Source organism: Bradyrhizobium sp. 141, from assembly GCF_023074055.1.
Taxonomy (GTDB): Bacteria; Pseudomonadota; Alphaproteobacteria; order Rhizobiales; family Xanthobacteraceae; genus Bradyrhizobium.
In genome coordinates, this window is the sequence record NZ_JADPKR010000002.1 from 1 (window position 1) to 55,813 (window position 55,813).

Annotated in this window: 51 protein-coding genes and 1 riboswitch; of the genes, 23 read left to right on the forward strand and 28 right to left on the reverse strand. The window is 64.9% G+C overall.

Features of this window, described 5'->3' with window-relative positions; translation table 11 throughout:
- Nucleotides 1-504 precede the first annotated feature (504 nt).
- Entirely contained in the window at nucleotides 505-2,562 is a 2,058-nt protein-coding gene (locus IVA81_RS00015) for a M23 family metallopeptidase (protein ID WP_247310414.1), read from the forward strand.
- 152 nt (nucleotides 2,563-2,714) lie between these two features.
- Nucleotides 2,715-4,334: a hypothetical protein gene (locus IVA81_RS00020; protein WP_247310417.1), complete on the forward strand. Its 1,620-nt coding sequence runs from the start codon at nucleotides 2,715-2,717 to the stop codon at nucleotides 4,332-4,334.
- Nucleotides 4,335-4,459: 125 nt separating this feature from the next.
- Here the strand turns inward: IVA81_RS00020 and IVA81_RS00025 are convergent, their stop codons facing one another.
- From IVA81_RS00025 to clpB, 3 genes are all read right to left on the reverse strand, one after another.
- Complete coding sequence (locus IVA81_RS00025) at nucleotides 4,460-4,717, reverse strand: hypothetical protein (RefSeq protein ID WP_247310420.1); 258 nt, start codon at nucleotides 4,715-4,717, stop codon at nucleotides 4,460-4,462.
- A gap of 32 nt (nucleotides 4,718-4,749) precedes the next feature.
- Nucleotides 4,750-5,673 carry a hypothetical protein gene (locus IVA81_RS00030; RefSeq protein ID WP_247310423.1) on the reverse strand — a complete coding sequence of 308 codons (924 nt, stop codon included), beginning with the start codon at nucleotides 5,671-5,673 and terminating at the stop codon, nucleotides 4,750-4,752.
- A 310-nt stretch (nucleotides 5,674-5,983) separates the two neighbouring features.
- The gene (gene clpB / locus IVA81_RS00035) at nucleotides 5,984-8,623 is read right to left on the reverse strand and encodes an ATP-dependent chaperone ClpB (protein WP_247310426.1); all 2,640 of its coding nucleotides are present in this window, start codon (nucleotides 8,621-8,623) and stop codon (nucleotides 5,984-5,986) included.
- 238 nt (nucleotides 8,624-8,861) lie between these two features.
- On the opposite strand from clpB, the gene IVA81_RS00040 reads away from it, so the two are divergent.
- Nucleotides 8,862-9,665 carry an MOSC domain-containing protein gene (locus IVA81_RS00040; protein ID WP_247310429.1) on the forward strand — a complete coding sequence of 268 codons (804 nt, stop codon included), beginning with the start codon at nucleotides 8,862-8,864 and terminating at the stop codon, nucleotides 9,663-9,665.
- A 139-nt stretch (nucleotides 9,666-9,804) separates the two neighbouring features.
- On the opposite strand, the gene IVA81_RS00045 is transcribed toward IVA81_RS00040, so the two are convergent.
- Nucleotides 9,805-10,581 carry a TIGR02594 family protein gene (locus IVA81_RS00045; protein ID WP_247310431.1) on the reverse strand — a complete coding sequence of 259 codons (777 nt, stop codon included), beginning with the start codon at nucleotides 10,579-10,581 and terminating at the stop codon, nucleotides 9,805-9,807.
- 199 nt (nucleotides 10,582-10,780) lie between these two features.
- Between IVA81_RS00045 and IVA81_RS00050 the strand changes: the two genes are divergently transcribed.
- Nucleotides 10,781-11,644: an alpha/beta hydrolase gene (locus IVA81_RS00050; RefSeq protein ID WP_247311157.1), complete on the forward strand. Its 864-nt coding sequence runs from the start codon at nucleotides 10,781-10,783 to the stop codon at nucleotides 11,642-11,644.
- Between the two features lie 137 nt (nucleotides 11,645-11,781).
- On the opposite strand, the gene metW is transcribed toward IVA81_RS00050, so the two are convergent.
- The gene (metW, locus tag IVA81_RS00055; protein ID WP_247310433.1) at nucleotides 11,782-12,444 is read right to left on the reverse strand and encodes a methionine biosynthesis protein MetW; all 663 of its coding nucleotides are present in this window, start codon (nucleotides 12,442-12,444) and stop codon (nucleotides 11,782-11,784) included.
- Nucleotide 12,445: 1 nt separating this feature from the next.
- Entirely contained in the window at nucleotides 12,446-13,642 is a 1,197-nt protein-coding gene (locus tag IVA81_RS00060; RefSeq protein WP_247310436.1) for a homoserine O-acetyltransferase, read from the reverse strand.
- 90 nt (nucleotides 13,643-13,732) lie between these two features.
- Nucleotides 13,733-13,812: riboswitch (SAM riboswitch) on the reverse strand.
- A 226-nt stretch (nucleotides 13,813-14,038) separates the two neighbouring features.
- Here IVA81_RS00060 and IVA81_RS00065 point away from each other — a divergent pair.
- The 3 genes from IVA81_RS00065 to IVA81_RS00075 are packed head-to-tail and all read left to right on the forward strand — an operon-like array spanning nucleotide 14,039 to nucleotide 16,956.
- Nucleotides 14,039-14,887, forward strand: coding sequence for a chorismate mutase (locus IVA81_RS00065; protein WP_247310438.1), 849 nt, complete (start codon nucleotides 14,039-14,041; stop codon nucleotides 14,885-14,887).
- 36 nt (nucleotides 14,888-14,923) lie between these two features.
- Nucleotides 14,924-16,021: a histidinol-phosphate transaminase gene (hisC, locus tag IVA81_RS00070; RefSeq protein WP_247310441.1), complete on the forward strand. Its 1,098-nt coding sequence runs from the start codon at nucleotides 14,924-14,926 to the stop codon at nucleotides 16,019-16,021.
- Nucleotides 16,018-16,956 carry a prephenate/arogenate dehydrogenase family protein gene (locus IVA81_RS00075; RefSeq protein ID WP_247310444.1) on the forward strand — a complete coding sequence of 313 codons (939 nt, stop codon included), beginning with the start codon at nucleotides 16,018-16,020 and terminating at the stop codon, nucleotides 16,954-16,956. The genes hisC and IVA81_RS00075 overlap by 4 nt, the downstream gene beginning before the upstream one ends.
- A 125-nt stretch (nucleotides 16,957-17,081) precedes the next feature.
- Here IVA81_RS00075 and IVA81_RS00080 read toward each other — a convergent pair whose 3' ends face one another.
- Nucleotides 17,082-18,266 carry a DUF2125 domain-containing protein gene (locus tag IVA81_RS00080; protein WP_247310447.1) on the reverse strand — a complete coding sequence of 395 codons (1,185 nt, stop codon included), beginning with the start codon at nucleotides 18,264-18,266 and terminating at the stop codon, nucleotides 17,082-17,084.
- Between the two features lie 110 nt (nucleotides 18,267-18,376).
- On the opposite strand from IVA81_RS00080, the gene IVA81_RS00085 reads away from it, so the two are divergent.
- Nucleotides 18,377-18,988, forward strand: a complete 612-nt coding sequence (locus tag IVA81_RS00085; RefSeq protein ID WP_247310450.1) for a gamma-glutamylcyclotransferase — start codon at nucleotides 18,377-18,379, stop codon at nucleotides 18,986-18,988.
- Here the strand turns inward: IVA81_RS00085 and IVA81_RS00090 are convergent.
- From IVA81_RS00090 to ftsE, 4 genes are all read right to left on the reverse strand, one after another.
- Nucleotides 18,985-19,758: a lysophospholipid acyltransferase family protein gene (locus tag IVA81_RS00090; RefSeq protein WP_247310451.1), complete on the reverse strand. Its 774-nt coding sequence runs from the start codon at nucleotides 19,756-19,758 to the stop codon at nucleotides 18,985-18,987. The two genes, IVA81_RS00085 and IVA81_RS00090, sit on opposite strands and share 4 nt — an antisense overlap.
- Before the next feature lie 23 nt (nucleotides 19,759-19,781).
- Nucleotides 19,782-20,486, reverse strand: coding sequence for a YdcF family protein (locus IVA81_RS00095; protein WP_247310453.1), 705 nt, complete (start codon nucleotides 20,484-20,486; stop codon nucleotides 19,782-19,784).
- A 257-nt stretch (nucleotides 20,487-20,743) separates the two neighbouring features.
- The gene (locus IVA81_RS00100; RefSeq protein ID WP_212079822.1) at nucleotides 20,744-21,712 is read right to left on the reverse strand and encodes an ABC transporter permease; all 969 of its coding nucleotides are present in this window, start codon (nucleotides 21,710-21,712) and stop codon (nucleotides 20,744-20,746) included.
- Nucleotides 21,705-22,364 carry a cell division ATP-binding protein FtsE gene (ftsE, locus tag IVA81_RS00105; RefSeq protein WP_063694655.1) on the reverse strand — a complete coding sequence of 220 codons (660 nt, stop codon included), beginning with the start codon at nucleotides 22,362-22,364 and terminating at the stop codon, nucleotides 21,705-21,707. Before ftsE ends, IVA81_RS00100 begins: the two co-directional genes overlap by 8 nt.
- 151 nt (nucleotides 22,365-22,515) lie before the next feature.
- On the opposite strand from ftsE, the gene IVA81_RS00110 reads away from it, so the two are divergent.
- Together IVA81_RS00110 and IVA81_RS00115 are read left to right on the forward strand one after the other, a co-directional pair.
- Nucleotides 22,516-23,394 carry an MJ0042-type zinc finger domain-containing protein gene (locus IVA81_RS00110; protein ID WP_247310456.1) on the forward strand — a complete coding sequence of 293 codons (879 nt, stop codon included), beginning with the start codon at nucleotides 22,516-22,518 and terminating at the stop codon, nucleotides 23,392-23,394.
- A gap of 49 nt (nucleotides 23,395-23,443) precedes the next feature.
- The gene (locus tag IVA81_RS00115; RefSeq protein WP_028139933.1) at nucleotides 23,444-23,818 is read left to right on the forward strand and encodes a response regulator; all 375 of its coding nucleotides are present in this window, start codon (nucleotides 23,444-23,446) and stop codon (nucleotides 23,816-23,818) included.
- Between the two features lie 164 nt (nucleotides 23,819-23,982).
- Here the strand turns inward: IVA81_RS00115 and IVA81_RS00120 are convergent, their stop codons facing one another.
- Both IVA81_RS00120 and IVA81_RS00125 read right to left on the reverse strand, forming a co-directional pair.
- Complete coding sequence (locus tag IVA81_RS00120; protein WP_247310458.1) at nucleotides 23,983-25,134, reverse strand: DUF4175 family protein; 1,152 nt, start codon at nucleotides 25,132-25,134, stop codon at nucleotides 23,983-23,985.
- Nucleotides 25,122-27,071 carry a TIGR02302 family protein gene (locus IVA81_RS00125; protein WP_247310464.1) on the reverse strand — a complete coding sequence of 650 codons (1,950 nt, stop codon included), beginning with the start codon at nucleotides 27,069-27,071 and terminating at the stop codon, nucleotides 25,122-25,124. The genes IVA81_RS00120 and IVA81_RS00125 overlap by 13 nt, the downstream gene beginning before the upstream one ends.
- A 178-nt stretch (nucleotides 27,072-27,249) precedes the next feature.
- On the opposite strand from IVA81_RS00125, the gene IVA81_RS00130 reads away from it, so the two are divergent.
- The gene (locus IVA81_RS00130) at nucleotides 27,250-27,633 is read left to right on the forward strand and encodes a carboxymuconolactone decarboxylase family protein (protein ID WP_122400782.1); all 384 of its coding nucleotides are present in this window, start codon (nucleotides 27,250-27,252) and stop codon (nucleotides 27,631-27,633) included.
- Between the two features lie 134 nt (nucleotides 27,634-27,767).
- Nucleotides 27,768-28,676, forward strand: a complete 909-nt coding sequence (locus IVA81_RS00135; protein ID WP_247310467.1) for an NAD(P)-dependent oxidoreductase — start codon at nucleotides 27,768-27,770, stop codon at nucleotides 28,674-28,676.
- Nucleotides 28,677-28,740: 64 nt separating this feature from the next.
- Here the strand turns inward: IVA81_RS00135 and IVA81_RS00140 are convergent, their stop codons facing one another.
- The gene (locus IVA81_RS00140; RefSeq protein WP_247310470.1) at nucleotides 28,741-30,510 is read right to left on the reverse strand and encodes a tannase/feruloyl esterase family alpha/beta hydrolase; all 1,770 of its coding nucleotides are present in this window, start codon (nucleotides 30,508-30,510) and stop codon (nucleotides 28,741-28,743) included.
- A gap of 155 nt (nucleotides 30,511-30,665) precedes the next feature.
- Nucleotides 30,666-31,715, reverse strand: a complete 1,050-nt coding sequence (locus tag IVA81_RS00145) for a helix-turn-helix transcriptional regulator (protein WP_247310473.1) — start codon at nucleotides 31,713-31,715, stop codon at nucleotides 30,666-30,668.
- A gap of 97 nt (nucleotides 31,716-31,812) precedes the next feature.
- Between IVA81_RS00145 and IVA81_RS00150 the strand changes: the two genes are divergently transcribed.
- Complete coding sequence (locus IVA81_RS00150; protein WP_247310476.1) at nucleotides 31,813-32,685, forward strand: helix-turn-helix domain-containing protein; 873 nt, start codon at nucleotides 31,813-31,815, stop codon at nucleotides 32,683-32,685.
- Nucleotides 32,686-32,755: 70 nt separating this feature from the next.
- On the opposite strand, the gene lysA is transcribed toward IVA81_RS00150, so the two are convergent.
- From lysA to argH, 3 genes are all read right to left on the reverse strand, one after another.
- A complete protein-coding gene (gene lysA / locus IVA81_RS00155) occupies nucleotides 32,756-34,021 on the reverse strand; it encodes a diaminopimelate decarboxylase (protein ID WP_247310480.1) in 1,266 nt (421 codons plus the stop codon).
- 23 nt (nucleotides 34,022-34,044) lie between these two features.
- Nucleotides 34,045-34,344 (reverse strand): lipoprotein, encoded by a 300-nt coding sequence (locus IVA81_RS00160; protein WP_247310483.1) that lies wholly within the window; start codon nucleotides 34,342-34,344, stop codon nucleotides 34,045-34,047.
- 94 nt (nucleotides 34,345-34,438) lie between these two features.
- On the reverse strand, nucleotides 34,439-35,836 hold the full coding sequence (gene argH, locus IVA81_RS00165) for an argininosuccinate lyase (RefSeq protein ID WP_247310487.1): 1,398 nt from the start codon (nucleotides 35,834-35,836) through the stop codon (nucleotides 34,439-34,441).
- Nucleotides 35,837-35,937: 101 nt separating this feature from the next.
- On the opposite strand from argH, the gene IVA81_RS00170 reads away from it, so the two are divergent.
- On the forward strand, nucleotides 35,938-36,603 hold the full coding sequence (locus tag IVA81_RS00170; protein WP_247310490.1) for a TlpA disulfide reductase family protein: 666 nt from the start codon (nucleotides 35,938-35,940) through the stop codon (nucleotides 36,601-36,603).
- Nucleotides 36,604-36,609: 6 nt separating this feature from the next.
- Here IVA81_RS00170 and IVA81_RS00175 read toward each other — a convergent pair whose 3' ends face one another.
- From IVA81_RS00175 to IVA81_RS00200, 6 genes are all read right to left on the reverse strand, one after another.
- Nucleotides 36,610-36,804 (reverse strand): hypothetical protein, encoded by a 195-nt coding sequence (locus tag IVA81_RS00175; protein ID WP_091960250.1) that lies wholly within the window; start codon nucleotides 36,802-36,804, stop codon nucleotides 36,610-36,612.
- A gap of 211 nt (nucleotides 36,805-37,015) precedes the next feature.
- Nucleotides 37,016-37,897, reverse strand: a complete 882-nt coding sequence (locus tag IVA81_RS00180) for a 3-hydroxybutyryl-CoA dehydrogenase (RefSeq protein WP_063203650.1) — start codon at nucleotides 37,895-37,897, stop codon at nucleotides 37,016-37,018.
- A 189-nt stretch (nucleotides 37,898-38,086) separates the two neighbouring features.
- Nucleotides 38,087-39,031 carry an FAD-binding protein gene (locus IVA81_RS00185; protein WP_247310492.1) on the reverse strand — a complete coding sequence of 315 codons (945 nt, stop codon included), beginning with the start codon at nucleotides 39,029-39,031 and terminating at the stop codon, nucleotides 38,087-38,089.
- Complete coding sequence (locus tag IVA81_RS00190; RefSeq protein WP_247310494.1) at nucleotides 39,031-39,780, reverse strand: electron transfer flavoprotein subunit beta/FixA family protein; 750 nt, start codon at nucleotides 39,778-39,780, stop codon at nucleotides 39,031-39,033. Before IVA81_RS00190 ends, IVA81_RS00185 begins: the two co-directional genes overlap by 1 nt.
- A gap of 126 nt (nucleotides 39,781-39,906) precedes the next feature.
- A complete protein-coding gene (locus IVA81_RS00195; protein WP_247310497.1) occupies nucleotides 39,907-40,479 on the reverse strand; it encodes a cob(I)yrinic acid a,c-diamide adenosyltransferase in 573 nt (190 codons plus the stop codon).
- 86 nt (nucleotides 40,480-40,565) lie between these two features.
- The gene (locus IVA81_RS00200; protein ID WP_247310500.1) at nucleotides 40,566-40,760 is read right to left on the reverse strand and encodes a twin transmembrane helix small protein; all 195 of its coding nucleotides are present in this window, start codon (nucleotides 40,758-40,760) and stop codon (nucleotides 40,566-40,568) included.
- Nucleotides 40,761-41,059: 299 nt separating this feature from the next.
- Between IVA81_RS00200 and IVA81_RS00205 the strand changes: the two genes are divergently transcribed.
- Nucleotides 41,060-41,953, forward strand: a complete 894-nt coding sequence (locus IVA81_RS00205; protein WP_247310503.1) for a YihY/virulence factor BrkB family protein — start codon at nucleotides 41,060-41,062, stop codon at nucleotides 41,951-41,953.
- Here IVA81_RS00205 and IVA81_RS00210 read toward each other — a convergent pair.
- Nucleotides 41,880-43,148 (reverse strand): ATP-binding protein, encoded by a 1,269-nt coding sequence (locus IVA81_RS00210; RefSeq protein ID WP_247310506.1) that lies wholly within the window; start codon nucleotides 43,146-43,148, stop codon nucleotides 41,880-41,882. The two genes, IVA81_RS00205 and IVA81_RS00210, sit on opposite strands and share 74 nt — an antisense overlap.
- 104 nt (nucleotides 43,149-43,252) lie before the next feature.
- Nucleotides 43,253-44,125: a tRNA glutamyl-Q(34) synthetase GluQRS gene (gluQRS, locus tag IVA81_RS00215; RefSeq protein WP_247310508.1), complete on the reverse strand. Its 873-nt coding sequence runs from the start codon at nucleotides 44,123-44,125 to the stop codon at nucleotides 43,253-43,255.
- A 191-nt stretch (nucleotides 44,126-44,316) separates the two neighbouring features.
- On the opposite strand from gluQRS, the gene IVA81_RS00220 reads away from it, so the two are divergent.
- Complete coding sequence (locus IVA81_RS00220; RefSeq protein WP_247310510.1) at nucleotides 44,317-44,970, forward strand: DNA-3-methyladenine glycosylase 2 family protein; 654 nt, start codon at nucleotides 44,317-44,319, stop codon at nucleotides 44,968-44,970.
- Here IVA81_RS00220 and IVA81_RS00225 read toward each other — a convergent pair.
- Nucleotides 44,967-45,854 carry a LysR family transcriptional regulator gene (locus IVA81_RS00225; protein WP_247310513.1) on the reverse strand — a complete coding sequence of 296 codons (888 nt, stop codon included), beginning with the start codon at nucleotides 45,852-45,854 and terminating at the stop codon, nucleotides 44,967-44,969. The two genes, IVA81_RS00220 and IVA81_RS00225, sit on opposite strands and share 4 nt — an antisense overlap.
- 181 nt (nucleotides 45,855-46,035) lie before the next feature.
- On the opposite strand from IVA81_RS00225, the gene IVA81_RS00230 reads away from it, so the two are divergent.
- From IVA81_RS00230 to IVA81_RS00260, 7 genes are all read left to right on the forward strand, one after another.
- A complete protein-coding gene (locus tag IVA81_RS00230) occupies nucleotides 46,036-47,010 on the forward strand; it encodes a nitronate monooxygenase family protein (RefSeq protein ID WP_247310516.1) in 975 nt (324 codons plus the stop codon).
- A gap of 35 nt (nucleotides 47,011-47,045) precedes the next feature.
- Nucleotides 47,046-48,230 (forward strand): ABC transporter substrate-binding protein, encoded by a 1,185-nt coding sequence (locus IVA81_RS00235; protein WP_247310519.1) that lies wholly within the window; start codon nucleotides 47,046-47,048, stop codon nucleotides 48,228-48,230.
- Between the two features lie 23 nt (nucleotides 48,231-48,253).
- The gene (locus tag IVA81_RS00240) at nucleotides 48,254-49,774 is read left to right on the forward strand and encodes an acyl-CoA synthetase (RefSeq protein ID WP_247310522.1); all 1,521 of its coding nucleotides are present in this window, start codon (nucleotides 48,254-48,256) and stop codon (nucleotides 49,772-49,774) included.
- A gap of 104 nt (nucleotides 49,775-49,878) precedes the next feature.
- Nucleotides 49,879-50,964, forward strand: a complete 1,086-nt coding sequence (locus tag IVA81_RS00245; protein WP_247310525.1) for a DUF2855 family protein — start codon at nucleotides 49,879-49,881, stop codon at nucleotides 50,962-50,964.
- A gap of 134 nt (nucleotides 50,965-51,098) precedes the next feature.
- Complete coding sequence (locus IVA81_RS00250) at nucleotides 51,099-52,862, forward strand: NAD(P)/FAD-dependent oxidoreductase (protein ID WP_247310527.1); 1,764 nt, start codon at nucleotides 51,099-51,101, stop codon at nucleotides 52,860-52,862.
- Between the two features lie 44 nt (nucleotides 52,863-52,906).
- A complete protein-coding gene (locus tag IVA81_RS00255; RefSeq protein ID WP_247310530.1) occupies nucleotides 52,907-53,884 on the forward strand; it encodes a peptidyl-alpha-hydroxyglycine alpha-amidating lyase family protein in 978 nt (325 codons plus the stop codon).
- A gap of 213 nt (nucleotides 53,885-54,097) precedes the next feature.
- Nucleotides 54,098-54,655: an HNH endonuclease gene (locus IVA81_RS00260; RefSeq protein ID WP_247310535.1), complete on the forward strand. Its 558-nt coding sequence runs from the start codon at nucleotides 54,098-54,100 to the stop codon at nucleotides 54,653-54,655.
- Here the strand turns inward: IVA81_RS00260 and IVA81_RS00265 are convergent.
- A complete protein-coding gene (locus tag IVA81_RS00265) occupies nucleotides 54,622-55,653 on the reverse strand; it encodes a glycoside hydrolase family 16 protein (protein WP_247310538.1) in 1,032 nt (343 codons plus the stop codon). The two genes, IVA81_RS00260 and IVA81_RS00265, sit on opposite strands and share 34 nt — an antisense overlap.
- Nucleotides 55,654-55,813: the final 160 nt, after the last annotated feature.

The following is a 55,813-nucleotide window of genomic DNA, read 5'->3' on the forward strand; positions in this document are numbered from 1 at the left end:
CGTCGGGCTGGGGCGGGATGCTCCCGCCTCACCCAGCCGGGAGCATCCCGCCCCAGCCCGACGATCCCCGGCCAGACACCCTCAAGCCGGTTGGAAAGTCCCGCTAGGTCGGACCAAGCCTCCCCCAGCCAGACTGGGGAGGCCGCTTAACGCCGGCCGTTCAGGAAACTTTTTCCATGACAGGCGCCGTACTTGAGCCACAATCCCGCGGCGTTCTGATAAGAGACAAGCTTGAATCGCGGGGGATGCCAGAGGGGGCTGCCGGCGGTTTTCATGGGGTCAGAGGAAGGCGATCTTGCAGATGACGCAGCCTTCCCCGGACATTCGAGAGACATCGAGAGAGCTTTACCCGTCCAGCTGTTCGTAATTTCGGCCGGCCCCATCCGAGGGGCCTTCTGAGCGCGGACGCCTGTGCGGCTTGCCTTTTCCGGCGATCCCCCTTCAAGAGGGCGACCAGGACAAGGTTCGAAGCGGGCTTCTTGGGTCGTTGATTGGGGGACTTGAGTGAACCACAGGACGTCACGCGGCGCTTACGGGCGTGAGACCGGGATCATCGATCTCGGCCACGAGCCGCCGCTGTCCGTCGATGGTTCTGAAGCCGCCGTGATCGACCGCCGCCGCGTCTCGGTGCAATGGTTTAGCGGGACAATCTTGACCGGACTCTGCGGCGCAGCCCTGATCGGCGGCGCCGTTTTCGCATCTCTCGACGGCGAGATGACCTTCGCCAAGGTGCCGGAGCGGGTCGAGGGCGCACTGCGCGGCGCATTCGGCGCCGCCGATCGCGCCGCCACGCTGCACAAGAGCGACCGCCTGCCGCCGCCGAACGAATCCACGGCGTCCCGCAACATCGTGCGCGTTTCCACGGTCGCCCGCGTCGGCAACCGCGACGTGATGCGGGTGCGTCCCTTCGTGCGGATCGCCGGCAATCTGTCGATGACGACGAGCGATCTGTCGGCGAAGATTCCGCCGTTCAACGCCCAGCGCCTGCTCACCGATGTCGGCTCCGATCCGAAGACGGCAGCGGAAGACCCGAACAATCCGGAAGCCGTCGAGCCCGACGCGGAAGTCTCTTTCGTCACCAAGGACCTGTCGCCGGTGCTGCCGAAGGCCAAGATTTCCGCAGTGGTGGCGCTCGACGACATCCTGATGCGGGTGCGCGACGCCGCCAATTGGCGCGGCAATGGCGGGGTGCGCTACGCCTCGCTTGCCAATGCCGCCGCCGACATCTCCGGCGCGACCTCCGACATCAGAACCGCCTACGCCGCCGAAGCCTCGCCGTCCGATCCCTATGCCGGCTTCGAGACGCGCGTGGTGCCGGAGAACGTCACGCTGCTGCCCAAGACCAAGGAGCAGATCACCGGCGGCAATCCCAACGGCGAACGCGTCCATCTGGTCAAGAAGGGCGACAGCGTCGCCGGCGTGCTGCGCGATCTCGGCGCGAACGCCGACGAGATCAAGGCGATCACCGCGACGCTCGGCCCCCGCGGCCGCGACGGCGGCCTCAAGGAAGGCGAGAAGCTCCGCATCCTGATGGCGCCTGCGAGCCCCGGCGCCCGCCTCCAGCCCTACCGTGTCGTCGTCGCCAACGAGACCATGGTCGAAGCGATCGCGGCGCTGTCCGATCTCGGCAAATACGTCGCAGTCGACGTCTCCAGCATGAACACCGTCGCGGACGCTGCGGCCAACGCCAACAGCGACGATGATGACGACGATGACGGCTCCGGCGTGCGGCTGTACCAGAGCATCTACGAGACCGCGATGCGCAACAAGGTGCCGATGCCGGTCATCGAGGACATGATCAAAATCTACTCCTACGACGTCGATTTCCAGCGCAAGGTGCAGCCGGGCGATTCCTTCGACGTGTTCTACGCCGGCGAAGACGAGGGCCTGACCTCGAGCGAAAAGAACGACGTGCTGTTCGCCTCCCTCACAGTTGGCGGCGAGACCAAGAAATACTACCGCTACCAGAGCCCCGACGACGGCGTCGTCGACTACTATGACGAGACCGGCAAGAGCGCGAAGAAGTTCCTGGTCAGGAAGCCGGTCAACAACGCCATCATGCGCTCCGGCTTCGGCGGCCGCCGCCACCCGATCCTCGGCTATGTGAAGATGCACACCGGCGTCGACTGGGCCACCGCCTACGGCACGCCGATCTTCGCCTCCGGCAACGGCCTGATCGAGAAGGCCGGCCCCGAGGGCGGCTACGGCAAATACATCCGCATCAAGCATTCCAACGGCTACGAGACCGCGTACGGTCACATGTCGGCCTTTGCCAAGGGCATGGAGGCGGGCAAGAAGGTGCGTCAGGGCCAGGTGATCGGATTCGTCGGTTCGACGGGCCAGTCGACCGGCCCCCATGTCCACTACGAGATCCTGGTCAACGGCCGCTTCGTCGACCCGATGCGTGTGAAGCTGCCGCGCGGCCGTTCGCTCGAAGGCCCGATGCTCGCAGGCTTCGAGAAGGAGCGCGACCGGCTCGAGGGCATGATGAGCGGCCGCGGCGGCGCCATCGCCCGCATGTCGGATGCGACCGGCGGCCCGCTGCAGGTCACCAACCGGTAGTAGAAACCGGCAATCGGCCTGATATCTCCAGACAAGATCCGAATTTTGACGTATCGAGCGAGGTCGCTTTGCTGCGTCGCTCACAACGTCAAGTTTCGTTTGCCAAAGCGGCGTGAGGGGCGAATACTTTCCCAAAAACGGGAGATCTCGCCATGAACGACAGGCTCGCCTGCGCAGCCTTCGTCGCTGCGCTTTTCGTCACCACGAGCGCATCGGCCGACAGCTGGGAGGTCACAAAGCTCGTCCCGGGCTCGGCGTTCCATGGCGTGCACGGGCTCGCAATCGACAAGGCCGGCCATCTGTTCGCCGGCAGCGTCGCCGGCGCGGCGCTCTACGAGGTGGACATATCAGGCGGTACCGCCAAAGTTGCAATCCCCGCCCCGATCGGAATGGCCGACGACATCGCGTTCGCGCCTGATGGCACCATGGCCTGGACGGGATTTTTGGCCGGCGATCTCTATGCGCGCAAGGGCGAGGGCCCGATCAAGAAGCTCGCCAGCGGCCTTCCCGGCATCAACTCGCTCGCCTTCCGCAAGGACGGCAGGCTCTACGCCACCACCGTTTTCCTCGGCGACACGCTCTATGAAATCGACGTCGAGGGCGTCAAACCACCGCGCCAGATCATGGAGAAGATGGGCGGCCTCAACGGCTTCGAGTTCGGTCCCGACGACAAGCTCTACGGTCCGCTCTGGTTCAAGGGCCAGGTCGCCAAAGTCGACGTCGACAAGGCCGAGCTGACCGTCGTCGCCGACGGCTTCAAGGTCCCGGCCGCGGTCAACTTTGATTCCAAGGGCAATCTCTGGGTCGTCGACACCGCGCTTGGCCAGTTGGTCCGGGTCGACCCCAAATCGGGCGCCAAGACCATGGTCGCGCAGCTGAAGCCGTCGCTGGACAATCTCGCGATCGACGAAAAGGACCGCATCTACGTCTCCAACATGGCCGACAACGGCATTCAGGAGGTCGATCCCGCGACCGGCCAGGCGAAGCAGGTCATCATCGGCAAGCTCGCGCTGCCCGGCGGCATCGGTGTCACCTCGGAGAACGGCAAGGATACCATCCACGTCGCCGACGTATTCGCCTATCGCACAGTGGACGGCGCCACCGGCGAGGTCACCGAGAAGGCGCGCATGTACGCCGCCGGCACCACGCTCGAATATCCGATGAGCGCGACGGCGAGGGGCAACGATGTGGTGCTGTCGAGTTGGTTCACCGGCACCGTGCAGATGATCGACGGCAAGACCGGCAAAACGCGCGACATGCTGCACGGCTTCAAGGCGCCGCACGACGCGATCGTGCTCGCGGACGGCACCATTTTGGTGGCCGAGCTCGGCACCAAGTCACTGGTCAAGGTAAGCGGCGAGCACGGCAAGGATCGCACCACGCTGATTGGCGACCTCGAGGGCCCGGTCGGGCTCGTCGGCGGGAAGGCTGACGAGGTCTACGTCACCGAAGCCTTTGCAGGAATCGTCTCCAGGATCGATAGCAACGGCGAGAAGACCGTGCTCGCCAAGGAGCTGAAAATGCCCGAGGGCATGGCGCGCGGGAGCGACGGCAAGCTGATCGTGGCCGAGGTCGGCGCCAAGCGGCTGATCGAGATCGAACCGGAGAGCGGCAAGATCACCGAGATCGCGGCCAATCTCCCGATCGGTCTGGTGGGTGCGCCCGGCGGACTGCCGACGCATATTCCGACCGGCGTGGCGGTCGGGGCGACGGGGGTTATCTACGTGACCTCGGACGTGGAGAACGCGATTTACAAGGTCACGAAGAAGTAAGTCCCGGCACTTTCCAGTTGGTCGCCGGACTTGGCGAGCCCACGCGCGGAAAGATGCCAACAAGCGACGGCCCGACCATCGTCCAGATCACGATCAGAATAGCAAGTCGCCACCTTCCGCGCCTGCTATGCAACCGCGTACTTACCATCGGCAGCCAGTGTCACTTCAATCGTATCATTGCCGGCCTCAATCGCGGCCTTCGCCGCGGTCTTGGCGGCGGCCGCCGATGCTGCATCAGGTACCGGTCCGTTAGCATCAAATTCCGTAGCGCCAGTATAAGTACCGTTGTTATTCAGAGTTAGAGAAATTTTCATGGCTTCTTCGTTGATGTTGAACTCTACGAAGCTAATCGCGCTTTGCCTGCTCGTTATGACCTCGGACATCACTCCCTCCAATATCGCTACTTCGCCGCTCACTAGAGTTTAAGACAGAGCATTACCTGACGCCGAACCGATCCGAGGCCGGAGCTCGTGAGAATGCTTCGCACATCTGTGAACCCTTTCGGCAAACAGGCGTTCGCGGCCTTGAGATTGGTCCGATTGACTGGTGAATTGCCGCCGCCTGGCCTTAGAAATGCGTCCAGAATTCTTGTCGATGAGTCCGGGCTATAAACTCCGCTGATTACAACTTCTTTCTGCAAGGCGGCTTCATCGGCCGCCTCTCCCGATTTTCCGACAGCTTCAATCAATCCCGCGGTGAGCGTGCCGGCCCGATAATAGTCTTCGAGATCATGTAGAGCTGCCGAGAGCGGATAGGCCGTCGATGGTGCGTCGCGTAAGGGGATAATGCGCTTGGCAATCTCGTCCCGCTTGGCTCGCATGTGTCCTTGAGCAATCTGGATCGTCTTCGCGATGACAACCTCGCTGTCGTAGAATCCACGAGCCGCGCTCACCCCGGAAGCGGCGCCTGCCAGAATTTGCGCGGAACGAAGAGGCGTCGTGAGCGAACTCGCGATCGTGAGGCTTTGCGCGACCACCGACGTGCCAAAGCCGAACTTCTGCCGCTCATTCGTCAATGCCGTTTCATATTCGGAATACTCAAGATCGATGATGTACATCCGTCGCGCAATAACTTCATTGCGATAGAATACCCGATCGCCTTCGGCCGTCGGACTCTTCGAATCCACAGAATAATAACGTTCGACCATTCCCTGGATGCGGTGCTTGCCATCGGCGCCTGTATCACCGTCCAACCACGCGCGCGCGAGGGATACTTCCTCTGCCGGGCTGTACAGCCTATCGGGCCCGCTATCCCAGGTCTTGCATCCCGACAAAACAACGCCGGTCAGCATCAAGACGCTGAACGCTACACGTCGACGCAACTGCCCCACGCCACGCATCGCACGCCCCCTCAACTCCCCGTTAAAGATTGTGGCGACGATGTGTCAGGTTGTTCAAGAAGATTCGCACAGCCGGAGCGTTAAAGCGTCTTACGTGTTTCATTTGCACAACACTCTTTTTGCGTGCAGTGCGTCAAAATTGTAGATGCCATGCATACGCCGGTAAGGCTGCACCGCGATGATTGACACGATCCGGACAGCCCCCGGCTTCGCATCGGCAATCACTGAGCGAACCAGCCGCAAAACAAATCGCCCCGGAGAGGCTGACCTCTCCGGGGCGGCTTATCGTTTCAGCCTTCGAAGCCCGCCTTCAGTTCAGCTTGCGCTTCGCCACCGGCGCCTCGAACTGCGCAATCTCGGCGGTCTGCGGCGCCTTGCCGTTGAAGGTCAGCACGTTGCCTTCGGACGAGATCGCGACCGTACCGCCGTCCCTGACATCGCCGGCCAGGATCATCTCGGCGAGCGGATCCTGGAGATGGCGCTGGATCACGCGCTTAAGCGGCCTTGCGCCATAGGCGGGATCCCAGCCCTTGGCTGCGAGCCAGTCGCGACCGGCGGCATCCAGCGTCAGCACGATCTTGCGGTCGGTCAGGAGCTTCTGCAGCCGCGCGAACTGGATCTCGACGATCCGGCCCATCTCGCTCCGCTGCAAGCGGTGGAACAGGATGATCTCGTCGACGCGGTTCAGGAATTCGGGGCGGAAATGCCCGCGCACCATTCCCATCACCTGCTCGCGCACGGCCGAGGTGTCCTCGCCCTCCGGCTGGTTCACCAGGAACTCCGAACCGAGATTCGAGGTCATGATGATCAGCGTGTTGCGGAAGTCGACGGTCCGGCCCTGGCCGTCGGTCAGGCGTCCGTCGTCAAGCACCTGCAGCAGGACGTTGAAGACGTCGGGATGCGCCTTCTCGATCTCGTCGAACAGCACCACCTGATAAGGCCGGCGCCGCACCGCTTCGGTGAGCGCACCACCCTCGTCATAGCCGACATAGCCCGGAGGGGCGCCGATCAGCCGCGAGACCGAGTGCTTCTCCATGTATTCGGACATGTCGAGGCGGACCATCGCGGTCTCGTCGTTGAACAGGTACTCCGCGAGCGCCTTGGTCAGCTCGGTCTTGCCGACGCCGGTGGGGCCCAAGAACATGAACGAGCCGGTGGGGCGGTTCGGGTCCTGCAGGCCTGCGCGCGAGCGACGCACGGCGGTTGCGACCGCACGCACGGCCTCGGCCTGGCCGACGACGCGGGTGCCGAGCTGCTCCTCCATCTTCAGGAGCTTCTCCTTCTCGCCCTCCAGCATCTTGTCGACGGGCACACCGGTCCAGCGCGAGACCACCTGCGCGATGTGGTTGGCGGTGACCGCCTCCTCCATCATCTCGCCGGAGCCTTCGCGCGCCTCGATATCCGCAAGCTGCTTCTCGAGCTCGGGGATCCGGCCATAGGCCAGCTCGCCGGCCTTCTGGAATTCGCCGCGCCGCTGCGCATTGGCAAGCTCGACACGCAAGCCGTCGAGCTCGGACTTCAGCTTCTGGGCATCGGAGAGCTTGTTCTTCTCCGCGCTCCAGCGCGCCGTCAGCGCAGCGGACTTTTCTTCGAGCTCGGCGAGGTCCTTCTCCAGGGTCTGGAGCCGGGTCTTGGAGCCTGGATCGCTTTCCTTCTTCAGGGCCTCCTGCTCGATCTTGAGCCGGATGATCTCGCGGTCGAGCGAATCCAGCTCTTCCGGCTTGGAATCGACCTGCATCTTCAGCCGCGCGGCGGCCTCGTCCATCAGGTCGATCGCCTTGTCGGGCAGGAAGCGGTCGGTGATGTAGCGGTTGGACAGCGTCGTCGCGGCCACAAGCGCGGAATCGGTGATCCGCACGCCGTGGTGCTGCTCGTACTTGTCCTTCAGGCCGCGCAGGATCGAGATGGTGTCCTCGACCGAGGGCTCGCTGACGAAGATCGGCTGGAAGCGCCGGGCCAGCGCGGCATCCTTCTCGACGTGCTTCTGATATTCGTCGAGCGTGGTCGCGCCGATGCAGTGCAGCTCGCCGCGGGCGAGCGCCGGCTTGAGCAGGTTGGAGGCGTCCATCGCGCCGTCGCCCTTCCCGGCGCCGATCAGCGTATGCATCTCGTCGATGAACAGGATGAAGGTGCCCTCGCTCCCGGTCACTTCCTGAAGCACGGCCTTCAACCGCTCCTCGAACTCACCGCGATACTTGGCGCCGGCGATCAGCGCGCCGAGGTCCAGCGACAGCAGCTTCTTGTCCTTCAGGCTCTCCGGCACGTCGCCGTTGACGATGCGCAGCGCAAGGCCTTCGGCGATGGCGGTCTTGCCGACGCCGGGCTCGCCGATCAGGACGGGGTTGTTCTTGGTTCGGCGCGAGAGCACCTGGATGGTACGGCGGATCTCCTCGTCGCGGCCGATGACCGGATCAAGCTTGCCGTCGCGCGCAGCCTGGGTGAGGTCGCGGGCATATTTCTTCAGCGCGTCATAGGCGTTCTCGGCGGTCGCGCTGTCAGCCGTGCGGCCCTTGCGCAGCGCCTCGATCGCCGCGTTGAGGTTTTGCGGGGTGACGCCGCCCTTGCTCAGGATCGTACCCGCCTCGCTGCTCTTCTCCAGCGTGAGGCCGAGCAGCAGCCGCTCGACGGTGACGAAGCTGTCGCCGGCCTTCTCACCGGCCTTTTCGGCCGCGTCGAAGGTGCGGGCGAGCTCGGGCGCCAGATAGATCTGCCCGGCACCGCCGCCGGAGACCTTCGGCACCTTGTTCAGGGCGTCCTCGGTCGCCTTCAGAATTGCACGGGAATTGCCGCCGGCGCGGTCGATCAGGCCGGAAGCGAGGCCCTCATTGTCGTCCAGCAGGACCTTCAGCACGTGCAGGGTGGAAAACTGCTGGTGCCCCTCGCGCATCGCGAGCGACTGCGCAGACTGGACGAAGCCCCTGGAGCGTTCGGTATATTTGTCGATATTCATCTTTTCTGTCCCTCGGCCTGCCCTCGGGGCCCCTAAGGCACCCCAAACGGCATCTTCATTGGGTTTCCAATTACCGCATTGACGTTTCTCAACCGGTAACGGTCGCATTTTGCCGACGTTGCCGCCGGCCTGACGCAGATGTGGGAAGCAGGTTGCGGATGCGAAAGAGGCGCGTTCACAATTTCGTGCGCTCGTGGGCAGGCTTGGCTCAGGCCGGCCGAATCCCTTAAGTAGCGGCATGACCCCTAGCGCAAAGTCAGCCAGCCACATTGCCGAGATCACCGGCCTCTACCGCTACCCGATCAAGGGCCTGACGCCGGAACGCCTGTCGCGCGCCCCTTTGCGGGTCGGTCAGACCCTGCCCGCGGACCGCCGCTACGCCATCGAGAACGGCCCGAGCGGGTTCGACCCTGATGCGCCGGAATGGAAGCCGAAAATCCAGTTTCTGATGCTGGCGCGCAATGAGCGGCTGGCGGAGCTCGACAGCCGGTTCGACGACGCCACCAATCTGTTGACCATCCGCAGGGACGGCCAAATCGTCGCCAGCGGCGATCTGGAGACCGCAGCCGGGCGCGCCGCCATCGAGCGCTACTTCATGGAGAATTTTCAGCCGGAGCTGAAGGGTCCGCCCAAGGTCCTGTCAGGGCGCGACCACAGCTTCTCCGACGTCGCCCGCAAGGTCGTCTCCATCATCAATCTTGGCAGTGTCCGCGCCATCGAGGCCATGCTGGGCGGCACTGCCGTGCATCCGCTGCGCTTCCGCGCCAATCTCTACGTGAAGGGCTGGCCGGCCTGGTCGGAGCTCGATCTCGTCGGCCAGACGCTTGCAATCGGGCAGGCCCGGCTGAAGGTGGTCAAGCGCATCGTCCGCTGCCCCGCCACCAATGTCGATCCCGAGACCGGCAAGCGCGATCTCGAGATACCGCCGACGCTCTCGCGTACTCTCGGCCACATGGACTGCGGCATCTATGCCGAGGTGATCGCCGATGGCGACGTCGGCGTCGGCGATGCGGTTGCGGTGGAAGAGCCGAAGCTGCTGTGAGCCTGCGCCGTTGCCGTAGGGTGGGCAAAGGCGCCCTTGCGCCGTGCCCACCACTTCTCTGAGCTGGCAGAAGGCGTGGGCACGCTTCGCTTTGCCCACCCTACGAGACCGTCGCTACGGCACCGTCGCTGTCGTTACCTCAATTCGGCATCACATACGCATAGATCTTCCCGCGCGAGACCGGCGCCTCGCGGACGCGGTTGCCGTTGTTGCCGGAGATCATGATCGGATTGCCCTGCGCGTCGATGCCGGTGATGACGCCGACATGACCACCGCGGCCGCCGCGCGACATCACCGCGATGGCGCCGACCTGCGGACCGGAAACTCGCGTGCCGTAACGCGCGAACGAGCTCGCCATGTCGGATCCCGTGCCCTGATGGCCGGTGTGCTGCAGCACCATGTTCATGAAGCGCGCGCACCACAGGCTGCCGCGCCCGGTCGGATTGCTGCCGACATAGCGGCGCGCCTCCGAGACGAGGCCCGATCCACCGCCAAAGCCGCCGCTATTCATGCCGTTACTCGCCATGCCGCCGTTCGCGCTCGTGGCCATTCCATCGCTACCGCGCATGGCCATTCGACGGCTACCGCTCGTGGCCAATCGACCGCTGCCTCTAATGATCGTTTCACCATTGCCGCTCATGGCAACGCCGGGGCTATTGGCGTTCGGGTCATAGCTGGCAAAGGTGTTGCCGAATCCGCCCGCCTGCAACTGCGCCGCGCTGCGCTCGAAGCGCGAGCTGCGTGCATGGTGGCGGTAATGATGATGCCTGGCGTGGTGCACGTAAGCGTGCCGCTCTGCGCTATGACGATGATGCGGCCGCGCTGAGGCCGGAGAGACGAACGCGGCAACCGCCGCGAAGAAGATCACCAGCGCGACAACACAACGCGACAGGCGAGACGCAAACAACTCAAACATTCTTCATCCTCGTTGACACCCCACTTCCCGATCGGCCCGTGCGGTGGCCGACATCTGCTTTGCGTATCAGAATCCTGATGTGGCGAGATCAAGACGCGTTCTGGAAGATTTTGCGCGCAGGTTAACGGGTGTTAGAACTCACATGCGTGAACTGCAGAACGGCATTCCAATGCCGCAACACACTCAGGAAGAAAACCCGATGCCTTACGCCGTCACGGAGGACAAGTGCCGTCTTTACTTCGAAGAAGCGGGCAGCGGCACGCCGATCATCTTCCTGCACGAATTCGCGGCCGACTACACCAATTGGGAGCCGCAGATGCGCTACTTCTCGCGCGGCCACCGCTGCATCACCTATTCCGCGCGCGGCTACACGCCGTCGGACGTGCCTGATGGCGAGGTCTACGGCTACAAGCACTTCTACACCGACGCGCTCGCGGTGCTCGATCATCTCGAGATCGAGCGCGCACATCTCGTCGGTCTCTCGATGGGCGCCTATTCCTCGCTCCAGATCGGATTGAACGCGCCGGGGCGCGCGCTTTCGATGACGCTCGCCGGCGTCGGCTCCGGTTCGGAGCTCGAGAACCTCGACGCCTGGCGCAAGCAATGCCGCGCCAATGCCGAGCAGTTCGAGACGCTGGGCTCCGCGGAGGTCGCGAAAGTCACACGCGAGGCGCCGAGCCGGATTCCCTTTCTGGTGAAGGATCCGCGCGGGCACGCCGATTTCTACGCCGCCCTGGCACGGCATGACGCCAAGGGTTCGGCGCGCACGATGCGCGGCTTTCAGGGCGGCCGCCCCTCGATCTACACAATGACCGATGCGATCCGGTCCGTCGCAACGCCGGCGCTGATCATCTGCGGCGACGAGGACGATCCGTGCGTTGGGCCCAGCCTGTTCCTGAAAGAGCATCTGCCCGCGGCGGGTCTGGCGATGTTTCCGAAGTCGGGCCACGTGCTCAATCTGGAAGAGCCCGCGCTGTTCAACGAAAGCGTGGAGCGGTTCGTGACGCTGGTGGAAGCGGGAAGATGGCCAATGCGCGATCCGCGATCGCTGGCTGCGCATTAGCTGTCATTCCGGGATGCGCCGAAGGCGTAGGCCCGGAATCCATCGGGCCGCAATTGCTGTGGCACGATGGATTCTCAGATGCGCAATTGCGCATCATAGCTCGATGCTTCGCATCGCCCCGGAATGACCGAAAGAGACTATTTCCCGCCGCCCCTGCTCAGCAAAAACACGCCCTGCTCGCCGAACATATTCCACACCCACCACGGCAGGTTCAGCGGCACCGGGCGGCCGTAGAGATCGAGCGCGACCGAGCGCTCCATCTTGACGTTGATCTCGTCGCAGAGCTGCACGAAATCCTTGATGGTGCAGAAATGGATGTTGGCGGTGTCGTACCAGGTCGCCGGCAAATTCTCGGTGCGGGGCATGTGGCCGCCGATCAGAAGCTGGAGCCGCATCTTCCAGAAGCCGAAATTCGGGAACGAGACGATGGCGCGGCGGCCGATGCGCAGCAGATTCTCCAGCACCACTCGCGGCTGCCGCGTCGCCTGCAGCGTCTGCGACAGGATCACGTAGTCGAAGGCGTCATCCGGATAGTTGACGAGGTCGGTGTCGGCATCGCCCTGCACCACCGCAAGACCCTTGGCCACGCAGCGGTTGACGCCCTCACGCGACAGCTCGATGCCGCGGCCGTCGATGCCGCGGGTCTCCAGAAGCTGAAGCAGATCGCCCTCGCCGCAGCCGACGTCGAGCACCTTCGAGCCCGGCTTGACCATCTCGGCGACCAGCCGATAATCGGCGCGAAAATCACCGGACTGCCCGGTCGCAACGCCGCCCAGCGGCAAGACTTCCTGCACCGACATGCTAGCTACCCTTCAGTCCGCGCGCCTTGCCTGCCGATTGCAGGAAGGCGCGGGAGATGTCGAAGAATTCGGGAACGTCGAGCAGGAAGGCGTCATGCCCGCGATCGGTCTCGATCTCGGCGAACGACACCCGCGCGCTCGAGGCGTTCAGCGCGTGCACCAGCGCGCGCGATTCCGAGGTCGGAAACAGCCAATCGCTGGTGAATGAGACCACGCAAAAGCGGGTCTTGATATCGGCGAACGCCTTCGCCAGCACGCCGCCATGGTCGGCGGCGATGTCGAAATAGTCCATCGCGCGCGTCAGATAGAGATAGGAGTTGGCGTCGAAGCGCTCGACGAAGGAGGAGCCCTGGTAGCGCAGATAGCTCTCGACCTGGAAATCAGCATCGAACGAGAATGTCGGCAGCTCGCGGTCCTGCATGCGCCGGCCGAACTTGCGATGCAGCGCGGCATCCGAGAGATAGGTGATGTGCGCCGCCATCCGCGCGACCGCGAGCCCGCGATGGGGATGGATGCCTTGATCGGCATAGCCGCCACCATGCCAATCGGGATCGGCCATCACGGCTTGGCGGCCGAGCTCATGGAAGGCGATGTTCTGTGCCGAGTGCCGCGTCGAGCAGGCAATTGCGAGCGCGGAGAACACGCGGGCAGGATAGGCCGCGGTCCATTGCAGCACCTGCATGCCGCCCATCGAGCCGCCGACGACCGCGAACAGCGCGTCGATGCCGAGCCGGTCGATCAGCATGGCCTGCGCGCGCACCATGTCGGGGATGGTGATGACAGGGAAATCCAGGCCCCAGACCTTGCCGGTGGAAGGATTGATCGATGCCGGCCCGGTCGAGCCCATGCAGCCGCCGATCACGTTGGAGCAGATGATGAAGTAGTGCTTGGGATCAATCGGACGGCCTGGACCGACCAGCGTCTCCCACCAGCCGGGCTTGCCGGTGACGGGATGCACATTGGCGACATGCTGATCGCCGGTCAGCGCATGGCAGATCAGAACGGCGTTGGAGCGATCGGCGTTGAGCTCGCCATAGGTCTGGTAGGCGATCTGGAACGGGGTGAGATCGACGCCGCAATCGAGTCGCAGCGGCTGCTCGGTGCCGAAATGCGCGACCTGCGAGCTCGGATGATCCACCTCGTGCGACCGCTCGTCGGCGCTGATCGCGGGACTCGGTATCGACTTGACGCCACCCATCTGACCATCGACCTCGTTTGCGATCAGACTTGAGACCGCAGTGACATCAGGCCATGAAAAACCCGGCCTGAACGATAGGTTCGGCCGGGATCGGAAGCGTCCCCGGCCTGTTTAGCGAGTTTTTTAACGTGGCTGCAAGCCGGCCGGCTCAAATGACCACGGAACGGGCAAAAGCTACCGTCTTGGGCGGTTTTCGTCAAGTCGCGGCCCGGATCGACCGGATTTGCCTCCGGGCCGTGGGCCGAAGCATGCCGTCATTTCTCTTTGCTTTCGCCGCCCTGACTGCCTAATCAGGACATCAACCGCAGCGGTGACGGCACTGGCCGCTCCGCATTGGAACGCCTCAACAGCCCAAGCTCTTCAACAGCCCAAGCTCTTCAACAATACAAGTCAGACATGTCCCAACGTCCGCCCGCGCCACCATCGCTCCAGGAACTGCGCAAGGAGATCGATGCGATCGATGAGGGCATGCATCGCCTGTTGATGCAGCGCGGCGACATCATCGACCGCCTGATCCAGGTGAAGCAGACCCAGGAGGTCGGCTCGGCGTTCCGCCCGGCGCGCGAGGCCGCCATGATGCGCGACCTCGTGCAGCGCCATCGCGGCATCCTGCCGCTCGACACGGTCGAGAGCATCTGGCGCGTCATCATCTCGACCTTCACTTATGTGCAGGCGCCGTTCTCGGTGCATGCCGATGTCTCGGTGAGCGAGCCGGCGATGCGCGATTCCGCGCGCTTCCATTTTGGTTTTACGGTGCCCTACGTCGCGCATTTCAGCGCGCAGGCCGCGGTCGAAGCGGTGGCGAAATCCAAGGGCGATCTGGCGCTGGTCTCGGCGACGTCCAGCCGCACGCCATGGTGGCTCTCGCTCGAGCAGGAAGGCGCGCCAAAAATCATCGCGCGGCTGCCCTTCGTCGAGCGCGCCGATCATCCGGCGGCGATGCCCGTGTTCGCGGTCTCGCGGGTCGCCGACAGCGCGCTGGTGACGGAGGTCGAGACCTTCAGTGTCCGCGTCTCCGGGTGGAACGCCGAGGTCGCGCGCGCCCTGTCGCCGCTCGCCGAGATCGTGGCGGTGCCCGACGCTGCCTTCGACGGTGCGGCGCTGCTGGTCTCGGTCACGGGCGCGACCAGCATCGACAAGATCAGGGCCGCCCTGATCGAGGCGGGGGCCTCGGTGCGCTCCACGGCCCTCGTCGGCAGCCACGCAACGCGCTATACGGTGCCCCCGACCGGGGCGAAATCGTAAACCGCGCGCCACGCCCCGCCATTTTCGGAGTTGAAGATGTCCCGCCCCGTGCCGAATCCCGGCATTCTCGATATTGCGCCCTACACGCCCGGCAAGAGCCCGGTCGCCGAGCCGGGCCGCAAGGTGTTCAAGCTCTCGGCCAACGAGACGCCGTTCGGGCCCTCGCCCAAGGCGATCGAGGCGTTCAAGCACGTGGCCGATCATCTGGAAGACTATCCGGAAGGAACCTCGCGCGTGCTGCGCGAGGCGATCGGCCGCTCTTTCGGGCTCGACCCCAACCGCATCATCTGCGGCGCCGGCTCGGACGAGATCCTCAACCTGCTCGCGCACACCTATCTCAGCCACGGCGACGAGGCGATCTCCACCACGCATGGTTTCCTGGTCTACCCGATCGCAACCATGGCGGTCGGTGCCAAGAATGTCGTCGCGCAGGAGACCAACCTCACCTGCAACGTCGACGCCATCCTGAAAGCCGTGACGCCGCGCACCAAGCTGGTCTGGCTCGCCAACCCCAACAATCCGACCGGGACCTATGTGCCGTTCGACGAGGTCAAGCGGCTGCGCGCCGGCCTGCCCTCGCACGTGCTGCTGGTGCTGGACGCCGCCTATTGCGATTACGTCTCGCGCAACGATTACGAGATGGGGATCGAGCTCGTCGCCACCACCGATAACACGGTGGTGACGCACACCTTCTCCAAGATCCACGGCCTCGCGGCGCTGCGCATCGGCTGGATGTTCGGCCCCGAGCACATCATCGACGCGGTCAACCGCATCCGCGGCCCCTTCAACGTGTCGACGCCGGCGATGTATGCCGCGGTCGCCGCGATCGAGGACACTGCGCACCAGGCGATGTCGAAGCAGTTCACCGAGACCTGGCGCAACTGGCTCACCGAGGAGATCGGCAAGCTCGGGCTGAAGGTGACGCCGAGCGTCGCCAATTTCGTGCTGATCCATTTCCCGACCGACGGGGGCAAGACCGCTGACGACGCCGATGCCTTCCTCACCAAGCGCGGGCTGGTGCTGCGCGCGCTGAAGAACTACGGCCTGCCGCATTCGCTGCGCATGACCATCGGCACCGAGGAAGCCAATCGCCTCGTGGTCGAAGGCTTGCGCGACTTCGTGGCCGGCAGATGAGCGCGGATCCGCACTTCCAGCGTGTCGCGCTGATCGGCTTCGGCCTGATCGGCGGCTCGATCGCGCGCGCTGCGAAGCTTCAGGGCCTGGCAGGCGAGATCGTCACCACCGCGCGCTCGGAGAAGACCCGCGCGCGGGTGATGGAGCTCGGCATCGTCGACCAGGTCGTGGCGACCAATGCGGAAGCGGCGAAGGATGCCGATCTCGTCATCCTCTGCATTCCCGTCGGCGCCTGCGGACCTGTGGCGCAGGAGATCGCCGCGCATCTGAAGCCGGGGGCTGTTATCTCCGACGTCGGCTCGGTGAAGGGCGCGATCGTCAGGGACATGGCGCCGCATCTGCCGAAAAATATTCATTTCGTGCCGGCGCATCCGGTGGCGGGCACCGAGCATTCGGGTCCGGATTCCGGTTTCGCCGAGCTCTTCATCAACCGCTGGTGCATTCTCACCCCGCCCGAAGGCGTCGACGCCGCGGCCACCGATCGCCTGCGCGCGTTCTGGGCGGCGATGGGCGCCAAGGTCGAGGTCATGACGCCGGATCATCACGATCTCGTGCTCGCCATCACCAGCCATCTGCCGCATCTGATCGCCTACACCATCGTCGGCACCGCCGACGAGCTGGCGCAGGTGACGGAATCCGAGGTCATCAAGTTTTCCGCCGGCGGCTTTCGCGATTTCACCCGCATCGCCGCGTCCGACCCGACGATGTGGCGCGACGTCTTCCTCGCCAACAAGGAGGCCGTGCTGGAGATGCTCGGCACCTTCACCGAGGACCTCGCCAAGCTCACCCGCGCCATCCGCCGCGGCGACGGCGAGGCCCTGTTCGACCACTTCACCCGCACCCGCGCCATCCGCCGCGGCATCGTCGAGATCGGCCAGGATTCGGCGGCTGCGGATTTCGGCCGGCAGCACGGGCAGCTCGGCAACAAGCCTTAGCGCGCTCACACTCCGTCGTGGCCGGGCTTGTCCCGGCCATCCACGCACATCCGCGATTACAGAGAGACGTGGATGCCCGGGACAAGCCCGGGCATGACGACGGAGCGTTTGGCGGCCGTGCCGCGCTAATACAACGGCGGGATCTGGCCGACCTTGACCGGGCCGAGCAGCACGGCGCCGTCGACGAATTTCAGCGGGAAGCTTCTCGCCTTCTTGCCTTCCAGCGTGCTCTCGGTGCCGATCGAATTGATGCCGGCGGCAACGCCGGCATTGGCGTTCTGCTTGATGACCTTGCCGAGGCCGGGCACGGCGCGATCGAGCGCGCCGAAGAGGTTGTTGAGATCCTGCGACTTCACGCCGGGCGCAACGCGGTCGAGCGTCGCCTGCGGCACGCCCTCCTCCAGCATCTTCTCGATGCCGAGCGCCGGGATCACGCGCTCGAGGCCCGTCACGGTCATCTGCAATTCGCCGTCGAGCCGGCCGTTGGCCGAGAGGGCGAGCGTGCCGGCCGCAACCGCGATCATCTCGCCCTGCTGGATCCGCGACTGCACGATCTCGATGTGACCGCCGGCGGCCTGGATCTCACGGAAGCGCTGCGGCCAGGGTTTTGGCGTCAGGTCGGACAGGCCGGTGACCTTGGCGCGCGTGTCCGCCTCGAACGGTTCGGCGAGCAGGGGATGAACGCCCTGGATGCTGCCCTGGGCGACATGAAGCACGGTCTCGATCACGGGATGATCGGCCGGCGATCCCTCCGCGAGGCGACCGTGCAGCTCGACCTGCTTGGCGCGCGCAAGCGGCACCTGCACGCTGCCATCGAGCCGGTTGAGGGTGGGTTCGTCGAACACGATGGAGGCGCGGTCCGGCACGGCCGGCAGGCCGACCACGCTGCTACGGCCCTTGCTCCAGTTCACCACGAAGGTGTTTTGCGTGACGCCGTCGGTCAGGGTCGCGGGTGCGGAGAATTCGGCGATGACGAGCTTGGGATCGTACACCTGAGCGACGACCAGGATGTTGTCGAGCTTCGCCGTGAACGGCGTCTTGCTCGCATTCTGCGAGACCAGAGCGACGCTGGCGCCGGAGCACTGGACCTCGAAGCGGAACGGGAAGCCCGCGATCGAGCGCTTGGCGCAATCATAGATGCGGCCGGACTTGGCCTCCTGCGCCCGCCAGGCGTCGGCGGCAATCTCGGCCTGCGACGCCGCATAGAACCAGAAGCAGCTCCACGCCACGGCGAGGATCAGGACGAGAACGGGTGCGATGAAAAGGCCCCAACGGGAACGGCGGCCTGCGGCAACGGTCATATTGGACATGCGGCGACCCTTTGACCCCAGATTCAGGCAAATGTAAGCGAGGCTCGCCTGCGACGAAAGGCGGAGAATTCGCTTCGCTTGGGGGCGCGGTTCTGGTAGCCGTGCCCGAAATGTCGGAAATCACCCTCCCCTCCGTCACTACAGCCAACGGCGACCTCTGGGTGTTCGGCTACGGCTCGCTGATGTGGCGGCCGGGCTTCGCATTCGAGGAGCGCGTCCCGGCCAGGCTGGTCGGCGAGCACCGCGCGCTCTGCGTCTATTCCTTCGTGCATCGCGGCACGCCCGAGAAGCCAGGCCTTGTGCTCGGGCTCGACCGCGGCGGCGCCTGCCGCGGCATCGCCTTCCGCGTCGCTGAAAAGAACCGCACTGAGGTCGTCGCTTATCTGCGTGCGCGCGAGCAGGTCACCTCGGTCTATCGCGAGGTGATGCGCTCGGTATGGCTGGAGAACGATGCTCGGCAGCGCGTCTCCGCGCTCGCCTATGTCGTCGACCGCGGCCATGTCCAATATGCCGGCCGGCTGTCGCTCACCGAGCAGCACCGCCATGTCATCCAGGGCCACGGCCAGTCCGGCGCCAATCGCGACTATGTGACGGCGACGGTGAAAGCGATCGAGGCCGAAGGCTTTCGCGACACGCAGCTGCACCAGCTCGCATTGATGTTGCATGGTGATGCGCATTCCCTGCACGCGCCGACGCCGACCGAAGATCGAGAGAACCGCTAGCTCTCCGATGGAGCATAACTCGGCGCGGAGCCGATCAATTGCTCCTGCTCCTTCCGGCCCGCTTCGACGAGACGGCTGGTCGCGTCCTCGATGGCCGTTTGCACGCGGGAGAGAAACTGGTCCTTCGGCAGGCCCGGCGGCAACGGATCGAGGAACTCCACCACCAGCGTGCCGGGATAGCGCATGAAGGTGCGGCGCGGCCAGAACAGGCCGGAGTTGAGCGCGATCGGCAGACACGGCACGCCGCAGGACGAATAGATCTGCGCAAAGCCGGTCTTGTAGTCGGGGGGCGCACCCGGCGCGCGGCGCGTGCCTTCGGGAAAGATGACGAGCTGCCGGCCGCTGCGCACCGCCTCGCGCGCCCGCCGCGTCATGTCAAGCAGCGCCTTCACGCCGGCATTGCGGTCGATCGCGATCATTCCGGTCTTGACCAGGAACTGACCGAACACCGGGATCTGCATCAGCTGGCGCTTGAGGATGAAGATCGGCCGGTCGAAGAAGCCCGGCAGCACGAACGTCTCCCAGAACGACTGGTGCTTCGCCACGATCACCAGCGGCCCCTGCGGAATCTTCTCCACACCCCGGAATTCCACCTTGATGTTGCAGACCACGCGCATCAGGACCAGCGTCGCCTTCGCCCACCACTTCGCAACCGTCAGCATCGCGCGCGGCGGCAACGCGAAGGTCGGCAGCGCCACGATCGCGAGGCACACCAGCACGGCGTAGAACAGCACGTTGAACACCAGCGAGCGCAGGAAAATCAGGAACATCGATGGTCCGATCAATTTGCCGATCAATTGGCCTGTGCAGTGTTGGGCCGCTTCGGCTGCACGCTTGCAGGCTGCTCCGATATCTCGGGCGAAAGGTCAATCCCGAAATTCTCCAGCCTTACCCTGAGCTCGGCCGCGACGTACTTGACATATTCCGACAGCAGCAGCCGCAAGGTGGACGCCGAGGTCCACCACGGCTCCTCGCGCCATTTGTCGCCAACCACCGCGAACGGGATCAGCGTCGTCTGCGGCATCGCATGCGAGAACTCCACCAGCGCGCGCGGCATGTGATAGTTCGAGGTGACCACGATCAGCGATTGGAAACGGCGCCTCTCGGCCCAACGCCGCGCCTCCGCCGCATTGCCGCGGGTCGAGAGCGCGGTCCGGTCGAGATCGACGCAACAGGTCATGAAGGACTGGTTCTCCGGCAAGGTCCGGGAGATATCGCTCGCCGTGGAGGTCGGATGCACGCCGGAGATCAGCAGCCGCCTGCCGTAGCCGGCAGCGAGCAGCTCCATCGCATCCGACACCCGCGAGGAGCCGCCGGTCAGCACCACGATGCCGTCAGCCTTGCGGCTTGGGGCGATCTCGGCGCCGCGCAATTGCGACAGGAACGCGATGAAACCCGCCGCAGCGCCGACGAAGGCGAACGCGATTGTCGACACCAATGCCGCGCGCAGCCAGCCGCGCGGCAGGTTCGGCGATCGATCGGCGGTCGGCGAGGTCATGTGATGTCGGTGATCCCTTCCCTGAGGTGATTTTATGACGTTTTGAGACGAAGTGGAGTCCGGTTTCTTCACCCTCTTCCCTTGCGGGAGCCGGGTGAGGGGTTCTCTCTGCGAACTCTCATCGACGTTTGTACGCTTGGACAGAGACCCCTCATCCGGCGCCATAGCCGAAGCTTCGCTTCGGCGTTCTTAAAAACGGCGGCCGGAGGCCGCCTATGCCACCTTTTCCCACAAGGGGAGAAGGGAAGACGACAGACTCAATCCACATCATTCAGCGTCGCAAACAGCGTCTGGCGCGCGGCCACTGCGGTGATGGCGCCGATCAGCACGGCCTGGACCGCGAGCACGATGTAGCCGGATGGCCGCAGCGAGAAAGTGCCGAGCAGCGCGGCGAACTGGTCGCCGACGGGGGTACCGGAAAACCAGCCGGCGATCGACTCGGAGAAGCCGAACACCAGCATGGCGGCGCCGCCGCCGATCAGGCCGCCCTCCAGCCCCAGCCTGAGGAAATGACGCAGGAAGTGGTTGGCGATGTAGCGGTCGCCGGCGCCGACGAAATGCAGCACCTCGACGATCGGACGGTTCGCCGCCATGGCGCCGCGGGTCGCGAACGAGACGGAGATGATGGTGGCGATGATGACGAGCGCGAGAATGCCGAGGCCGGCGAGCACGGTGGCGTTGGTCATCGAGCGCATCCGCTCGATCCAGGCACGGTGATCGTCGACGCTGGCGCCCGGCGCGACCTGGGTCACGCGCGCGCGCAAGGTGCCGAGATCGAGCGACGTGCCGGGCTGCACACGCGCGATGATCATGCGCGGCACCGGCAGATCGTCCATCGACAGCCCGGTGCCGAGCCAGGGCTCGAGCAGCTTGCCGCTCTCCTCCCTGCTGAACGGCTTGACCTCGACGATGCCGGCTTGAGCGCGCATCGCCTCCGTCACCGCTGCGGTATCGCGTTCGAGATCGCGGCCGGCCTGCGGGCGAACCTGGATGGTGATCTCGCTCGCAACGTCCGACTGCCATTCGGCGGCGGAGGCGCTGACCAGCAGCACCGTGCCCGTGGTCATCGAGGCGAGAAAGGTCATGATGGCGACGACGGCGACCAGCGCGCGGCCGTGGATCGAGGCGCGCGGCACGATCGGCGACATGTTGCGCGCCTTGGCCGGGAGCTGCGGACGCTCCTGTCCGAGGTCGACCAGTACGCCGCGCTCGTCGGTCCTACTCATAGACGTGCAGCCGTCCCTGGTGCAGCACGAGCCGCCGTGCCTCGTACTGGTCCATCAGGCCGATGTCGTGGGTCGCGATGATGACGGCGGTGCCCGATTTGTTGAGCTCGATGAAAAGCCGCAGCAGGCGGCGTCCGAGCGTCGGATCGACGCTGCCGGTCGGCTCGTCCGCGAGCAGCAGCTGCGGCCGCGAGATCACGGCGCGCGCGATCGCGGCGCGCTGCTTCTCGCCGCCCGACAGGATCGGCGGCAGCGCGTCCATGCGCTCGCCGAGCCCGACCCAGCGCAACAGATCGATCACTTCCTTGCGATAGCTCGACTCGCTGCGCCCCATGACGCGGAACGGCAGCGCGACGTTCTCATAGGTCGTCATGTGATCGAGCAGGCGGAAATCCTGGAGCACGATGCCGATGCGCTTGCGCAAATCGGCGATCTCGTCCTTGCCGAGCTGCGAGATATCATGACCAAACAGATTGACCAGGCCCCGCGTCGGGCGATGCGACAGGAACAACAGGCGCAGCAGCGAGGTCTTGCCGGCACCAGACGGGCCGGTGAGGAACTGGAACGAATGCGCCGGGATCTGGAAGCTGAGGTCGCGCAGAATCTCCGGCCCCAGACCGTAACGCAATCCGACATTTTCGAACCGAACCAAGCTCAGCTCCGTTCGAGAGGGGCGCGGGTCGCACTGCTGCGCTCCGCCATACGCGATCAACGGGTTTTGCGGCCGTTATGGTTTCCGGTTCGTTAACGGTCGCCCTGTAACATACATGGTCAAGTCCTCGTTCATGCATCAAGGCTCGTCCATGCATATCGTCTGCCCCCATTGTATGACATCCTACGCCATCAAGCTTGCGAGCCTTGGGGCGAACGGACGGGCGGTCCGCTGTTCCCGCTGCAAGGAGACCTGGATCGCCCATGCCGAGGATGCCATCGAGGAGGCATCCGTCCCGGCCATGGCCGCAGCCAGCCAGGCCGACGACCAGTCCGACCTCGCCGAGCAGTGGAACTCCTATGCCAAGGACGACGGCGCCGCTGATGCGCCTGTCGTCGACAGTCCCTCGATCGCCAGCGACTGGCCCGATGAAGAGGCCAAGGAAACCGAGGACGAGTGGTCAGCGGCGGCCCGCGAGGCCGAAGAGGAGGTCGTCGGCGCGCAGCACCAATCCTGGTTCCGCGGCCTGTTCGGCCGCCGCGGTGCGCGGGTGAGCCGTCCGGTCGCGACCGCGGCGCCGCGAAAATCCCATTTCGGCCTGCCGACTGCCTGCGCCGCCATGGGCGCGCTGGTGCTGGCGCTGGTAATCTGGCGCGGCGACATGGTGCGCCTGCTGCCGCAGACGGCGGCGTTCTACAAAATGGTAGGGCTCGAGGTGAACCTGCGCGGCCTCGCCTTCAAGGACGTGAAGCTGTCCAGCGAGACCGTGGACGGTAAGCAGGTGTTGGTGATCGAGGGCGTGATCGTCGGCGAGGGCAAGAAGCCACTCGACATTCCGCGGCTGCGCTTCGCCGTGCGCGACGGGCAAGGCGCGGAGATCTACGCCTGGAATACGGTGCTGGAGCAGACCGTGCTGCGGCCCGGCGAGCGCGCTTTTTTCCGCTCTCGCCTCGCCTCGCCGCCGCCGGAGGGCCGCAATATCGACGTTCGCTTCTTCAACCGGCGCGACATCGCCGGCGGCAGCGTATAATCAGCTTGCAGAGTCCTGTACGGGAAGGTTCGTCCCAGAGGTTGATCTGATGCCGAAAATCCTGATCGCCGACGACGAGGATTCGATGCGCACGCTGGTGGCGCGCGCCATCGCCATGGACGGCCACGAGACCGTCACCGCACAGGACGGCGCCGAGGCGCTGGAGATCCTGACCCGCGAGGACGGCGCCTTCGACCTGCTGCTCACCGACATCCAGATGCCCATCATGGATGGCATCGCGCTGGCGCTCTCCGCCGCGCGCGATTTCCCCGATCTGACCATCCTGCTGATGACCGGCTTCGCGGACCAACGCGAGCGCGCCTCGAACCTGAATGCGCTGGTGCACGACGTCGTGACAAAACCGTTCTCGGTCGCCGACATCCGCACGGCGGTGGCGGACGCGCTCGCGGCGAAGAAGGGGTAGCGCGAAGCTGCCGCCTTATACTCCGCTGTCATGCCCCGGCTTGACCGGGGCATCCAGTACGCCGCGGCGGACGCGGTGAGGGCGCGATCTCCAATGCAGGCCTCTGGAATACTGGATCGCCCGGTCAAGCCGGGCGATGACAGTGAGCTAGGGGTGAGTTCGCCTCAAAAATCCTTCAGCAGCCGCTCGATATAATCGAGCTCGATCTGCGGGCGCGAGCTGTCGCCGAGGCGACGGCGGAGCTCTTCGAGGATGCGACGGACACGCTGGGCGTCGATCTCGCCGGGGATCTTGACGGAGTAGTCGTCGCTGAGATCGCGACCGTGAAGCGGGCGGCCCAGCGGATCGGTCTGATTGCCGCCGCTCTGCTGACGACCGGCCCGATTGCCGGGACCATCGCCCTGCCCGTCGCCATCGCCCTGCTGCATCGCCTCGGCCATCTTCTGCGCGCCCTTGCGCATCGCATCGAGTGCCTTGCCCTGCGAATCCACGGCACCGTCGGCGTTGCCCTCGCCAAGTTTTGAACCGGCATCGCCCATGGCGCCGTCCGCGGTGTCGAGGCTGCCATCGTCATCGCCGTCGTCGCCGTCCTGATCGCCGTTCTGGCCCTGGTCGCCCTGCTGGCCTTTCTGCCCCTGCTGACCCTGCTGCCCCTTCTGACCCTTTGGTCCCTTCTGCGCGAGGCCGCGCTTGGCGAGTTCGTCCTGAAGCTTCTTCAGGCGGTCGCGCAGCGACTGCTGATCCTGCTGGAGGTCCGACATCGACTGATCGCCCTGCTTGCCGCGCGAGCGGTCACGCCGGGAGTCCTGACCCTGCTTGAAAGTCTTGTCGCGCAATTGCTGCTGCTTGCGGATCATGTCGCTGAGCTCGTTCAGCGCCTGCTCCATCTCGCTCTCGCCGGACTGCCCGGGCTGCGCCATCTGGAGATTTTCCATGATCTGCGCGAGCTGCTCGAGCATGCGCTGCGCGGCCTCTTTATTGCCCTCGCGGGCAGCCTTCTCGATCTGCCGCAACAGATCGTCCAGATCCCGCTGGGTGATGACGGAACGATCGCGATTGGAGGATTGGCTTCTCTCCGTGGCGCGCTTGTATTCCTCGAGCTTCTGAATGGCGTCGGATTGGTTGTTCAGGCTCTTCCCGGACTCCTTCTGCCTGAGGCTGTCGCCGGAATCCTGCATCGCCTTTTCCGCGCTGTCGAGCAGCGCATCGGGATCCTGATCCTGCTGGGCCAGCGCGGGGGGAACGCAGCCCAACAGGACGGCGAGACAGGCGATCGAGATCGCCTTCAAGACTGGCACGCGTGCTAGCTTCCGCATTTCCGGTCCCGCGTAAACTGGTTGGCCTTGTCGTCCCCCGCCTTGTTGGCCCGGTTGTTCGCCGACTTCCGATAGGCTTGAAGCTGCTCGCGCAAGACGTCCTGCTGCTGCGCCAGCTCTGCGAGCTGCTCCGGCGTCGCATGCTGGGTCTTCTGCCGCAGCTCGATCGCCTTGTCGAGGATGAGCTGGACCTCCGCGGGGAACGGTTGCCGGGCACCGAGCGGATTCTGCTCGGCACGCCGGGCGAGGTCGCGCACCTTGCCGGCCATGGCCTCACGAAGCTTCTGCGTCAGCACCCGGAGCTCGTCCTCGCTGGCACCGCGGTCCAGCGCCGCCTTGAGCGCGTCCTGCGCCGAGCGCAGCGCGGCGTTGACGCTGCCGGCGACACCGTCGTCCTCGATGGTCGTCGCGAAGGCCCACATGCTCGCTACAACGTTGCGCAGCGCATCGTCAGTGCGGGCAGCCTCGAGCTGGCTCGCAAGGCTGCGGAGGCCGAGATAGCAGCCGGCATCCGGCGTGAACAATTCGGGTGCGATCATCAGCGCGTCGAGCGCGGTGTAGACGTCGGAATTCCTGTTGGCGTCGAGCGCGAGGATGCGGCGTTGCTCGATCAGTGCGCGCGCGAGCGAGTTGGTGAACAGGCGCTCCGGCAGGCGCATGTTGAAGGGTTCGCTCTTGGCCTCGTTGCCGGCCTCGTCTTTGGCGGTCAGCGTCAGCGTAACGTCGGCGCCGGCATACGGATCCTCGCTGAGGTCCTTCACCGTCTGGCCGACGCCGTTGCGGGTGCGCGCGTTCGGCAGCACGAGCGGGAATTGCGGCGGTTCGAACAACGGCCGCGCCGCGGCCTTGCCGTCGGAATCCTTGCGGCCATCCTTGACGGCATCTTTGACGTCGGCGGGACGCAGGGCAATGTGCGCATCCGCGCCGGTGACGCCGTAATCGTCCTCGATCTTGTAGGAGAGCTGCAGCCCGCCGCGCGCCTGGCGCTCGGGATCCTTGGCAAGCGCGATCGTCGGCGCACGGTCCGGCGTGGCCGCAAACGCCCATTGCGGCTGGCCGGACGGCGCGCGGACACGCGCGGTGCCGTCACCGGTGATGGCAAAATGCTTCTCGTTGGTGCCCTTGGGTGCAGCCTCCGCAGGAGCGACCTCCTTGAGACCGCCGGAGACGGCGACATCCAGACTGCCGCCAGAGGAGCGCACGATCAGGGTCGAGCCTGCGGGAACGGCGAGCGGGCCGGAAGCCGGCAGCGCTGCAGCCTCCTTGTTGGCGGCCGACAGGATGATCGGCGGCTTGCCCGTGTAGAGCGGCGGGGTGACCCAGGCATCGACACGAACATTTGCCGGCGCCAGCACGCCGTTCCAGTCGAAGGCGGCCCCGAACCGCATCGCGCGCTCGTCGCCGGCGGCGAAGAAGGTCGCGACCAGCATCACCATGACGAGGGCGCGCAGCGCCCAGGGATCATGGAGCGCGAGTCGCGGACGGGGCAGACCGGCGCGGATGCGCTTGATCGAGGCCAGCGTACGCTCGCGCTGCGCCTGCCACAGCGCCTGTGCGACCGGATCTTGCGAGGACAGTGTGTCGGTCAGCGTCGTCGCCGGGCGGTGACGGATGCCGGAGCCACGATCGAGCCGGGCCAGCGCCTCGTCGCGACTCGGCCAGCGGAAGCGAATTAGGGGCAACAGGACGGCAACTGCCATGGCGGCGAAAACGACGAGACCGATGGCACGGGCGATGAACGGCAACGCCAGCCACAGGCCGGCCCAGGACACCACCAGGAACAGGCCGACGACGGTCAGAAGCCGCGCCAAATTTGGCCAGGCACGCTCCCACGCGATGGCATAGATGGCCCGATCGAGGGCCTGCGCCAGCTTCAACCGCGACAGAGCGTCACTGTTGCGGATCGGGTCTGACGGGTCGGGGGTGACGCCGTTCAATCAACTCTCCAGGTTGCCCGGTAGAGAGGAGCCTATCACAACGGCAGCACTGAGGCATCCGTTCCCGTACGGGAGACACCCCTTTTCCCGCATAACACGAGGACGTGACTGGCCCCGCCCAACCCCGTAATTTCCGCGCGCCGCCCGAGAGAAACGCAAGGGAAGTAAGGGAAACGCCATGGACAAGAAGATGCACGACAAGGGCCTGGAAGTCCGCAAAGCGGTGCTGGGCGAGGCCTATGTCAACAACGCCCTGAAGAACGTCGATGATTTCAACCGTCCGTTCCAGGAGATGCTGAACGAATATTGCTGGGGCGCGGTGTGGGGCCGCGAGGAGCTGCCGCGCAAGACCCGCAGCATGCTCAACATCGCCATGATCGCGATCCTCAACCGCCAGCACGAGTTCCGCGCACATCTGAAGGGCGCGCTCACCAACGGCGTCAGCCGCGAGGAAATCCGCGAGATCCTGATGCAGGTCGCGATCTATGGCGGCATGCCGGCCGCAGTCGACAGTTTCCGGATCGCGCGCGAGGTATTCGCGGAGATCGACGGCAAGGCGTGAGCCGAACAAACAGCTTTCAACGTATTGCTCCGTCATTGCGAGCGGAGCGAAGCAATCCAGAAATCCCTCCCCGGACACATTCCTGGATTGCTTCGTCGCTTCGCTCCTCGCAATGACAACAGGAAGGAAACACCATGGACATCGGATTCATCGGGCTCGGAAACATGGGTTTCCCGATGGCGCGGCGGCTGATCGAGGCGGGACACAGGCTCGTCGTGTTCGACACGCGCAAGGAGATCATGGGCAAGCTCGTGGCGCTCGGCGCTACGCAAGCGACATCGCCGAAGGATGTCGCCGATCAGGTCGAGACTGTCATGGCGAGCCTGCCCTCGCTGCAGGCGTCGCTCGAGGTCGCAACCGGGGCGAACGGCGTGATCGAGGGCAGCCGCGCAAAACGCTTCATCGATCTCTCCACAGTCGGCTCGGCGATGGCCGCGAAGATTCACGGCCTCCTCGCCAAACGCAACATCGTGCAGATCGACTGTCCCGTCTCCGGCGGCGTCGGCGGCGCCGAGAAGGGCACGCTGGCCGTGATGGTCTCCGGGCCGAAGGCGGAATTCGAGCTGCTCAAGCCCGCGCTCGACGTGATCGGAAAAGTGTTCTTCATCGGCGAGAAGCCCGGTGCGGCTCAGACCATGAAGCTCGCCAACAATTTCCTGTCGGCCACCGCGATCGTGGCGACGTCGGAAGCCGTGGTGATGGGCGTGAAGGCCGGGCTCGATCCCGCCGTGATGATCGACGTCATCAATGCCGGCTCCGGCATGAACACGGCGAGCCGCGACAAGTTTCCGCGCTCGGTGCTGCCGCGCACGTTCGACTTCGGCTTCGCCACGGGGTTGATGGTGAAGGACGTGCGGCTGGCGCTGGAGGAGATGAAGCAGCTCGGCCTGTCGATGGAAGTCGCCGACGCGGTCGGGCGGTTGTGGGAGACCGTGATAGCTGCGGAAGGCGCCGAGTCCGATTTCACCGCGGCCATCAAGCCGATCGAGACAAAGGCCGGGGTCGTGGTGGGCGGAAAGATGGACGGGTTGGCGGGACAATAACGCGCGGTCATCCTGGATCGGTGCACGCCGATCCAGGATCCCGCCCCATTGCCGACCGGTCGGGTCAGCGATTATCGTCCCGGCGTCCGTCCTTGCAGAAGCTCGGATCGATTGCGCTTGCGCGATAGTCGAGCGGGCCATCGAACTCGTCCTTGTACTTGACGAGGACATCGGGGCAGACCGCCTCCGCCGTCTCGAGATTGCCGCCACAGCTCCAGTTGGCGGCATCGTTGACGTCACCCGTTCCCTTGTACTTTGCCGTTTGCGGATAGGGGCACAACGGCCGCGACAGTGCCGGCGCCAAACTGCGACCGATGACCTGGTCCGGCGCGACGCCTTGCTCGACCCAATTTACGAGCGCGGCAAAGTCGGCGCCATTTTGCGGCCAGGGCCCCGTAGTGCCGAGGCCGAAGATCGGCAGGCCACAATGGCCGACGCCGGGTGCGTGATACAGGCGGTAGAAGCTCTGCACGCCCTCGAAACCGGTTCGATCGTGATTCCTCTGATAGCGCTCTGCCATCTGCCGGTAGTAGTTGAGAACACCGCGCGGATAGATGAACTGGTCGTTGGCGCCGAGGAAGGTCATCAACTTCCCACCACGGGCGCGGAAGGCGTCGAGCGGGCCGAATGTGTCGGTCACATCGGCGATGTTGCGGGAGCCCGCTTCCGCCACTCTGGGATAGGACAGCCCCTTGCCCCCGAGGCTGACGGTATTCCACTTGGTCGATGGCGGCGCGAAGCTCGGATCGATCAGGTTCCATTCGAACTGGGTCACGCCAAGCGGAAACGGCGTCGGACCGTCGAGGATCGAGAAGTCGCTGCCGCGATCCAACCCGAACCAGATACGATTGCCATGCTTGTTGCGCGGACCGTCCCAGATCTTGTCGACCGCCACCGCCTCGTCCGCGGTCAGGCAATTCGGTGACGCCGGGGCGCTCGGCCGCCCACATATGTTAGCCTTGGCGCTGAAGCGGCAGGTGCGGGGATCGTTGATGATGCCGTCGACCACGCCGTCATGGGCGTCGCAGGCCGCGATTGCCGATTTCTGCGCTGCGAGCAGCTTGGCAGGAGGGATCACTCCGCTCGGGCTCTCGCCTGCCTGCTCGAACATTGCGATCTGGCCCCACATCTGCGCGGTCTGGAAGCGCGTCCAGTACATCGCGGGAGCGCTGGCGAGGACGCCGTCGAGCTGGCTCCCGAGCTCCTGGGCCAGCAGATATCCCTGCCGACCGCCCGTCGAGCATCCGTTCCAGTAATTATAGCTGGGCGGCTTGCTGTAATAGGCGGTCGCAATGCGCTTCGACCACAGGATCTGCTGCTTGATCCCGTTGCGGAAGAAATCCTGGATGAACTGGAGATTGTAGGTATGGTCGGCATTGACGCCGGGCGTGCAGTCGCCGCCGGCATGACCGCCATCCGTCCCCGACCCGACATAGCCGGCATTCACGGCCGCATCTACGTTGAGATTGCCGGCGCATCCGCCGCCGCCAAGGCCTTCGGTGCGACCGTTCCAAGCGCCCACGGTCCCGCCTGCACCGCCGTCCGCGGGGCTGAGCGGCAATCCTATCGCGATCGTGATGTTCTGGCTCGGACTCGTGCCGTAGACCAGCGTGACGCCGCAGTACTTCGTGCTGGCAGGAGCCGCCGTCGTCTTGATAGCGCTGGTCGCCGACTTGATGGAGGGATTGTTCGCCAGCTCGAACCGCGGATCCGTCGCCAGGCCCGCGCATGTCGGTGCCGCAAGTGCCGCGGCAGCGTTCGGCAGCGCGACCGCGCCGGCGACCAGCGCAATGGTGGATGCGCAAACGCGCAATAGAATTCGTGAACACTCCATGATGCCCTCCCCGATCTGTTGGTATTTTCGGGAAGTCGTAGCATCACGATGCGAGGGTGCCGTAGAACAAGGTCGTCATCGGCTGGAACAAAACCTTCCGGCGACAGATTTTTTCCGGGGACCACGGGCGCACCGGAGAAGCGCAACAGCACGCGTCAGGAGCGCGCGCCCTTCGCTGCCCTCGCAAGCCTTGCCGTCTCGGACGGCGCTTCTCCAAAGCAGTCGCGATATCTCGACGCGAAATGCCCCATATGCGCAAAGCCCCACTTCAGCGCGACGTCGTGGACCGACAGCGCATTCAGCGGTGATGACAATTCCGCTTGCACCGCCTCGAGGCGAATCTGCCGCAGATAGGCCAGCGGCGTCACGCTCCTGAAGCGGTGAAATCCGTACTGCAGGGATCGCACGCTGATGCCGGCCGCCTCCGCCACCTCGCTCAATGTCAGCGCCTGGTGCATGTTGGCGCGCATGAAGTCGATCGCCTCCCTGATCTGGCGCGGCGTGGCGTCTTGCTGCCGGCGCTGGCGATCGCTGAAACCATGCGGGAAATTCAGGAAGACCAGCCGCAGGATGGCTTCGCCGAGCAGCGCCATGGATTTCTCGGATCGAAGCGCCTCGTCGCGCATGCCGGCTCCGACGGCTTCGGCCAGCGCCGTGAGCATGCGGCCCGCGGGACCTGCAAGATCGAGCCGCGGGTTAAGCTCCATGCTGCGCAGCGATCCACCCTCGAAAATGCCGGACAGCACCTTCCGCACCGTCGCGACCTCGAATTCCAGCGTGACGTGCGCGTGCCTGCCGCGGCCGGCATAGGCGATCGCGCTGACTTCCGGCACGCTCAATGCCAACGCGTAATTGTGGTCGATGGCCACGGTCCGATCCCGCACCCTGCCGCTCACCGTCCCCGAACTCGGCAGCACGAGCCCGAGCCTCTCCTTGCGGTGCGAGAGGCGGCAGGTCCAGTCGATCTCGGACTCGACATCCCACCAGGAGAATCCGCTCGTCGCGGCAAACTGGCCGCGCCAGCGGAATGCGCTTCGGCCGCCGTCCAGATCAATCCGCGCATGAGGAACGAGCCGATTGAACGTGCTCAGGAACCTGTCGAAGCTCTCATCGCGGCTACTGAGATCGGTGAACATCGGACCATGTCCGTTGGAAGCGGGACAACCGGCGGAACTCAATCCCAAACGCGCAACCTTGTCCAGCACGCGCAGCTCCTGCGTCAGGAGACGCTTCGCTGGAGAATCTCATGGTCTTAGGATGACCTCTGACCCGTACCTTGGCAAACCGCGAGAAACTCGTACGATGGAACTGCCGTTCTTCCATCTCTACGGTGAGCCCCCCGACCCTCGCGCGTTCAATTTCGTCCATGCCGAGACCATCCCGTCGCGCTGCTCGCTCCATGACTGGCGGATCAGCGTTCATCGCCATGCCAATCTTCTGCAGATCCTCCTGATCGAGCACGGCGGCGGCGAGGTCCAGTACGAGACCTCGATGATCCCCTTTCACGCCCCCGCCATCATCGTGGTACCTCCGACAATGGCTCACGGATTTCACTTTCAATCGTCGACGAGCGGCTGGGTGGTCAGCTTCACGGAGGACGTGGCACGAACGTTCGGCGACGCTGCGGGAGACACGGTCGCGCGCCTGAAGCGGCTGACGATGGCCCCCGTGGTTTCGATCGCGGAGAACGACATGGCCCGCCTATCCGACCTGAGTGCGCGCCTCAGCGAAGAGCGCCTGCTCTCCCGCGAGGGATTCAATGTCGCCGTGAACAGCTACCTTGCCCTGATCGCAGTTGAAGTCGGGCGCCTGGCGATAGGCCGGAGCGGCACCGCAGCCCATTTCAACGACGCAGTGATCGAAAGACTGCTCGAGCTGATTGAAAGTCATTTCCGCAGCCGGCGGCTGCTAAATTTTTATGCGGCGAAGCTCGCGATGACGTCCGACGGCCTCAACAAGCACGTGAAGCGCATGACCGGCGTGACGGCCGGACAGCTGATTAGGCGACGGGTCGTCACCGAAGCAAAGCGGCAACTGGCGTTCTCGGATCAGCCGATCAACGAAATTGCGTATGATCTCGCCTATGCGGATCCCTCGCATTTCGTGCGTTCCTTCCGCAAGGAAACCGGTGTCACCCCGCGGACCTTTCGCACCAATGCCGGTCGATTGGCCTGATCGCCTGGCAATCCCAAATCGCGCCGCGATTGCGCGTTGCCGCCGGTTGTTTTTCAGGTTTTGCGTCCGCTCACAGCCACGGCGCCGGCGTATCCATCGCGATCAACTGCTCGACCTCGATGCGGGGACGGACCACCGCGTACTGATCGTCCTTCACCAGCACCTCTGGCACCAGCGGCCGGGTGTTGTAGGTGCCGGCCTGCACCGCGCCATAGGCACCTGCGGTCATGATGGCGAGGAGATCGCCGGGCGCGGGCGTCGGCAGCGTGCGATCGAGCGCGAGATAGTCGCCGGTCTCGCAGACCGGGCCGACGACGTCGGCCGTGATGGTGGCGGCGCCCGTGGCGGGCTGCTTCACCGGCAGGATGTCGTGATGCGCCTCGTACAGCGTCGGGCGAATGAGGTCGTTCATGGCAGCGTCGATGATGACAAAATTCTTGCCGTCACCGTGCTTCACGTAGATCACCTTGGCGACCAGGATGCCGGCATTGCCGACGATCATGCGGCCGGGCTCGAACATCAGCGTGCAGCCGAGATTGTGGCTGACGCGCTTGACCATGGCGGCATAGGCGGCCGGCGCGGGCGGCGCCTCGCGGTCCATGTAGTAGGGAATGCCGAGACCACCGCCGAAATCGACGTGGCTGATGTTGTGACCGTCGGTGCGCAGCGTCTGCACGAATTCGGACAGGATGCGGAACGCGGTCTCCATGCCGGAGAGCTCGGTGATCTGGCTACCGATATGCACGTCGGTCCCGGTCACCTCGATGCCCGGGAGTTTCGCGGCGCGGGCATAGACCTCACGGGCATGCACGATCGGGATCCCGAACTTATTCTCGGACTTGCCGGTGGAGATCTTGGCGTGGGTGCCGGCATCGACATCGGGGTTGACGCGCAACGAGATGCGCGCGGTCTTGCCCATCTCGGTGGCAAGGCGAGACAGCAGCTCGAGCTCGGGCTCGGATTCGACGTTGAGGCAGAGGATGTCGGCGGCAAGCGCAGCACGCAGTTCGGTTTCGGTCTTGCCGACGCCGGAGAACAGGATCTTGTTCGGCGGAATGCCGGCGGCCAGCGCACGCTTCAATTCACCGCCGGAGACCACGTCGGCGCCGGCGCCCAGCTTGGCCAGCGTGCGCAGCACCGACTGATTGGAGTTCGCCTTCATGGCGTAGCAGACCAGCACCTTCTCGCCGGCGAAGGCCTCGGTGAAGACGCGATAGTGCCGCTCCAACGTCGCGGTCGAATAGCAATAGAATGGCGTGCCGACGGTCGCAGCCAGCTCGGACAGATTCACCGCCTCGGCGTGCAGCACGCCGTTGCGATAGTCGAAATGGTTCATGGCTTAGGCTCGGTTGTCCCGGCTTATTTCTTGCCGGGAGGTTCGTCCAGGAGCGGGTCGAGAATAAACGGTTTCTTCCGGCCCTTGGCCGCCGCGGGCTCGGCATCCGCACCTGAGGCTGAGGTGGGATTGAACATGCTCGACGTCTTCTGGGCTGCGGTCTCGGTGTCGACAGGCGCGGCGCCGTTGGCCGTCGGCGCGTTGGTGGCGGTCGGCGGCAGATCCAGCGGACCTTTGCGGCCGCAGCCGGCAAGCGCAAGCGCTGTCAGGCTCAAGACAATGATGGCCCACCCCGAGCCGGCCGGGCGAAACTTTGACGTCACGACGAAATCCCCACTACGCGGGCCGCACCATACAGAGATTGGCACGCTCTGGCGAGAGCCCGGATGACCATGAAACATCAGCGAAATTTTACCCTCAGCCCAATTTTCGCTCTTTTTCCAGCCGCTTCACCCAGGCCTTGGCCTGGGCCGTCACGTTCTTCGGTGCGGTGCCGCCGAAGCTAGTGCGGCTCTTCACCGACGATTCGACCGAGAGCACGCCGAACACGTCCTTGGTGATTTTCGGTTCGATCGCCTGCAGCTCCTTGAGCGGCACCTCGTGCAGCGCCACGCCGCCCTCGGCGGCCTTGGCGACGATGCGGCCGGTGACGTGATGGGCCTCGCGGAACGGCATTTTCAACGTCCGCACCAGCCAGTCGGCGAGGTCGGTCGCGGTGGCATAGCCCTCGCCCGCGGCCGCCTTCATCTTGGCTTCGTCGGGCACGAGATCGCGGACCATGCCGGTCATGGCGCGGATTGCCAGCGAGAGCGCGGCAAAGCCCTCCATGGCGCCCTGCTTGTCCTCCTGCATGTCCTTTTGATAGGCGAGCGGCAGGCCCTTCATCACGATCAACAGACCGTTGAGCGCGCCGATGACGCGGCCGGTCTTGGCGCGCACCAGCTCGGCGGCATCCGGATTGCGCTTCTGCGGCATGATCGACGAGCCGGTGGTGAACTTGTCGCTGAGCCGGATCATGCCGACCAGCGGCGAGGTCCAGATCACGATCTCCTCGGCAAACCGCGACATGTGCACGGCGCAGATCGAGGCTGCCGACAGCGTCTCCAGCACGAAGTCGCGGTCGGAGACGGCATCGAGCGAATTCGCCATCGGACGGTCGAAGAGAAGCGCCTTCGCGGTGGCGTGGCGGTCGATCGGAAACGAGGTGCCCGCGAGCGCGGCGGCGCCGAGCGGCGATTCGTTCAGCCGCTTGCGCGCATCCTGAAAACGGCCGCGATCGCGTGCGGCCATCTCGACATAGGCAAGCAAATGATGGCCGAAGGTCACCGGCTGCGCGGTCTGCAGATGCGTGAAGCCAGGCATCACGGTTGCGGCATGCTCCAGCGCGCGTTCGACCAACGCATGCTGGAACGCCGCAAGCGCCGCGTCGGTCTCATCGAGAACGTCACGCACGTAGAGACGGAAATCGGTCGCGACCTGGTCGTTGCGCGAGCGCGCGGTGTGCAGGCGGCCGGCGGCGGGGCCGATCAGCTCGGACAGGCGGCTCTCGACATTCATATGAATGTCCTCGAGCGCGCGCTTGAACTCGAAGCCGCCCTTGCCGATCTCTGACAAAATCGTGTCTAGACCCTTGCCGATATTTTTCGCATCAGAGCCCGTGATGATGCCCTTCGCGGCGAGCATCGCAGCGTGGGCCTTGGACGCGGCAATGTCCTGGGCGTAGAGGTGACGATCGACGTCGATGGAGACGTTGATCTCTTCCATGATCTCATCGGGACGTTCCGAGAACCGGCCGCCCCACATCTTGTTGCTCATGATCCCCTGCTCACGCCTTGATTTGCCGCACGTTTGCTGGCCGGTGCCAGCCGTATTAAGAGGCCCCTGATAGCCATATCTGCGACCGGATGACAAACGATATGCTCGACAAGACGCCCTCCGCCACGCGCCGGGTCCCCCTCGTCATCGCCACCGTGGCAGTCGGAGGGCTGGCCGGCTTCGCCGCGCTGTACGGACTGGGCCTGAGCCGCGCCCCTTCAGGCGATCCGACCTGCAAGCCGGCGGTGGCCACGGCGCAAAAGATCGCCCCGCTCGCCCATGGCGAGGTGGCGGCGCTGACCATGGCAGCCGCCCCGCTCAAGCTGCCCGACCTCGCCTTCGAGGACGTCGACGGCAAGCCGAAAAAACTGTCCGATTTCCGCGGCAAGACGCTGCTGGTGAACCTGTGGGCGACCTGGTGCGTGCCATGCCGCAAGGAAATGCCGGCGCTGGACGAGCTCCAGGGCAAGCTGTCGGGCCCGAATTTCGAGGTGGTGGCGATCAATATCGACACCCGCGACCCCGAGAAGCCGAAGTCCTTCCTGAAAGAGGCCAACCTGACCCGGCTCAGCTATTTCAGCGATCAGAAAGCCAAGGTTTTCCAGGATCTTAAGGCCATAGGCCGGGCCCTGGGCATGCCGACCTCGGTGCTGGTCGATCCGCAAGGCTGCGAGATTGCGACAATCGCGGGGCCGGCGGAATGGGCGAGCGAGGACGCGCTCAAGCTGATCCGGGCGGCGACCGGCAAGGCCGCAGCGTCACTCTAAGAATGGTCAGGCGGTGACGTTGAGGTTGCCACCGACGCCGGCACCGACATTGGCCAGCGAAGGCTGACCGGCGCCCATCAGCGTCAGGACGGTGGATTTCTCCATATCCATGTTCTGCTTGGTCAGCGTCGCCGAGATATTCGACTGCAGCGCGCCTTGCTGAGCGGCCAGCATGGTGCTGACCATTGCCATCATGTCCATTACGCGAACCCTCGTACCGGCCGTAACCTAGGCGCGAGAGGTTAACGGGACATGAAATGACGAAGCGATGCCAGCCGAGGCAATGGTGCCGTAGAGTAGGCAAAGGCGCACTTGCGCCGTGCCCACCATCTGTCCGCAAATGGGTTGAAGCGGTGGGCACGCTTCGCTTTGCCCACCCTACGGCACTTGCGTCCGAGGCACGAGACTGCCTCTACCTTGTCGGAACCGGCTTGGCGCCGCGGTAATCGTAGAAGCCGCGCTGGGTCTTGCGGCCGAGCCAGCCGGCCTCGACGTATTTCACCAGCAGCGGGCACGGACGGTACTTGGAGTCGGCCAGGCCTTCGTGCAGCACCTGCATGATGGAGAGGCAGGTATCGAGCCCGATGAAATCGGCGAGCTCGAGCGGCCCCATCGGATGGTGCGCCCCGAGCTTCATCGCCGCGTCGATCGCCTCGACATTGCCGACGCCTTCATACAGCGTGTAGATCGCCTCGTTGATCATCGGCAGCAGGATGCGGTTGACGATGAAGGCCGGGAAATCCTCGGAGACCGCGACCTGCTTGCCGAGCTTGGCGACGAACTCCTTGGACGCCTCGAAGGTCGAATCGTCGGTGGCGATGCCCCGGATCAGCTCCACCAGCTCCATCAGCGGCACCGGATTCATGAAGTGAATGCCGATGAAGCGCTCGGGGCGATCGGTCGCGGCGGCGAGCCGCGTGATCGAGATCGAGGAGGTATCGGAGGCAACGATCGCCTCCGGCTTCAACACCGCGCAGAGCTCGTGGAAGATCTTGCGCTTGACCTCTTCCTTCTCGACCGCGGTCTCGATCACGAGGTCGCAATCGGCGAGATCGTCGAGCTTTTCGGCGGGCGTGATGCGCGCCATCGCCTTGGCCTTGTCGTCCTCCGAGACGGCCTTCTTGGAGACCTGTCGCGCCAGATTGCCGTTGATGGTGGCCATCCCCGACTTGAGGCGGTCGGCCGAGACGTCGTTGAGCACCACGTCGAAGCCGGCCAGCGCCGCAACGTGCGCGATGCCACTGCCCATCTGACCCGCGCCGATCACGCCGACCTTCTTGATCACTGCCGCCATCTTGTCATCCACCGGAACGGCGCGCATGTCGCGCCTGCCTACCCCGAGCCGGGAGGTCCGATTTAATCAGAACCTTGGCTCGAAACCTAGATTGGATCGCTTCGAAGGCGTGCCCCACGCCAAAGAAAACGCCTCAGAAATGAAACACCGGCCGGAGTTTATAGCTCCGGCCGGTGTTTTTGGCTCGTTTTACTTGCCGAGCTTGCCGAGCTCGGCCGTCAGCTCCGGAACCGCCTGGTAGAGGTCGGCGACCAGGCCGTAATCGGCAACCTGGAAGATCGGCGCGTCCTCGTCCTTGTTGATCGCGACGATCACCTTGGAGTCCTTCATGCCGGCCAGATGCTGGATGGCACCGGAAATGCCGACGGCGACATAGAGCTCGGGGGCCACGACCTTGCCGGTCTGGCCGACCTGCCAGTCGTTCGGCGCATAGCCGGCGTCCACCGCCGCACGCGAGGCACCGACACCGGCCCCAAGCTTGTCAGCGAGCGGCTCGATGTACTTGGCAAAATTCTCGCGGCTCTGCATGGCGCGGCCACCGGAGACGATGATCTTGGCCGAGGTCAGCTCGGGACGGTCGCTCTTGGCGACTTCCTCGCCGACGAACGACGACAGGCCCGGATCGGCCGCCGCCGCCACGTTCTCGACCGCGGCGCTGCCGCCTTCGCCCGCTGCGGCGAAGGTGGAGGTGCGCACCGTGATGACCTTCTTGGCGTCCTTGGACTTCACCGTCTGGATGGCGTTGCCGGCATAGATCGGGCGCTCATAAGTGTCCGGGGCGACCACCTTGATGATCTCCGAGACCTGCATGACGTCGAGCAGGGCGGCAACGCGCGGCATCACGTTCTTGAAGCGCGACGTCGCGGGCGCGACGATCGCATCATAGGACGGGGCCAGCGAGACGATCAGCGCGGCCAGCGGCTCGGCAAGATCGTGCGCATAGAGGTCGCCGTCGGCGAGCAGCACCTTCTTCACGCCGGCAAGCTTGGCGGCGGCATCCGCCGCGGCCTTGGCGTTCTGGCCGGCAACCAGAACCTCGACGTCCGCGCCGAGCGCGGCAGCCGCGGTCAGGGCCTTGTTGGTCGCATCCTTGAGCGACGCATTGTCGTGTTCGGCAATCAGAAGCGTCGTCATCAGAGCACCCCGGCTTCGTTCTTGAGTTTCGACACCAGCTCGGCGACGTCCTTGACCTTGACACCCGCCTTGCGGCCCGCCGGCTCTGTCGTTTTGACGACCTCGAGCCGCGGAGCGACATCGACGCCGTAATCGGCAACGGTCTTGTCCGCGATCGGCTTCTTCTTGGCCTTCATGATGTTGGGCAGCGAGGCGTAGCGCGGCTCGTTGAGACGCAGATCGGTGGTGACGATCGCCGGTCCCTTCAGCTTGACGGTCTGGAGGCCGCCGTCGACTTCGCGGGTGACCTTGAAGTCGGAGCCTTCGACCTCGAGCTTCGATGCAAACGTCGCCTGCGACCAGCCGAGCAGCGCGGCCAGCATCTGGCCGGTCTGGTTGCTGTCGTCGTCGATCGCCTGCTTGCCGAGAATGATCAGGCCCGGCTGCTCTTCTTCGGCGATCTTCTTCAGGATCTTGGCGACCGCGAGCGGCTCGACGCTGCCTTCGGCTTTCACCAGGATGCCGCGGTCGGCGCCCATGGCAAGACCGGTGCGGATCGTCTCCGACGCCTGCGCCGGTCCAATGGAGACCACAACGACCTCGGTGGCCTTGCCGGCTTCCTTCAGGCGCAGCGCTTCCTCGACCGCGATTTCGTCGAACGGGTTCATCGACATCTTGACGTTGGCGAGTTCAACGCCCGATCCATCGCTCTTGACGCGGACCTTGACGTTGTAATCGACCACCCGCTTTACCGGCACTAAGACCTTCATCGATCCTCTTTCACTCAATTTGGGAGGGGCGTTATCAACTGGCGCGGAACCTAAAGGCCTGATCTGCCCCGGTCAACGCGCGAACGGGCCTAATTTTAGCCTTCTGAAATGCGGCGGCTCGATGGGTCAGCGGTTCTGGCCCGGAACCCACAGCACGTCGCCGGCACCGTTACCGTTGGCGGCTCGGCTGGCCACAAAAAGGAAGTCCGACAGGCGGTTCATATATTGAATGCCAGCTGCGCTGACCGGCTCGCCGGGCCGGGCCGCCAGTTCCACGATCACGCGTTCCGCCCTGCGGCATATCGTGCGCGCCACATGCAGATAGGCAGCGGCCGGCGTGCCGCCGGGAAGCACGAAGGAGGTGAGCGGCTTGAGCTTGTCGTTGAGCGCGTCGATGTCGCGCTCGAGCCGTTCGACCTGGCTCGCCACCACGCGCAGCCGCTCCGCCTTGCCTTCACGTTCGGGTACCGCGAGGTCGGCGCCAAGATCGAACAGATCGTTCTGGATGCGGCCGAGCATCGCGTCGAACTCGGGCATGTCGCCGGTATGGAGCCTGACGACGCCGATGGCGGCGTTGGTCTCGTCGACGGTGCCATAGGCTTCGATGCGCACATCGTATTTCGGACGCCGCTCGCCGGTTCCGAGCGCCGTCGTGCCGTCGTCACCGGTCTTCGTATAGATGCGATTCAACGTGACCATGGAGACCTCTTAATTTTGGGGCATGATCCTGTCGGAAAACCGCTTCCCATTTTGCGCTAACGCGGCCCGTCGGGTCCGGATCATGCCTATCGCCCCATCGCCCAGACCGCGAGCATCGCGAGGACGATCGCCACGAACTGAAGCAGCACGCGCCAGCGCATCAGCTTCTGCGAGGTGTTGGGCGAGCCGCCGCGCATCATGTTGATAAGACCGAGCAGCAGCACCAACGCCACGGCGCCGGCGGCCGCCGGCAGGATGAAAGTAGTGAGAAGAGATGCCATTAGGGGGTGATAACACCGCGCGCGCCGGTCCGCCATGGTGCTCCGGCAACCGCCGCCGTCATTCCGGGGCGATGCGCAGCATCGAGCGCGGAATCTATCGGGCCACGTCGCAAGCGGCGAGATGGATTCCGGGCTCGCGCGACGCGCGCCCCGGAATGACGGCGGGGCGCTTCGCGATCTGGCTTTTGGGGCAATAATGTCAGAAGGTAGCGGGATGACCTCCGATTTGCGCCGCTTGCCTCCCCTCACCTCTCCCCGCGCACGGGGCGAGCGAGCGGCACCTGTCTTGTAGGTCGCGCATGAAAGCGATCCGCTACATCTACGTCGTGGTGGAGGACGCGTTCTACACCTTCCTCGCCGATGACGGCTGGGCGATCGCTAGCCATATCGCGCTGTCGACGCTGATGGCGCTGTTCCCGTTCCTGATCGTGCTGACCTCGCTCGCCGGCTTCTTCGGCTCCAAGGAACTCGCCGACCAGGCCGCCAGCCTGATGTTGCAGATCTGGCCCAAGCAGGTCGCCGATTCGATCTCGGGCGAGGTTCACGACGTGCTGACCACGACCCGCACCGGCATTCTGACCATCGGCGCGGCGCTGTCGGTCTATTTCGCCTCCAACGGCGTCGAGGCGCTCCGGGTCGCGCTCAACCGCGCCTATGCGGTGGTGGAGATGCGGCGCTGGTACTGGCTGCGACTGGAGTCGATTGCCTACACGCTGATTGCAGCTTTCACCGCCCTTGCCATGGCGTTCCTGATCGTGCTCGGTCCGCTCCTGATCGAAGCGGCGCGACGCCATATCCCGCTGTTCGTCGAGTCGAACGAGAGCATCCTCACCTGGCTGCGCTACGGCATCACCATCAGTGCGCTGGTGGTGGCGCTGATCATCCTGCATGCCTGGCTACCGGCAGGACGGCGCGGCTTTCTCCAGATCCTGCCCGGCATCGTCTTCACCATCGTGGCCTCGCTGATCTCCAGCGTCGTGTTCGGACAATATCTGGCCCGCTTCGCCAACAACTACGTGACGATGTATGCGGGGCTCGCCTCGGTGATCATCGCGCTGGTGTTTCTGTACTTCATCGCCGCGATCTTCGTTTACGGCGGCGAGCTCAACGCCGCGATCATCAAGTCGCGGCTTCCTCACGGCGTGTCGCTACAAGCAGCGCAGTCGCTAGCGCCCGCGGAGACACAGGCTTGACCAGGAAGGCGTCGGCGCCGGCCTCGCGCGAAGCCGCCTCGTCCTCGCCGCGACCGGAAACTCCGATGATCGGGATCTGAGCCAGCGGTGCCGGCATCGTGCGGATCCGCCGGATGGCTTCGACGCCGTCGATGCCCGGCAGCACCATGTCCATCAGCACCGCATCGAACGCGCCCTGCTCCAGCCGGTTCACGGCGTCCTCGCCGCGCCCGATGAACTCGGCATGATGGCCAAGCTCGGTCAGAATGGTGTTGAGCACGACGCGACCGAACGGATTGTCCTCGACGCTGAGGACGCGCAGCGCCGCGACCGCATCTGCGTCCGCTTCGCCCTTCGTCTTGCGTGATTTGCGAGGTCCTGCCGCATCGAGCGATACCGTCAGTGTAAAGGTTGCGCCGCTGCCGCGCCGCGGCGCAACGGTAATGTCGCCGCCCATAGCACGCGCCAATTGCTTCACCGAGGAAAGGCCGAGGCCAGCGCCGCCGAAGCGCGAGGCGATCGTGACATTGGCCTGGGTAAACGGGCGGAACAGCCGCTTGATCTCGGCCATGGTCAGGCCAATGCCGCTGTCGGACACCGCGAAAGCGACGCCGACCCTGCCTTTGGCTTTGGCTTTGCCCTTGGCGGGATGCCACGGCTCCACAGCTAGCGCCACACCGCCCTGATCGGTGAATTTCACGGCATTGTCGATCAGGTTCTCGAGCGCGGCGCGCAGGCGGACGGGGTCGCCGACCACCAGCCCCGGCAGTTTTCCAGAGATTTCGACCTCGGCCTTTAGACCCTTGGCCGCGGCCCGGCCGGCCAGCGAATCGCCGGCATTGCGGGCAAGCGTTCGCAGGTCGAACAGATCCTGCCGCAGCGCGCTTCCCCCCTTCCCGGCCCCCTTGCCGGTTCTGGCGGCATCCACGAACAGGGTGGCAAGGCTCGCCAGGTGCTCGGCACCGGCCTTGATGGTGTCGGCCCAGCGCCGTTCCCGTTCGCCGAGATCGGAGGTCGCGAGCAGGTCGCTGATCGCCAGAATGCCGGTTAGGGGGGTGCGGACCTCGTGGGCAAAGGCGGCGAGCGCCGCCTGGACCACATCAGGCGCGACCCCCTTGGTGCTGCGCTTGCGCAACGGGGCGATCGGCCCGGACCGCTTCCGAGGCGGTCGCTTGGACGTCCGCGTGGTGCGCGCTGCGCGCTTTTTCGCCGCCATGAATCCCCTTCGAAGTGTCCCCTTCGAACCCCGGGCTGTCGGCCAAGCATGGCACGGCGGAACCCCCGGAGTCACGGCGACGTTTCGCTAACCCCCAGAGAAACTTAACCTAATCCCACCAGCTGACGGATGCCGGCAGGCGTGACGCCGGCCGCGCGCAATTCGCGCAGCCCCGTCGAGCGGCCCGATTTCGACAGCTTCCGCCCCTCGCCGTCGCAAACCAGCCGGTGATGGCGGTAGGCGGGTTCGGGCAGGCCGAGCAGGACCTGGAGCAGGCGGTGCACTGAGGTGGCGTGAAACAGGTCCTGGCCCCGCACGATTTCACTGACACCCTGGAGCGCGTCATCGACGACAACGGACAGATGGTAGCTGGTCGGTGTCTCCTTGCGGGCCAGGATCACGTCGCCCCACGCCTCGGGGCGCGCCGGGACGATGCCGCGCTCGCCGTCGTAGCCCTCGCCGAGTTCGCTCCAATTCAGACCGGCGGCACGCTGACAGGCGGCCGCCATGTCGAGCCGCAGCGCGTAGCGCACGCCTGACGTGATCAGGCGCGACCGCTCGTCGGCGGGCAGCGATTTGGAATCGCCGGGATAGAGCGGCGCGCCGTCGGGATCACGCGGCCACGGGCCATCCGCTTCACGCGCGGAAACGAGCCTTGCGATCTCGGCGCGGCTTTCGAAGGCGGGATAGACGAGGCCAAGCGCGGACAGCTCTTCCAGCGCGGCGCGATAATCGGCGAGATGCTCCGACTGCCGCCGCACCGGCGTCTCCCAGTCGATCCCGAGCCAGGCGAGATCCTCGTAGATCGCCACCTCGAATTCCGGCCGGCAGCGCGTCGCGTCGATATCCTCGATCCGCAGCAACAGCCGCCCGCCGGTCTCGCGCGCCCGGTCGGCATTCAACAGCGCGGAGCAGGCGTGGCCGAGATGCAGGTGGCCGTTCGGGCTCGGGGCGAATCGGAAAACGGGTGGTGCCATTACCTGAATCTCGTCATGGCCGGGCTTGTCCCGGCCATCCACGTTCTTCGGTATCACACCGCGAGCGTGTCAAGGTCAGGACAGATCAGATACGAGCACGGTGTCCCATGCTAAACATGCGCGGTCGCTGGAGAGACGTGGATGCCCGGGTCAAGCCCGGCCATGACGCCGGAGAGGCTTTTCCAATTGCAATGACCATCCACCTCGAAACCCAGTCCGATCTCGAAGAGGCCGTCCACGCGCTGATCAAGCGCGACCCGCGCCTGAAACCCGTGCTTGCGACGGCGGGCATGCCGGCGTTGCGGCGGCGCGAGCCGGGTTTTGCGGGTCTTGCCCACATCGTCTGCGGGCAGCAACTCTCGACCGCCAGCGCCGCCGCGATCTGGGGGCGGCTGTCGGCGGCGTTCGATCCGTTCGACCATGAGGTGGTGCGCCGCGCCCGCGCTGACCGGCTGGGGCGGCTCGGCCTCTCTGCCGCCAAGATCAAGACGCTGAAGCATCTCGCGCGCGAGATCGGCGCGCAGCGGCTGAACCTCGACGTGCTCGCCGAGGAAGATGCCGACGCCGCGCATCACACGCTGATCGCGCTGCCCGGCATCGGCCCCTGGACCGCGGACGTCTATCTGTTGTTTTGCCTCGGCCATGGCGATGCCTGGCCGGCGGGCGACCTCGCCGTGCAGGAGGCCATCAAGATCGGCCTTGGCCTTCAGGCGCGGCCGACGGAAAAGCAGATGGCGCCGCTCGCCGAACCCTGGCGTCCCCTGCGCGGCGCGGCGGCGCATCTGTGGTGGAGCTATTATCGCGCGGTGAAGAAGCGCGAGGGCGTGCTGGCAGGGTCAAACTAGCCGCGCAGCCGCTCGCGATCGGCGCGGGCGCATTCGGCCACGAAGTCGATCACGGCCCGCACCGCAGGGAGTTCGACGAGGTCGGGATGAGCCAGCAGCCACAGGTCCGCCACGCTGGCGAGCTTCTGCGGAGCGACGCGCACGAGGTCGGAATAGCTTTCCGCAACGAAGCACGACAGCGCGGAAATTCCGATCCCGGCGCGGACAGCCGCCAGCATGTCGCCCTGCGACGAGCAGCGCATCACGATCTTGCCATGGCGCGTGATCGCATCGCTCCAGCGCGCCAGCTGTGCGTTGGAATCCTGGTCGGCAAAGCCGATCACGCTGTGCCCCTTCCACTCGCCGCTGCGCTCCGGCAGGGACCGGCCGGCGGCATAGTCGCGCGAGGCATAGAAGCCGGTGCCGAGACGGCCGATCTTGCGGCCGACCAGATTTTCCTCGCCGCTGTCGAGCGGCCGCAGCACGACGTCGGCTTCCCGGCGCCGCACACTGGCCGGAAACGGATGGGTGATGATCTCGAGGCGGATGTGATCGTGCGCGCTCAGAAAGGCGTGCAGCCGGGGCATCAGCCAGTGTGAGGCCAGCGTCGCCCCGATCGACAGCTTGACCGTGCCGCGGGCCTTGCGCCCGCCGGCGCCGACGGCGGCCTCGGCGCGGAGCGCGGCGGCCGCCATCGCCTCGACATGCTCACGCAAAGTACGGCCATCGGCAGTGAGCACGAACCCCTCGGCAGCGCGGGCCAGCAGCTTGGTGCCGAGCTGCGCCTCCAGCGCCGCGATCTTGCGGCTGACGGTCGGATGGCTGGCGTGCAGCCGCCGCGCCGCGGCGGTGAAGCTGCCGGTATCCGCCACCGCGACGAAGGTCTTGCAGAGGTCCCAATCCACCGGCAGCTCCGTTCAAAGCTGAATACACGCATGTTCAATCTTGAACGATCCTGCGCGCGCCGTCCAACCCTATAGTGGGGTCAAACCGCGAGGCGGGAGCACCCCGCCAGCGCGACAATCGACATGGAAGCGCTCACCGTCGGCCGGAAGTACCGGCGATGCGCGTCGTCAGGAGGATCGGATGGCACTGCCTGCCCTGCTCAAGAACAGTCTGGAGCTGCCGGTCGTCGGCTCGCCGCTCTTCATCGTCTCCGGACCGGAGCTGGTGATCGCCCAGTGCAAGGCGGGCGTCGTCGGCTCCTTTCCCGCGCTCAACGCCCGTCCGGTCGAGAAGCTCGACGAATGGCTGAGCCGCATTGAAGACGAGCTCGGCGAATACAAATCGCGCAATCCCGGCAAAAAGATCGCACCCTACGCCGTCAACCAGATCTGCCATGCCTCGAACGACCGGCTGATGAAGGACATGGAGACGTGCGTAAAGCACAAGGCGCCCATCATCATCACCTCGCTGCGGCCGCCATCGGAGATCGTCGAGGCCGCGCATTCCTATGGCGGGCTGGTGTTCCACGACGTCATCAACGTCAAGCATGCACGCAAGGCCGCCGAGCAGGGCGTCGACGGCCTGATCCTGGTCTGCGCCGGTGCGGGCGGACATGCCGGCACGCTGTCGCCCTTCGCGCTGGTGCGCGAGGTCAAGCAATGGTTTGGCGGCGCGATCCTGCTGTCGGGTGCGATCAGCGACGGTTTTGGCATCGCCTCGGCGCTGACGCTGGGCGCCGACCTCGCCTATATGGGCACGCGCTTCATCGCGACACAGGAAGCCAATGCCGACGATGTCTACAAGTCCGCGCTGACGCAGCACGCCGCGCACGACATCGTCTACACGAACCTGTTCACCGGCGTGCACGGCAATTATCTCGGCCCTTCGATCGCCGCAGCCGGGTTAGACCCGGACAATCTCCCGGCCGCCGACAAGTCGAAGATGAATTTCGGCTCCGGCGGCAACACGAAATCGAAAGCGTGGCGCGACATCTGGGGATCGGGCCAGGGCATCGGCCAGATCACCGATGTCCCTCCCGTCGCGGAGCTCGTCGACCGGATGAAGGGTGAATTCGATCAGGCCCGGCAGGATTTCCTGATGCGCGCAAGCGCCTGACGTTTCGCACCACAAGAAGAAAACGGGAGGACACCATGAAGCTGGCAGCCGCACTGATCGGTATGTCGTTGCTGACGCTCGCCGGCGGCAGCGTCCATGCTGAAGGCACGGGCGAGATCCGCATCGGACAGACCCTGCCCTATAGCGGTCCGGCCTCCGGTTTCGGCGCGATCGGGCGGACGCAGGAAGCCTTCTTCGAGAAGGTCAATGCCGAAGGCGGCATCAACGGCCGCAAGGTCAAGTTCATCACGCTGGATGATGCCTACTCGCCGCCGAAGACGGTCGAGCAGACCCGCAAGCTGGTGGAGCAGGACGAGGTGCTGATGATGTTCGGCTCGCTCGGCACCGCCACCAACAGCGCGGTGCAGCGATATCTGAACAGCAAGAAGGTGCCGCAGCTGTTCGTGCTCTCCGGCGCGACGAAATGGGCCGATCCGCAGAAATATCCGTGGACCATGCCCGGCATGGCCGCCTACGAGTCCGAGGGTGTGGTCTATGCCAAGCACGTGCTGCGGGCCAAACCGGACGCCAAGATCGCCATCCTCTCCCAGAACGACGATTTCGGCCGCGACTATGTCGCCGGCTTCAAGCGCGCACTCGGGGAGAAGGCCGCGGGCATGATCGTCGCGGAGCAGACCTACGAGACCAGCGCACCGACGATCAGCTCGCAACTCTCGACCCTGAAGGCCTCAGGCGCCGATGTGCTGTTCGGCGTCGTGCTCGGCAAGTTTACCTCGCAGATGATCAAAGGCGCGGCCGAGATCGGCTGGAAGCCCGAGCTGTTCTTCGTGCCGACCTCGGCCTCGTCGATCTCGTTCCTGGAGCCTGCAGGCCTCGACAACGCGGTCGGCCTGATCTCGTCGAGCAACCAGAAGGACACGATGGACCCGCAATGGGCCGACGATGCCGGCGTGAAGGAGTACTTCGCCTTCATGAAGCAGTACATGCCGAATGCGGACCTCTCCAATTCCAACTACGGGGCCGGCTATCACTATGCGACGCTGCTGATGACCGTGCTGAAGGCCTGCAAGGACGATGTCAGCCGCGACAACATCATGCGCCAGGCCGCGTCTCTGAAAGAGGTGAAGTTGCCGCTGCTGCTGCCGGGCATGAGTGTGAGCACCGGCCCCGACGACTATCTGCCGTTCCAGCAGCTTCAGCTCCGGCGCTTCAACGGTAAGAGCTGGGTGGGATTCGGCGACGTGCTGGATGATCGCTGACGCGAGCGGAGCAAGGACAGACCATGATCATCAGTGGCGAACGCCTGATCGGCTATGACGCGATCCAGGCGCGGATCAAACGCGCGGCCAGCGGGCTTCGCGCCCTCGGCCTTGCCGAAGGCGCGCCGGTTGCCATGATGCTGCGCAACGATTTCGCCCTGTTCGAGGTGGTCGCGGCCGCGGCCGCGCTGGGCAGCCCGGTGGTACCAATCAACTGGCATCTCAAGGCCGAGGAGGTCCGTTACATCCTGACCGACAGCGGCGCGAACATCCTGGTCTGCCATGCCGATCTGCTGCCGCAGATCCGCGACGGTGTGCCGGCGGATGTCCGCCTCCTCGTCGTCGCGACACCGCCCGAGCTCGCGGCAACCTTCGCCATTCCGCCGGAGCTGACCGTGGTCCCGGCTGGACTGACCGATTGGGACCGCTGGCGCGACGGGCATCCGGAAACCCAGGAGCCGCCGCGCCGAGCGGCGGCGATGATCTACACCTCGGGGACCACGGGCATGCCGAAGGGCGTGCGGCGCATGCCGATGCAGCCCGAGCAGGCGGCCGCTTCCGAACGCGTCGGCGCGATCGCCTATGGCATCAAGCCGCGCGAGGACCAGGTCGTGCTGATCAACGGACCGATGTATCATTCGGCGCCGCATTCCTACGGCATGATGGCATTCCGCAATGGCTGCACGATCGTCCTCCAGGCGCGATTCGACGCGGAGGAGCTGCTTGCGCTGATCGAGCGTCACGGCGTGACGCACATCCACATGGTGCCGACCATGTTCGTTCGTCTGCTCCGACTGCCCGAGGCGGTCAGGCAGCGCTACGATCTCTCGTCGCTGCGTTTCGTCGTGCACGGCGCCGCGCCCTGTCCGCCCGACGTGAAGAGGGCGATGATCGACTGGTGGGGACCGGTCATCAATGAATATTTCGGCTCGACCGAGACCGGCATCCCGGTCTGGCACTCCGCGGAGGAGGCCCTGAAAAAGCCCGGCACGGTCGGCCGTGCCATCGACGGCGGCATCGTCAGGATTTTTCGCGAGGACGGCAGCCTCTGTGGTGCCAACGAGGTCGGCGAAATCTACATGCGCCAGACGGCGGTGCCCGATTTCGACTATCACGGCAAGGCGCAGGCCAGGGCCGAGGCGGGACGCGACGGTCTCGTCAGCGTGGGCGACGTCGGCTATCTCGACGAGGACGGTTACCTGTTCCTGTGCGACCGCAAGCGCGACATGGTGATATCAGGCGGCGTCAACATCTACCCCGCCGAGATCGAGAACGTGCTGATCGCGATGCCCGGCGTGCGCGATTGCGCAGTGTTCGGCATTCCCGACGCCGAATATGGCGAGCGGCTGTGCGCCTGCATCGAGCCGGAGACGGGCGTCCTTCTGTCCGCGGCGTCCGTGCAGGGCTGGCTGCGCGAGCGGCTGGCCAACTTCAAGGTGCCGAAAGAGGTCCGGTTCATGGACGCCCTGCCGCGCGAGGCGACCGGAAAGATCTTCAAGCGCAAGCTGCGCGATCCCTACTGGGCGGACAGGAAACCGGGCTGAACCTGGGAGCTAGCCCACAAACGGTGTTTAAAACTATGTTGCTGTTGCAAAGCATCCGCGGCTGAAAGACAAGATCCCGGCAGGGAAAAGCCGGGACCTCGACCATGACATCGACCGACTTCGTCGTTGCGCGCAACGATCTCGAGCAATTCAAGCTGATCGACACCGTCATTCCGGATGCAGCCGCATTGCCGCAGGACGCACTGCTGGTGAAAGTCGAGCGCTTCGCGCTGACCGCCAACAACATCACCTATGCCGTGATGGGCGACGAGCTGAAATACTGGCAGATCTTTCCGGCACCGGAGGGCTTTGGCAACATCCCGGCGTGGGGATTTGGCGAGGTCATCGCCTCGAAACATCCCGGCGTCGCTGTGGGCGAGCGGTTGTTCGGCTATTTCCCGATGGCGACGCATCTCGTCATCGAGGCTGCGGACGTCAGCAAGCGCGCGCTTCGCGACGGTGCCGAGCATCGCAAGCAGGTCTCGCCGGTCTACAATCTCTATTCCCGCGTCACCGGCGATCCGGCCTTTGCCGGACACCAGGGCGACCTTCAGGCGCTGCTGCGGCCATTGTTCATGCTGTCGTTCCTGGTCGACGACTTCCTTGCCGAGAACGCGGATTTTGGCGCGCGTGCTGTGCTGCTCTCCAGCGCCTCCAGCAAGACCGCGTTCGGGCTCGCCCATCTGCTGCATACGCGCGGCCGCAAGGTGATTGGACTCACGTCCGCGGGCAATGCCGGCTTCGTCGGCTCGCTGCCCTGCTACGACGAGGTCGTCACCTATGATCGCGTCCGCGCGCTGCCGACGGATGCGCCGGTCGCTTTCGTCGACATGGCCGGCAGCAGCGCGTTGCGGGCCGAACTGCATCAGCATTTCCGCGACCAGATGAAGTGCTCCGTGCGCGTCGGTTTGACGCATCGGGCGACCGATGCCGACGAAGGCACCCTGCCCGGGGCAAAGCCGCGCTGGTTCTTCGCACCGGACCAGATCCGCAAGCGCGCCAAGGATTGGGGGCCCGGCGGCGTCGAGCAGCGTTTTGGCGCGGCTTGGTCGGGCTTCGCACCTCTTTTGGAGAGCTGCCTCACCGTGGTCGAGAGCCGCGGGCCGGAGGCAGTGCAGCGGATTTATCTCGAGACGCTAAAGGGGCGCATTCCGCCTGAGCAGGGGCACATGCTCTCGCTGCTGGGGTAATCGGCTTTTGGGAGCCAAGGAAACCAGATAGCCTCGACCTCCATGATTGGAGCGTGATCTCTTCGGAAAGCCGCCGTACAGTTTCCGGATCATGCTCGCGAGGAAACGCCGCGAAGACGGCCACGAGGTCGCGCATGCTGGACAGGACGAAGGATATTTCCGTCGCCGCGCAAGGCTGGCTCGACGCGTTCGAGCGCATATTGGGCAGGCCCGATCCCGCCACGCTGGACCGCCTGTTCCTCGCCGACAGCTTCTGGCGCGACGTGCTGGCGCTGAGCTGGAACCTGCAGACGATCGCCGGCCGCCAGACGATTGCGCAAGCGCTGGCCACGCTCGCGCCCAAGGCGGCGCCCGCCGATTTCAAGATCGCGCCCAACCGCGCGCCGCCGCGCTGGGTGAGCCGCGCCGGCACCAACACCATCGAAGCGATCTTCAATTTCGAAACCGCAATCGGGCGCGGCAGCGGCATCGTCAGGCTCATTCCGGATAGCGCTGATGGCGATCGTCTGAAGGCGTGGACGCTGCTGACCGCTCTCGACGAGCTCAAGGGTTTCGAAGAGCAGCTCGGCATGTCGCGCCCGCGCGGGCAGGCCTATTCGCGCGATTTCCGCGGGCCGAACTGGCTCGATTTGCGCAACGCCTCGCGCGACTATGCGAAACGCGATCCGGCCGTGCTGGTGGTCGGCGGCGGCCAGGCCGGGCTCGCGATCGCAGCGCGGCTGAAGCAGTTGCAGGTCGACGCGCTGATCGTCGATCGCGAGATGCGGATCGGCGACAATTGGCGCAAGCGCTATCATGCGCTGACGCTGCACAACCAGGTGCAGGTCAATCACCTCCCCTACATGCCGTTTCCGCCGAACTGGCCGACCTATATTCCCAAGGACAAGCTCGCCAACTGGTTCGAGTCTTACGTCGAGACAATGGAGCTGAACTTCTGGACCGGCACCGAGCTCGAGGGCGGCGCCTATGACGAGGCCAAGGGACGCTGGACGGTCACCCTGCGCCGCGCCGACGGCAGCAGGCGGACCATGCATCCCCGCCACGTCATCATGGCGACCGGCGTCAGCGGCATCGCCAACATGCCTGACATTCCGACGCTCGCCAATTTCGGGGGTACGCTGATGCATTCCAGCCGCTACGAGGACGGCGAGAGCTGGACAGGCAAGCGCGCGATCGTCATCGGCACCGGCAACAGCGGTCACGACATAGCGCAGGATCTCTATTCCAGCGGCGCCGAGGTGACGCTGGTGCAGCGCGCAGCCACGCTGGTCACCAATATCGAGCCATCGGCGCAACTCGCTTATGCGATCTACAATGACGGCACGCTCGAGGACAATGATCTGATCGCGGCCTCGATGCCGACGCCGCTCGCGAAGAAAACCCACGTGATGCTGACCGAGCAGTCCAAGGAGCTCGACAAGGAGCTGCTCGAGGGCCTCTCTCGCGTCGGCTTCAAGCTAGACTTCGGCGAGGCCGGGACGGGGTGGCAATTCAAATACCTCACGCGCGGCGGCGGCTATTATTTTAACGTCGGCTGCTCCAACCTGATCGTCGAGGGCAAGATCGGGCTCAGGCAGTTTTCCGACATCGAGGGCTTTGTCACCGACGGCGCGCGGATGAAGGACGGCTCGACCATCGCCGCCGATCTCATCGTGCTCTCGACCGGCTACAAGCCGCAGGACTATCTGGTGCGAAGACTGTTCGGTGATGGCATCGCCGACCGCGTCGGCCCGATCTGGGGTTTTGGCGACGGCCTCGAGCTGCGCAACATGTATGCGCGTACCGGGCAGCCCGGGCTCTGGTTCATCGCCGGCAGCCTCGCGCAGTGCCGCATCAACTCGAAATATCTCGCGCTCCAGATCAAGGCGATCGAGGAAGGGATTTTGGAGCAGACGTAAATACAGCCGTCGCACCCCGGAATGACGGAAGGAGATTCCAACCAATGCCAGCCATTCTCGGCACCGGCGAGCACCGCTACCGCGTCGTCGACAATTTCGCCAAGCTGCCGGACGGCTGGCAGCTCACCGACGTCGCCTCGGTCGCGGTCGACAGCCGCGACCAGATCTACGTCTTCAACCGCGGCGCCCATCCGATGGTGGTGTTAGACCGCCAGGGCAATTTCCTGCGCAGCTTCGGCGAAGGGCTGTTCTCGCGCGCGCACGGCCTGCATATCGATGCCGACGACAATCTCTATTGCACCGATGACGGCGACCATACCGTGCGCAAATGCACCACCGACGGCAAGGTGCTGCTGACGATCGGCATCCCCGAGAAGCCGGCGCCGTTCATGAGCGGCGATCCGTTCCATCGCTGCACCCATACCGCGCTGTCGCCGAAGGGCGAGATCTACGTCTCCGACGGCTACGGCAATGCGCGCGTGCACAAGTTCACCCCCGACGGCAAGCTGATGATGAGCTGGGGCGAACCGGGCACCGACCCCGGCCAGTTCAACATCGTGCACAACATCGCCACCGATGCCGACGGCTGGGTCTACGTCGCCGACCGCGAGAACCATCGCGTCCAGGTGTTCAATGGCGAGGGCAAATACGAGACGCAGTGGAACAATTTGCACCGGCCCTGTGCGCTGTGCTGCTGCGGCGGGGCTAACAGCCCGACCTTCGTGATCGGCGAGCTCGGCCCGGGCATGGCCGTCAACCGCAAGGTGCCCAATCTCGGCCCGCGGCTGTCGATCGTTGACGCCAGCGGCAAGCGCATCGCGCGGCTCGGCGGCGAGGAGGGCCCGGGCATTGCCAGCGGAAAATTCCTGGCACCCCACGGCATCGCGCTGGATTCGAAAGGCGACATCTATGTCGGCGAGGTCGGCGTCACCGACTGGAAGACGAGCTTTTCCGACGAGGAGATACCGGCCGCGGTGCGCGCCACGCGCTGCTTGCAGAAGCTGGAGCGGGTACGGGAGTAGCTGCCACGGCAAATCACGACGCACAGGGGCAGGCGGTTCCGGACCAGCCAGGTTGGCCCTTGGGATCGCGGCTTTTTGAGCGCTTTGCCACCCCGCCGCCGCATTGCTTGCGCCTGAATAAGTCGCTCAACGGGCTTCACAATCCCGTCACGCTGCATGTAGTATGTCAGTACATGCTGCTTCGCAGCGTATATTGGAGGCCGGGAGCGTTACTTGAACGCACATGTCTCGCAAGGCAGTTGGCCGGTGTTGGTGCTGAATGCGGACTTCCGGCCGCTGAGTTACTACCCGCTGTCTCTTTGGTCGTGGCAGGACGCGATCAAGGCGGTGTTCCTCGACCGCGTCAACATCGTCGCTCACTACGATCAGGCGGTTCACAGCCCCACGCTGCAAATGCAGCTGCCGAGCGTCGTCTCGCTCAAATCCTTCGTCAAGCCGACCACCCATCCCGCCTTCACCCGTTTCAACGTCTTCCTCCGCGACCGCTTCAATTGCCAATATTGCGGCTCGCCCGAAGACCTGACCTTCGATCACATCATCCCGCGCAGCAAAGGCGGCCAGACCACTTGGGAGAACGTGGTCGCGGCGTGCTCGCCGTGTAATCTTCGCAAGGGCAATCTGACGCCGGCACAAGCCAGGATGTTTCCGCGCCAGAGCGCGTTCGCGCCGACCGTGCATCAGCTCCACCGCAACGGCCGCCTGTTCCCGCCGAACTATCTGCACGATAGCTGGCTCGACTATCTGTACTGGGATACGGAGCTGGATCCGTAAGGTTGTGCCTGCTCCAGATCGATCTGATAGGCGGAGATCCGATCGATCTCGAATGCGACGCTCGGCGGCGATTCCGCGTCGACGGCACCGACGCCGAGAAAGAATTTCGACCCGATCGCGAGATTGACGATCATGTACATGGGATCGTCGAAGCCGATCGGCACCTTGATGTCGGAGACCGGCCTGCGATCGATGAAATAGACCAGGCGATCCTCCTGCCAGAGCACACCGTAATTGTGGAATACGTTCGAGGCGTCGCCGACCGCGAAATCGAAGCCGCAGGACTGGATCTTCTGGGTCGACGGGATCCGCCAATGCGTCGTCATCACGAGATCGCCCGGCCGCCCGCCGCGGCCTTCCAGCACGTCGACCTCCGGCGGCCAGCCGCCATCGTCCGCCAGCATCCAGAACGCCGGCCAGACCGCATGGCCGACCGGCACCTTGGCGCGGATTTCGAAATAGCCGTGCTTCTGGGCGAACGTGCCCTGGGTCGTCAGGATGCCCGAGATGTACTCGTTGTCGAACAGCACCGGTTTCAATTCCGGCGGCGTGCGGCTGGCGATGATCGACAGCACGCCGTCCTTTACCCTGAACGGATCGAGCCCGAGCGGCGCCGCCGCACGACCCGCATAACGCGGATCGACATAGATCTGCTGCTCGCCATTGGCGCTGGTCTTGCGTTTGAAGTCGGAGCCGTCGCCGCCCCAATAGCGCGCCTCCGGCCAGGCCGCTCCGCCCGCATAATGCGGGACCCAGCGTCCGTTCGACAGCGGATGCTCGTCAAAATCCTCGCTGAAAGTCCGGCGCAGCGGCAGGAACACGAGCGAGGTCGGATTGACCGTCTCCAGCCGGCGGCACGCGATGGTGGAAGGATCGGCCGTGACCTGCAGCGCCATGCTGGCCGGCGCGCCATCGAGCTCATCCTGCGCCATACAAGGCGCCGGCAGCACGCCGAGGCCGATCGCAACCAGAGTGCCGCTCATCCAACGGTCGATCATCACCGCACTCGAAGATGCCATGACATGCGCAGAGGTTAGCTCAGCCGTCGTCGCGCCGGCAACCGCCGGCATCCAGCGCCAGCGGGCGATCTGAAAACCATTTCTCTCGCCTCCCCTCTGCCTCGGGACGGCACGCTCGACCTCCCCCGATGCATGCGGG

Excerpts from the sequence above, each read along its gene's own strand:
- IVA81_RS00020 (WP_247310417.1), top strand. The coding sequence starts at position 2,715 with ATGAACGACAGGCTCGCCTGCGCAGCCTTCGTCGCTGCGCTTTTCGTC.
- IVA81_RS00025 (WP_247310420.1), bottom strand. The coding sequence starts at position 4,717 with ATGTCCGAGGTCATAACGAGCAGGCAAAGCGCGATTAGCTTCGTAGAG.
- IVA81_RS00030 (WP_247310423.1), bottom strand. The coding sequence starts at position 5,673 with ATGCGTGGCGTGGGGCAGTTGCGTCGACGTGTAGCGTTCAGCGTCTTG.
- clpB (WP_247310426.1), bottom strand. The coding sequence starts at position 8,623 with ATGAATATCGACAAATATACCGAACGCTCCAGGGGCTTCGTCCAGTCT.
- IVA81_RS00040 (WP_247310429.1), top strand. The coding sequence starts at position 8,862 with ATGACCCCTAGCGCAAAGTCAGCCAGCCACATTGCCGAGATCACCGGC.
- IVA81_RS00045 (WP_247310431.1), bottom strand. The coding sequence starts at position 10,581 with ATGTTTGAGTTGTTTGCGTCTCGCCTGTCGCGTTGTGTTGTCGCGCTG.
- IVA81_RS00050 (WP_247311157.1), top strand. The coding sequence starts at position 10,781 with ATGCCTTACGCCGTCACGGAGGACAAGTGCCGTCTTTACTTCGAAGAA.
- metW (WP_247310433.1), bottom strand. The coding sequence starts at position 12,444 with ATGTCGGTGCAGGAAGTCTTGCCGCTGGGCGGCGTTGCGACCGGGCAG.
- IVA81_RS00060 (WP_247310436.1), bottom strand. The coding sequence starts at position 13,642 with ATGGGTGGCGTCAAGTCGATACCGAGTCCCGCGATCAGCGCCGACGAG.
- IVA81_RS00065 (WP_247310438.1), top strand. The coding sequence starts at position 14,039 with ATGTCCCAACGTCCGCCCGCGCCACCATCGCTCCAGGAACTGCGCAAG.
- hisC (WP_247310441.1), top strand. The coding sequence starts at position 14,924 with ATGTCCCGCCCCGTGCCGAATCCCGGCATTCTCGATATTGCGCCCTAC.
- IVA81_RS00075 (WP_247310444.1), top strand. The coding sequence starts at position 16,018 with ATGAGCGCGGATCCGCACTTCCAGCGTGTCGCGCTGATCGGCTTCGGC.
- IVA81_RS00080 (WP_247310447.1), bottom strand. The coding sequence starts at position 18,266 with ATGTCCAATATGACCGTTGCCGCAGGCCGCCGTTCCCGTTGGGGCCTT.
- IVA81_RS00085 (WP_247310450.1), top strand. The coding sequence starts at position 18,377 with ATGTCGGAAATCACCCTCCCCTCCGTCACTACAGCCAACGGCGACCTC.
- IVA81_RS00090 (WP_247310451.1), bottom strand. The coding sequence starts at position 19,758 with ATGTTCCTGATTTTCCTGCGCTCGCTGGTGTTCAACGTGCTGTTCTAC.
- IVA81_RS00095 (WP_247310453.1), bottom strand. The coding sequence starts at position 20,486 with ATGACCTCGCCGACCGCCGATCGATCGCCGAACCTGCCGCGCGGCTGG.
- IVA81_RS00100 (WP_212079822.1), bottom strand. The coding sequence starts at position 21,712 with ATGAGTAGGACCGACGAGCGCGGCGTACTGGTCGACCTCGGACAGGAG.
- IVA81_RS00110 (WP_247310456.1), top strand. The coding sequence starts at position 22,516 with ATGCATATCGTCTGCCCCCATTGTATGACATCCTACGCCATCAAGCTT.
- IVA81_RS00115 (WP_028139933.1), top strand. The coding sequence starts at position 23,444 with ATGCCGAAAATCCTGATCGCCGACGACGAGGATTCGATGCGCACGCTG.
- IVA81_RS00120 (WP_247310458.1), bottom strand. The coding sequence starts at position 25,134 with ATGCGGAAGCTAGCACGCGTGCCAGTCTTGAAGGCGATCTCGATCGCC.
- IVA81_RS00130 (WP_122400782.1), top strand. The coding sequence starts at position 27,250 with ATGGACAAGAAGATGCACGACAAGGGCCTGGAAGTCCGCAAAGCGGTG.
- IVA81_RS00135 (WP_247310467.1), top strand. The coding sequence starts at position 27,768 with ATGGACATCGGATTCATCGGGCTCGGAAACATGGGTTTCCCGATGGCG.
- IVA81_RS00140 (WP_247310470.1), bottom strand. The coding sequence starts at position 30,510 with ATGGAGTGTTCACGAATTCTATTGCGCGTTTGCGCATCCACCATTGCG.
- IVA81_RS00150 (WP_247310476.1), top strand. The coding sequence starts at position 31,813 with ATGGAACTGCCGTTCTTCCATCTCTACGGTGAGCCCCCCGACCCTCGC.
- lysA (WP_247310480.1), bottom strand. The coding sequence starts at position 34,021 with ATGAACCATTTCGACTATCGCAACGGCGTGCTGCACGCCGAGGCGGTG.
- argH (WP_247310487.1), bottom strand. The coding sequence starts at position 35,836 with ATGAGCAACAAGATGTGGGGCGGCCGGTTCTCGGAACGTCCCGATGAG.
- IVA81_RS00170 (WP_247310490.1), top strand. The coding sequence starts at position 35,938 with ATGCTCGACAAGACGCCCTCCGCCACGCGCCGGGTCCCCCTCGTCATC.
- IVA81_RS00175 (WP_091960250.1), bottom strand. The coding sequence starts at position 36,804 with ATGGACATGATGGCAATGGTCAGCACCATGCTGGCCGCTCAGCAAGGC.
- IVA81_RS00180 (WP_063203650.1), bottom strand. The coding sequence starts at position 37,897 with ATGGCGGCAGTGATCAAGAAGGTCGGCGTGATCGGCGCGGGTCAGATG.
- IVA81_RS00185 (WP_247310492.1), bottom strand. The coding sequence starts at position 39,031 with ATGACGACGCTTCTGATTGCCGAACACGACAATGCGTCGCTCAAGGAT.
- IVA81_RS00190 (WP_247310494.1), bottom strand. The coding sequence starts at position 39,780 with ATGAAGGTCTTAGTGCCGGTAAAGCGGGTGGTCGATTACAACGTCAAG.
- IVA81_RS00195 (WP_247310497.1), bottom strand. The coding sequence starts at position 40,479 with ATGGTCACGTTGAATCGCATCTATACGAAGACCGGTGACGACGGCACG.
- IVA81_RS00200 (WP_247310500.1), bottom strand. The coding sequence starts at position 40,760 with ATGGCATCTCTTCTCACTACTTTCATCCTGCCGGCGGCCGCCGGCGCC.
- IVA81_RS00205 (WP_247310503.1), top strand. The coding sequence starts at position 41,060 with ATGAAAGCGATCCGCTACATCTACGTCGTGGTGGAGGACGCGTTCTAC.
- IVA81_RS00210 (WP_247310506.1), bottom strand. The coding sequence starts at position 43,148 with ATGGCGGCGAAAAAGCGCGCAGCGCGCACCACGCGGACGTCCAAGCGA.
- gluQRS (WP_247310508.1), bottom strand. The coding sequence starts at position 44,125 with ATGGCACCACCCGTTTTCCGATTCGCCCCGAGCCCGAACGGCCACCTG.
- IVA81_RS00220 (WP_247310510.1), top strand. The coding sequence starts at position 44,317 with ATGACCATCCACCTCGAAACCCAGTCCGATCTCGAAGAGGCCGTCCAC.
- IVA81_RS00230 (WP_247310516.1), top strand. The coding sequence starts at position 46,036 with ATGGCACTGCCTGCCCTGCTCAAGAACAGTCTGGAGCTGCCGGTCGTC.
- IVA81_RS00235 (WP_247310519.1), top strand. The coding sequence starts at position 47,046 with ATGAAGCTGGCAGCCGCACTGATCGGTATGTCGTTGCTGACGCTCGCC.
- IVA81_RS00240 (WP_247310522.1), top strand. The coding sequence starts at position 48,254 with ATGATCATCAGTGGCGAACGCCTGATCGGCTATGACGCGATCCAGGCG.
- IVA81_RS00245 (WP_247310525.1), top strand. The coding sequence starts at position 49,879 with ATGACATCGACCGACTTCGTCGTTGCGCGCAACGATCTCGAGCAATTC.
- IVA81_RS00250 (WP_247310527.1), top strand. The coding sequence starts at position 51,099 with ATGCTGGACAGGACGAAGGATATTTCCGTCGCCGCGCAAGGCTGGCTC.
- IVA81_RS00255 (WP_247310530.1), top strand. The coding sequence starts at position 52,907 with ATGCCAGCCATTCTCGGCACCGGCGAGCACCGCTACCGCGTCGTCGAC.
- IVA81_RS00265 (WP_247310538.1), bottom strand. The coding sequence starts at position 55,653 with ATGATCGACCGTTGGATGAGCGGCACTCTGGTTGCGATCGGCCTCGGC.